Consider the following 57,671-nt stretch of genomic DNA (forward strand, 5'->3'; position numbering starts at 1 on the left):
GCTCTTGTACAACTGATACAGGCTCCTGCTACTCCTTCCTAAATTATTTAAGGATATCCAGTAATGTGCTTCAGCTCAACGGCTGTTTCAACATTATGATGGATATCCTTTTTTATTCAATGAAGATTTGGACAACCCTGCTCAAAAGAGATCCCAGATTATGGTTCCATTATACCCTTTCGGGGTAAAAATCGTTAGCCTTTACATAACAAACACAGGAGGAACATGCATGCTGATCGAAGCCGTCTATCACCGTCCAAAACTGAACTGGGGTTATCCGTACGACCGCGAGACCATCCATCTGCGTCTGCGCACCAAAAAGCAGGATGTCAAGCAGGCCTGGGCACTCGCAGGCGACAAGTACATGTGGGAAAAGTCCAAAGAACTCGTACCGATGAGCATCTTTGCGGCCGATGATCTGTTTGATTACTGGGAATGCGCCGTCAAGCCGCCGTATCGCCGTCTCAAATATGGTTTCAAGCTGGCGGATGACCAGGAAGAGATCTGGATGGACGAAGACAAGTTCGGTGCGGAAGAGCCGCAGATGGACCGTCTGTTCGATATTCCGTTTATCAACCCGGTCGATGTGTTCACCACGCCGGATTGGGTAAAAGACGCTGTGTTTTATCAGATTTTCCCGGAACGGTTCGCCAATGGCGACACCTCCAACGATCCGGAAGGCACGCTGCCATGGGGCGGCAAGCCGGAGTGGAACAATTTCTTTGGCGGTGATCTGCAGGGCATTATCGATCATCTGGATCATCTGACCGAGCTGGGCGTGAACGCGATCTACCTGTGCCCTATTTTCAAAGCAACGACCAACCACAAATACGACACGGAAGATTATATGAAGATCGACCCGAGCTTTGGCGACGAGGAAACGCTCAAAAAGCTCGTCAACACCTGCCACAGCAAAGGCATTCGCGTCATGTTCGATGCGGTATTCAACCATTCCGGCAAAACGTTCGCTCCCTTCGTCGATGTACAGGAAAAAGGCGAACAGTCCAAATACAAAGACTGGTTCCATGTGCGCAAATTCCCGCTGGCGGTGGAAGACGGCATCCCGACATATGACACCTTTGACTTTGAGCCGCTCATGCCTAAGCTGAATACCGAGAATCCCGAGGTCAAAGAATATCTGCTCGGCGTAGCCCGTTACTGGGCGGAAGAGTACGGTATCGACGGATGGCGCCTCGACGTAGCGGATGAGGTGGATCACCAGTTCTGGCGCGAATTCCGGCTGACCCTGAAAAACATCAATCCGGATATTTATATCCTCGGCGAGATCTGGCACGAATCGATTCCATGGCTGCAGGGCGACCAGTTCGACTCGGTCATGAACTATCCTTTCAAAAATGCCGTAACGGATTTCTTCATTAAAGATGTAACCGACGCCCAGACGTTCTCGCATGCGATCGGCAACCAGATGTCTCGTTATCCTCGTCAGGTGGCGGAAGTGGCCTTTAACCTGATCGACAGTCATGATACCCCGCGCGCACTGACGGTAGCAGGCGGAGACAAGAACCGCCTCAAGCTGGCCGCGCTGTTCCAGATGACCTTTACCGGTGCCCCTTGTATCTATTATGGAGATGAGATCGGCATGGAAGGCGAGGGCGATCCGGACTGCCGCCGCTGTATGGTCTGGGAGGAAGAAGAACAGGATCGTGAACTGTTTGCCTACTACCAGCAGATTATCGGAATGCGCAAGCAGTACTCTGCACTGCGCCAGGGTACTTTCCGCTTCCTTCATTCCCGCAAGGGCAGCAATGAACTGGTCTATGAGCGCTACGATGACCAAGAAAAATTCATCATTGCCATGAACAGCTCCAGCGAGCCGATCGATATCGAGATTGATATCAAAGGCACAAAATGGGAAGATGTGCTGAAAAATCGGGAACTGCAGCTGGAAGGCGGCCTGCTGAAATGCCAGCTGCCAGCCTACGGTTACCAGGTACTGCGCTGTCTGGACGAGGACAAGCAGCCGCAGCAGACCGGCTGAGTACAAAGTTTACTAATTGCTAATCCCTAACATCCGGCAGATCAGATAAGTACAGTAATCCTAGGCGCTGAAGCCGTATGATTATCAGGACACTGAAGCAGCAATCGTAGCCTAATTTACGTACTGTACCTATACTGCAAAGCGCCTCTCTGTCTGAAGACGAGGCGCTTTTCCTGCGTCATGATTCGGTTTGGAAAATGGCTTGGTTAATAGGCACAATTATGCTATATTAATACTTCGTGTCATTTGGAATGGCACTGTTTTGCTGTGTCGGCAGCCTGGCTCTCTGTACCTGAATCGCCTGGAGCTGTCAGCTCGCAGCCTACCGATTATATTCAAATTATTTCGTTTACATAATAAAGAAGCTTATTATGTGATCCTTATGCTCATACGCCGGCGCAACTTCCGGCAGTATATATATTGCAGGAGGCCATACTAATGAATAGAACCCTTAATTCATCCATGCTCGCAGCCTGGGCCAGTCTGGTCAGTAACGTCATACTGACACTGCTCAAGCTGATCGTCGGCGTACTGTTCAACAGTCAGGTACTGATCGCGGACGGCATCCATAACGCCGGCGATGTGATCGCTTCGGCAACCGCTCTCGGTTCCATGCGCATCTCGTCCATGCCGCCGGATGAAGATCATCCGTATGGCCACGGCAAGGCTGAGGTCGTCGGTGCCAGCGTCGTCGCCGCTATCCTGCTAATCGCTGCGCTGTATATCGGCTATCATTCCTTTATGCTGCTGTTCGAGCCGCCTGCCCAGCCGCATATTATCGCACTGTTCGCGGCGATTATCTCGCTGATCTGGAAAATGGTGCTGTATGTATACACAATGCGTATCGGACGCGAAGCCAACAGCAAAGGGCTGATCGCGACCGCCCAGGATCATCTGGCCGATGTATACGCCTCGGCAGCCGCCTGTGCCGGTATCGGTCTTGGGCTGATCGGTAAAGCGTACGGCTGGTCCCTGCTCTCCTATGGCGATCCGCTCGCCGGAATCATCGTCGCCCTGCTGATCCTCAAGCTGGCGTATGAGACCGGACGCGATTCCATTGATATCCTGATGGAAAAGGCTGTTCATCCGGAGAAGCTCGAAGCGTATGCCACCGTACTCCAGAATATGCCGGAGGTCAAACGAATCGACCGCATCCGCGCCCGGGAACATGGCCAGTATATCGTCGTCGATGTCCGTATCGGTGTCGATGCCACACTGACCATCCAGCAGGGACATGATATCTCCCGGATGATGAAGAAAAATATTATGACTGCCGATACACAGGTCACCGAAGTGCTTGTCCATTTGAACCCATGGTATGCCGGTGAAGAGCCGGAGCACGAAGTGACCGTGGAATTCGATTCACGAAAGCCGCTATAGCGGACTTCCAGAATGAGGTGGATGGTTGCTCCGTTTCATTATGCACGCCAGACAAAACCACCCTCACAGCCAGTATGCACACACGAAATGGATCTGTTTGCTGCACTTTCCTATAAAAAACTCCCGTTATCCTAATGTATTCTACTGGATAACGGGAGTTTTCATTTTCCATTCCGCTGCTTTTACTTTGCCAATTCATGCGCTGCCGATAGACAGTTCAGAGCCCGATTAACCGCCTCGTTTCCCTTAGTTTATTCGTACCGGACTGTTCTGTACAACTTCCAGCCAGCGCTTGGCAAGCAGGCCGTGTCCTGCTGTAGTCGGGTGGATGCCATCCCAGATCCAGTAGGGTGCCGGTGCGATCTTGCAGGCAGCGTCAAACGCATCCTGCAGCGGTACGAAGACCGCACCGAATTCATCCGCCAATCGGCGTACGATGGCGGCACAATCATTTGCTGCCGCTCGCCATCCCGCCCAGTCGGCATCCGTATGTCCACCCGGCAGGATAAACGGTTCGCAAAGTATCAGCCGTACATCTGGCAGTTCCTGACGGGTCCGCTGCAGCAGACGACGATAGCCACTTTCATAATTCTGCCGATCAAAGCCTGCCGGTGTTCGGGCTGACATTAGAATATCGTTGACCCCTATCAAAATACTGATTGTATCCGGTCCCAGCCCAAGCGTATCCTCATGCCAGCGGGCTTCCAGATCGGAGACACGATTGCCGCTGATCCCTCTATTGATGAATTCCGGCTGCGATTCAGCCAGCGAAGCTCCCAGCTCGGCGGCGATCCAGAATGCATAGCCATGTCCCAGAATATGATTGGGGTCATCATCACGCCCCCGGTTGCCATCAGTGATTGAATCGCCCTGAAACAGAATTCTTCGCCTGCTATGTATCTGGTTTTGCTTCATTTCCAATCTCTCCTTTGCCGGGTAGTTGTGGTCATGCTGCCATATCGTGTATCGTCTCGCTTCATCTACTATATTCGGGACAACCCGGTATTCTCCTATCCGCTGCTCCTGTCTGATTGGGCTGTATATTTATATCGCTTACTCTTTCATAATATGTTTAGACAAGTTTTGTTCCGGTTTAATGGATGAAGTAATTAATAATCTGCATAACAGCCGAACTCTGTAGATATAGAGGTTCACCGCATTTCCTCCTGTCACTATTTGTCGCAAATTACTAATCAATAATGATCTGTACGAACTATATTCACAGCGCTGCGTATACCTCCTCATATGTTCAACAAAAGGGACATTTCCCAGCTTGCCGCGTACCCATTTCTGCTCTTTCTTTACCTTTGTCCCTTATGAATAAAGGACAAATCATGGCATCTTTCAATTGATCTCTCATCCTCGGAAGCTTAAACTTTTAAGTATCAGAACTAGTTCTATTTTCTTACACTGCTTTCATGATATCGTTTTCAGTCGGAATTTGGAGAGGAGGTTGTCGATTTTGGAGAAGCTGACCGCACGGCTCACGATGATGCTGCAATTCCTGGTCGGTTCTCATGGAGAGTATATTACGATCCGTGACCTGTCAGATCATCTGGATGTGAGTGAGAAAACGGTCAAGCGTGAACTGCCTGCCGCCGAAGAGTGGCTGCGCAAACACAAGCTGAAGCTGCTTCGCAAACCGGGAACCGGACTTGCGCTGGAAGGCAGTGAATCCGACTTTGCCAGTACACAGCGTGAACTGGAAGAACAGACACCCCGGAAAGACTACACCCGCGAAGAACGGCACTACTTCATTATCAGCGAACTCCTCCTTTCCAAAGAGCCGATTAAACTATATGCGTTTGCCTCCCAGTTCAAAGTTACGGAAGGCACACTGAGTAACGATCTGGACCGGATTGAACATTGGCTGTCTTCCTTTGGCATTACGCTGGTCCGCAAGCCCGGGCTGGGCGTATATGTCGAAGGCACCGAGAGTCATATCCGCTCTGCACTGGTTCACCTGCTATATGAGAGTGTGGATGAATACCAGCTCACTCATCTGGTGCGCGATCCGCTCGCGGCCGATGAAGAGACCGGGCGTGTCCAGTTCCATATTCGCAATCGGCTGCTGAATCTGGTCGATGACGGCATGATGAATCAGCTGCAGCAGTATCTCAGCGATCTGGAGCGGGATACCCATATCAAGCTAACTGACAGCGCCTACATCGGTCTGACCGTACATCTGGCACTGGCGATTGAACGTATCCGGCGCGGGCAGCGCATCACGATTGCTCCGCACATCCTGGATGAACTCAAGCAGCTCAGTGAATTCCAGACGGCGCGCAAGCTGGCCCAGCGCCTGGAGCAATCTTTTGACATCTCGATTCCGGAAGATGAGCTGGGGTACATCACCATGCATCTCAAAGGAGCCGAGACCCGGCTGAGTGCGGAGTCCGATCCGTACTACGAACATGTCAGCTTCGAACTGGTGAAGCTGGCGCGGGATATTCTCAAAATGGCGGAAACCGAGACCGGCTTTGAACTCAAGGGCAACAGCAAGCTGTTCGCCGGGTTCATCAATCATCTGGGACCGGCGATTGAGCGGCTGCGACTGGGGCTGGATATTCGCAACCCGCTGCTTACGCAGATTAAGGAGCAGTACGGGCCAACCTTTGAGATTGCCCGCAAATGCTCACGGCTGCTCGGTGAATTCACTCACCGGGAAGTACCGGAGGCAGAGATCGGCTATCTGGCGATGCATATCGGCGCCATGTCCGAATACGCAGCCGCCCAGCGCAAACCGGTCAAGGCGATCATCGCCTGTGCAAGCGGTCTCGGAACGTCCAGTCTGCTCTCAATTCGGGTCAAGCGGGAATTCCCGTCACTGCAAATTATCGATGTGGTCTCTTCCTCGGAAGCGATCCGGATGGAGAACCGTGCCGATATCATTATCTCCACGGTAGAGGTGGATAGTCACATTCCGACGGTCCGTGTCTCTCCCCTGCTCTCGCCGGAAGATATCCGCGATATCCGTACTGCCGTCTCCCAGCTGGAAGTAACCGGGGATCATCCCCCGATCGACCAGCCTGCTGCCGATCCGGCAACACGCCTGACCGACACACTCGGCAATCATAAGGAAACGCTCACCGGCATGCTCGATCTAACGAACGGACTAGTGATCAAGGACCGGTTCGCTGTCTCCTCGGTCCCCGACCTGATCCACCGGATCGCCGGCATGTTCACTGCTTCAGCAGAACGCTCCGGTATTCTGGAGCAGGAGCTGCATGAGCGTGAGCGCATGGGGGAGACGGTACTGTCACAGGATGGACTGATCCTGCTGCACTGCCGTTCCAGTGTCGTGAACAAGCTTTTCCTCGGCATTATTCGATTCAGCGAGCCGATCCAGGCAGCGACGAGTCCCGTCGACCTGTATGCTGCCATCGTGCTGCTCGCCCCGAGGGACAGCAGCAAAGCCTATCTCGAAGCCGTAAATGAAGTCAGCAAATCACTGATCGACCGCCCCGGCTTTGTTACACGGCTGGTATCCGATCCTCCTGCCGGACTGCAGGCAGAGATCTCCAGCATGATGAAAGATCTGTACACACGCAAAATTGAACAATATATGATGGAGGTCGAACAATTATGAGCACAGTAGATACATCTGCTCGCGAAAAGAAAAGCGCCAGAGACCGCGTCCAGGCATTCGGACGCTTCCTGAGCGCCATGATCATGCCTAATATCGGCGCATTTATCGCATGGGGTCTGTTGACTGCCCTGTTTATTCCAACAGGACGTATGCCAAACGTAGACCTCGCCAAACTGGTTGATCCAATGATTAAATACTTACTACCACTGCTCATCGCCTACTCCGGTGGTAAGGTTGTCCATGGACATCGTGGCGGTGTACTTGGTGCCATTGCAGCAATGGGCGTTATTGTCGGTGCCGAGATTCCAATGTTTATCGGAGCCATGATCATGGGTCCTCTGGGTGGTTGGATTATCAAACAATTCGACAAATTGGTAGAAGGTAAAATCAAATCCGGTTTTGAAATGCTCGTCAACAACTTCTCTGCCGGTATTATCGGTATGTTCCTGGCGATAGCCGGATATTATGGAATTGGTCCACTCGTTGTCGGATTTACTAATCTTTTGGAAGCTGGCGTTAACTTCCTGATTAACCACGGCTTATTGCCACTCGTTTCCATCTTTATTGAACCTGGTAAAATCTTGTTCCTCAACAATGCCATTAACCATGGTATCTTTACTCCGCTGGGTACACAGGATGCATTGGAACATGGTAAATCCATCTTCTATCTGCTGGAAGCCAATCCGGGTCCTGGTCTTGGCCTTCTGCTTGCATACTGGGTCTTTGGTAAAGGTTCCATTAAAGGTTCTGCACCAGGTGCAATCATCATTCAATTTTTCGGTGGTATTCACGAAATCTACTTCCCTTACGTATTGATGAGACCGATTCTGTTCCTGGCTGTTATTCTCGGTGGTATGGCAGGGGTATTTACCAACGTATTATTGGGTTCCGGCTTAACCGGTGCCGCTTCTCCAGGTAGTATTATTGCCATTATGGCACTGGCTCCACAAGGTGGCGAACTCCATGTAATTGCTGGTATCGCTGCAGCTACAGTCGTTTCATTCCTGGTGTCTGCCCTCTTCCTGCGCAAAGCTTCCGTGGGCGATGAAGATCTCGAAAAAGCACAATCCGCTTCCAAAAACATGAAAACTGGCGGTAATGCTTCCGGTCCGGCACTGACAACAGCTGCTGATCTGCAAACCGGTGAAGTTCGCAAAATCGTATTTGCCTGTGATGCAGGTATGGGTTCCAGTGCAATGGGTGCTTCTTCTTTCCGCAAAAAAGTACAGCAGGCCGGTCTGCCGATTCAGGTAACCAACTCTGCGGTTGATGCGATCCCTGGGGATGCCGACATCGTCGTAACCCAGCAGAACCTGACCAGCCGTGCACGCGGCAAAGCGCCAAATGCACAGCATGTATCGATCGACAACTTTATCAACAACCCGATCTATGATGAAATGATCAACAAGCTGAAAGACACCGCAGCAGGCAATGCCAAATCTTCCATTCCGGATGAAGCTGCCGGCGTTAAACGTGAAGTCAGCGAAGTACTCAGTCACAACGCTCCACACGTGGTAGAAGATACAAAGGATAGCACTTCCGCTCCAGCTCAAGGTTCCGGTGTACTGCGCAAGGAAAACATCGTACTCGGCCTGGCGAGCGAGCCCAAAGAAGATGCGATCCGCAGAGCCGGTGAACTGCTGGCAAGCTCCGGTTATGTCAAACCGGACTATGTAACAGCCATGCATGAGCGCGAGAAAGTCGCTACCACTTACATTGGTAACGGTGTAGCCATTCCTCACGGTGTCGGCGAAGCGAAAAAGCAAATTCAGACTTCCGGTATCGTCGTTCTGCAATATCCGCAGGGCGTAGAATTTGAAGGCGGCAAAGCGTATCTCGTTATCGGTATTGCCGGTGCAGGCGGCGAACATCTGCAGATCCTGACCAAGATTGCGGAAGCGATCGAAGACGAGTCTGTCGTTCACCATCTGGCTCAGGTTACAGATGCCAATGAAATCTACCGCACATTCTCTATCTAATATTGAATAGCAAGTTTCTCATGGTTAAATCAGCAGCGAATCAACTGCTGATTTAACCTGTTTATCCATATTCTTGCCCGTAGGCGATACGTGTACGGGCACCCATTTACGGCTGCTGCCCTTATTGCAATGATTCATGAAAGCCAATATTCGGCTGTCTGAATCTTCCTGCAAACCGGCAGCAAGCCTATACTTACGGAGGTGCAAGTTATGAAAAAAGCAATTCAGTTTGGTGCAGGCAATATCGGTCGCGGATTTATCGGAGCTTTGCTGGCCAATGCCGGTTACCATGTCGTATTCGCAGATGTGAATGAACAGATGATCCAGGAACTGAACGAGAAAAAGAGCTACCAGATCCATATTCTCGATCTGGAAAAAAGCATCGAGACGATTACCAACGTCTCCGGCTGCATGTCCAATGGTCAGGAAATCGTCGACGAGATCGCCAGTGCCGAGATCATTACGACTGCAGTAGGACCGAATGTGCTCAAGTTCATCGCACCTACAATTGCCCAGGGTATCGAAGCACGTCGTGCAGCTGGTGCAGGTCCGCTGAATGTTATCGCCTGCGAGAACATGGTTGGTGCGACCAGCCATCTGCAGGAGCAGGTGGAGAGCCATCTGTCCGAAGAAGGCAAAGCATATGCACGCGAAAATGTAGGATTTGCCAACTGCTCCGTAGACCGCATCGTGCCTCCTTTCCAGGGTGAGAACCTGCTGGATGTAGGCGTAGAAGCCTTCCACGAATGGATCGTTGAAGAACCGAAGCTCAAAGGCGGCACGCCGCAGATCGACGGTATGAAGCTGACCGACAACCTGGTCGCTTATGTACAGCGCAAGCTGTTTACGCTGAACACCGGTCATGCGATCACGGCTTATCTGGGCTTCCTGAAAGGCATCGAGACGATTGACCAGAGCATACAGGATGACTCCGTACGCTCGATTGCACGCCCGGCGATGGAAGAAAGCGGCGCAGCCCTGGTGAAAAAATACGAGTTCGACGCTGCCGAGCATGCCAAATATATCGACAAAATCGAGACTCGTTTCAAAAATCCATATATCCGCGATGAAGTCATCCGTGTTGGTCGTGAGCCGCTGCGCAAACTCGGTCCTGCCGACCGCCTGATTGGTCCTGCCAATATGGCTGCCGAACTGGGATTGGGTCGCGATCACCTGCTGCAGGGTGCAGCCGCCGCTTTCCTGTACGACAATAGCAACGATCCACAGTCTGCCGAATTGCAGGCACGTATCCAGTCCGATGGCATTGGACCTGTCGTGAGTGATGTGACCGGGTTTGCCAAGGACAGCGAGGATTACAACAAGATTATGGCTGCTTACGAAGAGTTCAAAAGTCTGAAAGCTTAAGTTAGACGGATGAGCTGTCATTGCTCCGAAAAGATATTCTCCCACTCACTGTGATATAACAGGATGGTATGCCGCTCATGCAGCCGGTCTATCGTTCAACAGATACAATAAAAGCCCCTAAGTCATTAGGGGCTTCTTTTTTACATATACAATTCTGCATATACAAGGTTTAAAGTACTTCAAATGGACGTTCTGCAGGCTTGCCAAACAGATATCCCTGTGCCAGATTGATACCAATACTGCGGCAGAATTCGAACTCTTCACGGCGTTCGATCCCTTCGGCCAGTACATTACCGCCAATATCCCAGGTACGTTCGGCAATATTGCGGATATCCCGCTGCTTCTGCTCGTCCCGGTCGCAGCCGTCGATCAATCCGCGGTCGATTTTGACGTAATCGGGCTTGAGCTTGCCAATCAGTTCGGGCAGGGAATAGCCGGAGCCCACATCATCGAGTGCCACGTTGATGCCGTTGCTCCGGTAGACATCGAAGATATCCTGCAGCTTGGGCATTTCCATAATATTCTCAGTCTCCACCACCTCAAATACAAAATCCTGCGGGTCCAGCTTCAGGCGCTCAATCGCCGCAAAGGTATGACTAAGGCAGTATTTGGGATTATAAATAGACGACGGTAAAAAGTTAATAAACCGCTTCACGCCGGATGGCAGATGCAATGCGCTCGTCTCAATTGCCGAGATGCGTGCTGCCCGGTCCAAGAAGGAGTGAAGACCGGTACGATGAGCCACTTCGAACAGCTGATACGGCTGGAACCCCGGACCATCCGGAATCGGACGCAGCAGGAACTCATAGGCGATGACCTGCTCCTGCTCATTCACGATCGGCTGCATATGACTGGTAAACTGCTTTTGACGGATAATCTCTACAATATCGTGGTGCTGCAGACGTGTGATCAGCGTAGACAACGGGAACCAGGCTGGTTCGCCACCAATATCGTCCATACCAAGAATACCAATCGACAGTTTATTTTCTTCGACATCGCGCAGCTCCCTGACCCATTTCAAAATATCCAGCATCTGCTCTCGTGAATGATAGGAGATGGAACCAATATCTTCTACTATATAAAAGTCATAAGACTGCTGCCTGATTAACTGCTCAAGAGAAGGAGAAAGCGGGCGCAATGACACCGTGCCTTGATCTTCAATCGGTTGAATAAAACTGCATCCGCTACAATTCATGGGGGGGCCTCCCTGTTACTAAAATACAATATCATCATGTTCACGTTTTAGATCCCTATATATATCGGCCGGTACAATCCTCATCGTAATACCATTCTTTGCTCTCAATGTAAAAGACTGCAGAAATAACAAAAAGACCGCAATTAAACGTCTGCGGTCTCCATAATTAACAAAGCCTCTTCTCTACTTTCTAAAATGCTTGTACAGTCTCAAGCAGACCAGAGACACACCATATAGGAGCGCAGCATCCAACAGAAATACGAGCAGATCCATACGGTAAGCAGAAAGCAGATTACGCTGCCCGTCTATCTCATAAATGGTCATAAAAGAAAGCGGAAACCCTACATGAATCCCTATATGACCATCCTGCTCAAAAGGCAGCACATACGACAGAATAACGACCAGCCACGCAGACAGATTGATCAGCTTCCAGTTGATTCTACTTGCCGGTTTCATGGTACTCCATCTCTCCTCTTCTTCCTCCTACCTAATATATCTTTGTTCATTATACAAATATGGTAAATATTTATAACTCTATCCAATCATGTTGCCGTGAGAAAAGCAAATTAACGAGATTGTTTTTCTTTATATAAAGTCGGCTATTCTTTGGATGATTAGGAATACATTTCGGAGTGCAGTACCGGTAAATTCAGCATATAAAAAAGACTGCCGGAAGATCCGGCAGTCTGTGACTGTAGTATATACTTTGTTAATTGGATGAGTGCGATTAGCTCGCTGGAATCTCCAGTACGTCGCCTACCTGCAGACCGGTAGGATCAGTGATTTTGTTGTACTTGGCGAGTTCCTGCCAGGTCACACCGTATTTGAGACTGATGCGATAAAGGTTGTCGCCTTTTTGGATCGTGTACGTACCTTCTTCTGCAGCTGCTGTCGGAACAGGCTTGGCCGGCTTGGTTGGCACAGCAGGTTTCGCTGGCTTCGCAGGTTTGGTCGCTGCTGAAGCTGCAGGTTTAGCTGGTTTAGCCGGTTTGTCCTTGGCAGGAGCTGCTGGCTTGGTGCCTGCTGCTGGGGCTGCTGCTTTGGACAGATCCAGTGTATAGTTGGCGAATCCATCTGTCCCCTCACCTGCATAGGCAATCTGCTCACTGCTGCCGCCTGCCGTCAGAGACGGTGCTGCTTTCAGTGCATCCTGTGCTTTTGGTGAAGAGGTGAATGTTACTTTGGCATTGCCTTTCACCGGAGCCAGGGACCAGTTGCCGTCTGCTGTCGGGTTGATTGTACCGTTCTCACGGATGTAATCGATAATTACCTGACGGTTCTCATCCGGGGCAGCCAGTACGATGCGTTTGCCATCAGGGTTCGCCAGCTTGGATGAAGAAGCACGGTAGTTATTGGTCGCTACGATAAATTCCTGCTTGGGATCGATCGGCTTGCCATTGTACTGCAGGTTGACGATACGATTAGCGGACTCGTTAACGAGTGTGCCTTTGGCATCGTATTTCTGCGGCTGGGTCACGTCGATCTGATAGGTTACGCCATCGATGACGTCAAAGTTATACGTCGGGAAATCCATGTTGATCAGCGGTTGGTCGCCGGATTTGGATGGATCGATCTGGTTGAACTGTCCTGCAGACCATTCCAGCCAGTTTTTCACTTCTGCGCCATTTACTTTTACGGCATAGACAGTGTTTGGATATACATACAGATCGGATACGTTTTTGATTGCGATCGTTCCTGCTGCAATATCAGTGTAATAGTTCGGGCCAGAGCGTCCGCCTGCCTTGAACGGTGCACCTGCAGACAGAATCGGCAGATCTTCCACTTCGGTACCTTTCAGCTTTTGCTCCAGATACCATTTCTGAGCATTGGTTACGATCTGGATCGAAGGATCATCCTGTACCAGTGCAAAATAGCTCGTAATGCGGGAAGAGGTCTCGCCTACAGGTCCGCGTACATAATTGATGGTAGCCTGGTGCTCTTTGTAGACAGCATCCACCACAGATTGGTCTACTTCAGCCAGCACTTTTTTGGCTGCTTTATCATAGACAGGACGAGCTGCTACCTGAGAGTCGGTAACTTCCCAATCGTCTCCTGTCTGCTTCAGTTCCAGATCAATAACGCCGAGATGGTCACCCCAGAATCCAGGTTCTACCGCCGGAACTCCGTTAATTGTTCCTTTTGCCAGATCCACACCGGTTTTGCCTGTAAAGTCAGTACCCGGGAAGACTTTGTGTGCATGACCGAACATGATGGCATCAATATCCGGCACCTGACTGAGATACAGGACAGCGTTTTCCATCATATTGGTTTGCGGAGCATCATCATAGCCGGTATGGGCAGCCGCAATAATAATGTCTGCACCTTTTTCTTTCATTTCCGGTACGAATTTTTTGGCAGTCTCCACAATATCCTTGGTGATGACCTTACCATTCAGGTGTCCGCCATCCCACTGCATGATTTGCGGAGTGACCAGACCGAGTACACCTACTTTGAGCGTGTGTTTTGCTCCGGCTTCGTCGGTTACTTCTTTATCCAGAATAACGTACGGTGTAAAGTAGTTTTCGGTACCTTCACCGTTTCCGTTGTCTTTATAAACGTTAGCGTTCACATAAGGGAACTTGGCGCCTTTTACAGCCTGATTCAGAAAATCGAGTCCATAGTTAAACTCATGGTTACCATAGGTTGCTGCATCAAAACCGAGCGGATTCATGGCTTCATAAATCGGATGGGTCGCATTTTGAGCGAGCGGTTCGATTTTGGCTACATAATCACCCAGCGGTGTGCCTTGCAGCAGATCACCATTATCGATCAATACACTGTTCGCAGCTTCAGCACGCGCCGCTTTGATCAGCGTTGCCGTTTTGGCGAAACCGTATTCATCTGTAGGTTTGTCTGAATAGTAATCATAGTTCACCATATTTGTGTGCAGGTCAGTTGTCTCCATCAAACGAAGCTTAACCGTTGTACCTGCAGCAGTTGTATCCGCCGCAAATACCGGCACAGCCGTGATGCCAAACAGGTGCAGCGCTGCAATCGCCGCTACTGTCTTCTTGAGTGTCTTTTTCCCCAGATTCAAAATCAAAACCCCTCCCGAATATATTCAGCACATATACGTTCTCTGATTCTTTCAGTATAAACACCTACACTCATCTATGTATAAAGCATATGTAAAGCGGGTGTGAAATTAATATGCGAATTTGCACTATTATTTACATACTGCTTACATATTGCCGAAATGAAATGAGAGTGCAGACGCATAAAAGAGCAAAGCATATAGTGACATGATAGAATTTTATACTATTGATTGATATATTTGAAGGGATATTTGATCCATTTTTACGATTTTTGCTAAATTAGTTACAAAAAAGACGTATATATAACATATATACGTCAGTTATTATTCGCATTTTTTACCCAAATCCGGCAAATCAAAATAAAGGATAGACTTCTCTCTGTGGTGTATGACGACTTTTATATATCCTTATTGACTCATACCGGTTGCGGGTTGATTCCCCTTGCGGTGTTTATGCTGTAAATAAGAGTCCAGAATACGATCCAGCTGTTCGGACTGGTCGATCACCCGATGATCGCGGATTCCATGCTCTTCGGCCATCTGATTCAATATGCGGCGTTCCTGTTCAATCTGCTGCTCGATCTTTTTCAGGTCCAAGGAAAGCACCTCCTGTAGATTACCCCTTTCACTTGTTGCGTTTACCTTATATTTGAAATAGATAAAATTTGTAGTAATACATTGTTTATACCCCAAATTCATGCTCTTGATCAAGTTCCTAGGGTCCCTATTTTATCCTTTTATTGGAAACAAAAAATGACAAAAAATCCGGTGCCGATTCTGTAGGATGCCTGCGCATTTTACAAAATCCGCCACCGGATTATCCATGCCTATACTGAATCACTTGTTACAGGAATGGTATCAGCCATGCGCCGGAAAGGCGACTTAGCTGTTCCAGGTCTGTTTCTGACCTTCTTTGTCGGTATATTCAATCGTTTGAGGTGTAATATCGAGTACTACATAGTCGGGATCATCCGGTCCGGAGAACCAGTTTTTGAATTCGTCTTTCCAGACGCGCTGCTTCAGCTCGTCATTCGTGGACACGGCGCAGGTCGCTTCGATCTCAACCACTTCGTTATTGCCGCCTTTTTCATAACCGAGCAGCAGATAGCAGTTCGGGTTCTGTTCCAGCTCATCCACTTTCTGTGTTTTGCGGTCTGTTGCCAGATGAATATTCAGACCTTCATTATATACGGCCATATAGCGTACCTTTGGTTTATTGTTCTCCACTGTGCCGAATGCACAAAAACGGTTCTCTTCCAGTGCTTTGACGATAGATTGTTCAACTGATGTTTGACTCATGATCAAGCTCCTTCCGCGATATGGACTTGGGTGTTTCAATACGTCCTGATTAAAGACGCTGAATTTTATATAGTACTTAACTTTGAGTGCCTGTATTGAATACTTACCCGGTCAGCAAGAAGCTGAACCTTTCCGGTCTGTTTTCCCATTCCCGGATGCCTCGGTTGCTGGACAGCAGGCAGGCACTCGTCTATAATTACACCTAGAAAAAGCGCATACGATCTGGGGGAGCTGGGCTAGCCGGCTGAGAGTGTATTCGACCAATACAGACCCTTATACCTGATCTGGATAATGCCAGCGTAGGAAGCGAATCACGCATTGTATGTGTTCTCATACGATATGCACCTATGACGTCCCGATCCGGGGCGCTTTTTTTATATCTTTTTATATAGAAGGAAGAAGGGGTAACGAAATGAACAGACACTGGAACAAGCTTCTGCCGCTATTGGCGGTATGCCTGCTGCTTATCACGGCAGGCTGCGGAGGTCAGAGTGGAAGCAGCAGTCCGGCAGCCGGCGGTCAGGACACCGCAGGCACGAGCGACAGCACACTCAAGGATGTGCAGGTCGTGCTGGATTGGACACCGAATACGAACCATACCGGTCTCTATGTCGCCCAGCAGATGGGTTACTACAAGGATGCCGGATTAAATGTAGAGATTATTACGCCGGGACAGGGCGGTGCGGATACGATGGTCGCCTCGGGCAAAGTGCCGTTCGGCATCAGCTACCAGGAGAGCGTGACCCAGGCCCGTGTGCAGGGTGTACCGCTCGTCTCGATCGCAGCCGTGATTCAGCATAACACTTCCGGTTTTGCTTCACCGGTCGACCGCGGGATCAAGACACCCAAGGATATGGAAGGCAAATCTTATGGCGCATGGGGATCACCGGTTGAGGAAGCGGTTATGAAATCGATCATGACCACCGACGGCGGGGATGTAACCAAGGTGAAAAGCGTCAATATCGGGGATGCGGACTTTTTCACCGCGGTCAAGAAAGGCATTGACTTTGCCTGGATCTTCTACGGCTGGACCGGCGTGGAGGCCGAACTGCGCGGAGAGCCGCTCAACATGATGTATGTCAAGGATTATTCGCCGAATCTGGACTATTACACACCGGTCATCGTGACCAACGAGAAGCAGATTCAGCAGGACCCCGATCTGGTCAAGGCATTCATGGCAGCAACTGCCAAAGGCTATGAATATACAATCGCCAATCCGGACAAAGCCGCAGATATTCTGATCAAAGCGGTACCGGATCTCGATCCTGAACTGGTCCAAGCCAGTCAGAAGTGGCTGTCACCCAAATATCAGGATGATGCCAAACAGTGGGGCATGCAAAAGCCGCAGATCTGGTCCGGCTACGCCGACTGGATGTATGAACAGGGTCTGCTCGACGACAAGCTGGATGCTTCCAAAGCGTTCACCAACGATTATCTGCCTGCAGCAGACAGCAAGTAAAAAGCAGAATCAAGCAGCGATGCTCCCGGGCGCTGAATCGCCGGCGGCATCGCTGCAGGTATTATGTATTTATTTTGCCTGATCGGTTCAATACCACAGTCATTCTACCAGGAGGTTATTAATCATGGCTACGACACTACTGAGCATTCAGGTCATTCCCAAGACCGTTAATAATGAAAATTCCTATGATTACGTTGACGCCGCGATTGCGGTCATTCAGGCTTCCGGATTGAAATATGAAGTGCATCCGCTGGAGACAACGCTGGAAGGCGAACTTCCGCAGCTGCTGGAGGTTGTACAGAAGATGCATGAGGCGCTGGTGGAAAAGGGCAGCCCGAGTATCATTTCCCAGATCAAGATCGCGCACAATCCATCCGGCATCAGCATGGACGGATTGACGGAGAAATACCGCTAATGTCCATCAGAGCATGGTGGAAAGGCATATGGCCGCCCTTTGGGGCGGTCGTTTTGTTACTGGTTCTATGGCAGTTGGCTACCTCCCTTTTCCAAATTGAGGACTGGATTCTGCCAAGTCCTGCACGAATCGCCATGGAAGCGGAGAAAAGCTATGTCAGTCTGCTCGGGCATACATGGGCGACGCTGAAGCTGACACTGGCCGGATTCGGCATCGGGGCAGCAACCGGATTGATCGTCGCCGGTGTGCTCCACTATATTCCGTTTCTGCGGCGGGCCCTCTATCCGCTGCTGATCCTGAGTCAGAATATTCCGCTGATCGCCCTCGGACCGCTGCTCATTATCTGGTTCGGATTCGGGCTATTGTCCAAGCTGATCGTAATTGTGCTGGTCTGCTTTTTCCCGATTACGGTGGCTGCGCTTAGCGGGCTCGCCGGGACTGACCGCACGATGATGAATTATATGCAGATGATCGGCGCGACGCGGGGGCAGATTTTCTGGAAGCTGGAGCTGCCCTACAGTCTGCCGTCGGTCTTTTCCGGGCTTAAGATCGCCGCTACCTACAGCATCATGGGCGCGATTATCGCGGAATGGATCAGCAGCAGCGAAGGTCTTGGCTATTATATGCTGCTGCAGCAATCTGCCTTCCGCACCGACCGCATGTTTGTCGCGATCATGATCGTGATCGCCTTTAGCCTGATCATGTTCTCGCTGATCGTGCTGCTGGAGAAATGGTGTGTACGCTGGCAAAACGGCAGTACAGCCCATAGTAAAGGAGGAACCGACCATGTCTGAACAGACTGGCCTATCAGGTACACCAGGGAAAATGGCGGAGCAGGAACAGGGAGCCTCTGCAGCTGGCTCACCGGCAATTCGCACTCCCTTCCTGGAGCTGCGCGGAATCAGCAAATCCTTTGCCCAGGGAAGACAGCAGCTGCAGGTGATGGAAAATATCTCGTTGACCGTGCATGAAGGTGAATTTGTATCGGTGATCGGACCTTCCGGTTCAGGCAAAAGCACACTGCTGCAGATGATCGGCGGCGTCATGCTGCCGGATCAAGGCGATATTATGCTGCAGGGACAGCGAATTAACGGACTCAAAGGCAAAGCCGGCTATATGCCGCAGCAGCCTGCCCTCCTGCCCTGGCGTACGATCGAGAAGAACGTAATTCTCGCCCGCGAGACGGCCGGACTGCCTCGTCAGGAATCGCTGGCTCTGGCTCGTACATGGCTGGATAAAGTGGGCCTGGGCGAATTTGCGCGTGCCTATCCGCATACACTGTCCGGCGGCATGCAGCAGCGGGTTGCCTTTTTGCGGGCACTGCTCGGACCGCAGTCACTGCTCTGTCTGGATGAGCCGTTCAGCGCACTGGACGCTTTTACCCGCAGCGAGATGCAGTCATGGCTGCTGCGTATCTGGGAAGAGAACCGGCGGTCCGTTGTCTTTATTACGCATCATATTGAAGAGGCACTGCTGCTATCGGACACGATCTACGTGCTGTCCAGCCGTCCGGCCCATGTGATGCAGAAGGTCAGCGTACCTTTTCCAAGACCACGGCGTGAGGAACTGGCGGATACGCCGGAATTTATCGCACTGCGCAGACAGCTGACTGAAGCGCTGCGAGCGGAGCTGAATGTGCGATGAGCGATTCTTATTCCCTCTCCCCGCTGCAGCTTCATCGGCCCGATAATTATGCAAAACAGGCTCTGGTACATCCGCAGGCTCCGTTGATCGACAGCCATATTCATCTGGACCAGTATGAGGATGACGAAATTCAGCAAATGATGCAGAGTCTGCCGGATCATCAGGTGAAGTCGGTCGTTGCTGTCTCGATGAACATGGATTCCTGCCAGCGGATCCAGCAGCTCGCCCGGCGTTATCCGGGCTTCGTGCATCCTGCGTATGGGTATCATCCCGAGCAGCCGCTCCCTGATGATCAGCAGACGCTGAAGCTGCTGGAATGGTTGGGAGCCCGCATCGGCAGTGCTGTGGCGGTCGGCGAGATCGGGCTGCCCTATTACCGTCGTCAAGAGCTGGCTCAGCATGGTGAAGCGCTGGACGAAGATGGATATATCTCGCTGCTGGAACAGTATCTGCAGCTGGCTGCCCGGCATGACAAGCCAGTCGTACTCCACGCTGTCTATGAGGATGCCGATACGGTCTGCCAGCTGCTGGAGCAGTATCGTATCCAGCGGGCGCATTTCCACTGGTTCAAAGGTTCCGAAGACACGATCAAGCGGATGGCCCGGCGGGGATACCATATTTCCTTTACACCGGATATTGTCTATGAACCGGAGATCCGCCGACTGGCTGCTCTCTATCCGCGTGAGCTGGTGATGGCCGAGACGGATGGACCATGGCCGTTTGAAGGACCTTTTGCCGGGCAGTCCACTCATCCGCGCATGACTGCAGACGTATGCCGGACATGGGCAGAGATCCAGGGATTGAGCGAACGGGAAGCGCGGCAGATTCTGTATACCAATACATGTGCCTTTTACCGGATCAATCAATGATGTATCCATGATTCGCTCAGTACAAAACGCAGAGAGATTTCTGTTCACGCAAAAAAAGCCTGATCCGTATAGAAGGATAGATTCCTTCATGCAGATCAGGCTTTTATTTGTATATTCGCATCCGATAAGCGGAAGGAAACCAGTATGGTTGATGTACTTGCGCTTATCCATAAGAGTGATACTTTATGGCTGCAATTCAGCCGGATCATGCTCAGCAGTCCTAATCGTCACTCTTCATCGACACGACCGGGCTCAGCCATACGAGCAGCATGGAGAACAGCTGCTCCATCTGCAGCGGCTTGCTGAGATAATCGGAGGCTCCTGCCTGCAGGCAGCGCTGCCGGTCATCCTTCATCGCTTTGGCGGTCAGGGCTATAATCGGCAGGTCTCTCCACTGCGGCTGACTGCGGATATTCTCCATCGTCTTGTAGCCGTCCATGATCGGCATCATAATATCCATCAGAACCAGATCCGGCTGGCCCTGCTCCATCATTTCCAGTGCTTCCTTGCCGTTGTAGGCACTCATGACTTCTATGCCTTTGGATTTGAGAGCACCTTCCAGGGCGAAAATATTACGGAAGTCATCATCGACTACCAATACCTTTTTGCCCCGCAGCGTCTGTAGTTCCTCCGGCAGACCGGCGGGCACGGAAGATGACGTTTCCGGACTGTTCGGTGTAGTATCCTCGGGCATCGAAGGGATATACAGTGTAAATGTACTTCCCTGGCCCACTTCACTCTCCACCGTAATAAAGCCGCCCAGCAATTGCGAAAACTCGCGGCAGATCGATAATCCCAATCCGGTTCCGCCATAATCACGATCCGTACGGGCGCCATCCGCCTGACGAAATGCTTCAAAAACAATCTGCTGCTTGTCCGGCGCGATGCCAATTCCGGTATCGGTTACCGAGATGGCGAGCATATTCTCCCCATGTTCCGGCAGACTGTAACCAGCTGCCAGCGGAACCTTTTCTGCCGGAGCAATGCGCAGCTGTACTTCGCCCTCGCTGGTGAACTTGAATGCATTGGAAAGCAGATTTTTGAGGATTTGCTGCAGTCTTTTGCCATCCGTGTAAAAGGTCGGCGGTGCATCCTCATCGACTTCATTGTAGAATTCCAGATTTTTCTGTTCGGCCAGTTTGTTGAAGTTATAACCCATCACTTCCGGAATATCGTGAATGGAAATGAGTTCACGCTGTACTTCCACCATGCCTGCTTCCACTTTGGACAGATCCAGAATATCATCAATCAGCGCCAGCAGATCCTGGGCAGACCGGTGAATGATATGACCATAGCCAGGCATCTCATCTTCATCATCCCGTGGCTGGCTCTCGGCAATCAGCTGGGACAGAATCAGAATGCTGTTCATCGGTGTACGCAGCTCATGCGACATATTGGCCAGAAATTCGGTCTTGTAGCTCGAACTGAGCTTGAGCTGTTCGGCATACAATTCCAGTTCCTGCCGGGTTGTTTCCAGTTCCTGCGCTTTGTTCTCCGCAAAACTCGTTCGTTCCCGCAGCTGCTCGTTGGTCGTCTGCAGTTCTTCCTGCTGTACCTGCAGTTCCTCCTGCTGGGTTTGCAGTTCTTCCTGCTGCATCTGCAGTTCCTGATTCATTATACTGCTGTTGCGCAGCAGCTCTTCCACCTGCATCCGGTTCTCGATATTGCTGATAATTGCTCCAAAACTGCTGCAGATCTGATCAATCAACTGACAGTGACGCGATGCAAACTTCGACGCCGCGCCAAGCTCCAGTACCGCTACCGTACGTCCGGCAAAAACAATCGGTGTTACGACGATCTGCTGGGGAATGCTGTAGCCAAGTCCTGTCTGAATACGAATCGGATGGTCTTCATCGGCTGTCAGCGTATGTGCCTTTTGCTCGATCGCTGCACGCCCGATCACACCCTCCCCGGGATTGAATCCCGGAACGGTACCCGACATTTCTCCATAAGCACCATACGAATACTCCAGTTGAAACTGGTCTCCCTTGGTATCCGGATGAACATAATAGAACAATCCATACGAAGCTTCCATCAGGGGCACGATTCTAGTAAGCAGCTTCTCGGCCAGTTCGGGAGTGTTATTGATTCCCTGATACACGTTGCCGATCTGAGCCAGCTGTGTCTGTACCCAGTTGGCGTCTTCCATCTGGGCAGCCGCTTCCTGCATTTTGCGGTTATACTCCACCAGTGCGATGGACATGGTGTTGAATGCCTGGGCAATATTCGCCACTTCATCTTTGCCTTTGATCTCCAAGTAAGGAATTTCTTGAATCTTGTCAAAATTCACATTGGTGATCACATGGGTCACCTTCTGCAGGCGCCCGGTCGTCCGGCGAATCGTCCAGAACGAGATGATGAGACCTGCCAGCAGCAGGATAAAGGAAAGCATTCCTGTAAGCATCCATCGCTCCGACATCATCGTATATTGTAAAAAGAATCCTTCTATAATAATAAATAAAATTGCCAGCATCAGCATAAAACTGAACCCAATAATCTGTTGGTGTTTATAATTCATAAATAATGCATTCTTCCTCTCTCATGATGTAAGCAGAATTGTGGCAAAAACGCTGGCTGAACATACTTCCAATGATACGTGAACATAGGTAGTTTGTCTGTAGAAACTTGGACTTATTTTCATTTAATAGTAAATGGTATTGTGCTTACGAAAACAAAATGCTGTAATTCCATTATTGAAAGCAGTCTATTCCCTGCTATATAGGGCGATTAACTGCTGCAGGAAGATTCCAACCCCTTATTCTGCTGATTCATTGTTATATGAACTCTGCTGTTTTTCCCTTGACGCACCTCTTTGTTCCGGTATACGATTTGGAATGCTTCATGACCGGATGCACGGTTTAATTTTATCCGTACAGCCTATTTGCACGGAATCATGAATCGCTATACTGAAATTCAAGCAGGAAGAAGGAATCATACGCTATGTCCAAGCAAACCAACCGGGCAATGGTAACGGTCGGGCTCCTGGCTGCACTCTTTATCGGGGCGCTGGATTCGACGGTTGTCAGCACGGCTTCACCACGTATTATCGATTCACTGGGCGGTCTCAGCCTGATCAGCTGGATCTTCTCCATTTATACATTAACGACCTGTATCGCTACACCAATTTTTGGCAAGCTGGGCGACCTGTACGGACGCAAGCTGGTATTCGCAATCGGACTCGGACTGTTCATCGTCGGTTCGGTACTGTGCGGATTCGCCGGTTCCATGACCGAACTGATCTGGTACCGGGCGCTGCAGGGTATTGGTGCAGGTGCGCTTACACCGGTTACCTTTACCATTGTCGGCGATCTGTATCCGGGCAAGGAACGGGCCAAAGTACAGGGGATTTTCTCCTCGGTCTGGTCGATTGCCGGATTGTTCGGGCCGCTCGTCGGCGGTTACTTCGTCGATTATATCTCCTGGCGCTGGATCTTCTTTATCAATCTGCCGGTTGGCATTATCGCCATTTTGTTTATTTTTATGTACTATCATGAATCGTTTGAGAAGAAGCAAAAGGCGATTGACTATGCCGGCGCGCTTACCTTTACGATCGGGATGACCGCACTGCTGCTGGCATTGCTGACCGGAGGCGAGGAGTATGCATGGACGTCACCCATTATTATCGGCCTGTTTGTTGTTACGCTCATCTTCCTCGGGTTGTTCCTGCGGATTGAAAAACGGGCGCAGGAGCCGATGCTGCCCCTGTCGCTGTTCCGTACCAGCGTGCTGACAGTTCCGTATATTCTGGCCTTTACGACCCGCTGGACGGTGATGGGGGTTACGGTATACTGTGCGCTGTGGCTGCAGGATGTGTCGGGATACAGTGCGACCTTTGCCGGACTGGCACTGATGCCAATGTCGATCGCCTGGCCGATCGCTTCCACGCTGTCGGGGCGACTCATGTACAAGCTGGGCGCCAAATCGCTGATTATTTTCGGTTCGGCACTGGCGGTTATCGGTAGTCTGCTGGTCGCTGTAATGGACTCCGGTTCGCCTTATCTCATTATTGTCGCTTCGCTGGTATTGATCGGATTCGGCATGGGCTGTATCGTAACTCCGTCCATGGTCATTATCCAGGGGGCGGTGGGCTTCCAGATGCGCAGTGTGGCGACGTCCACCAATACGCTGATGAACTCGCTCGGACAGACGGTCAGCGTCGCGGTGTTTGGACTCGTATTCAATGCAATTGTCACCCACGGCACAGCGAGCGAGTTGGCGCTTGGTATTCATTATGTATTTATCCTGATGCTCGCAGTGGCTGTGCTGAATCTGCTGGTCGCTCTGTTCCTGCCGCCAAGCAGCAGGCTGCTGAATCATCAGCAGTAACGCATCCGGGCTGATTCTGATTTGAATGACGGATTGATCTGCCGGAGCAAGAGAGAAGCGATTAGGGACTCCGCTTTCTATGATTTTCCCAAAATAAAAAAGGCTGCGATTCCCCGGCATGAGGGGTCGCAGCCTTTTTGCATGACCATTTTATTGAAAACAAAAACAATACAGACTTGTTCATTGTTCCCGATCCGCTGCCCGGTGGCTGCGGCTGTACCAGCGGCTGACCTGTTCCGCCTCCCGGTGCTCCAATCGGTTGGTCTGGAAAGTGGTATGTCCTGCCGCGATATACAAGCGGAGCGTCAGCAGATGCTGGCGACGCTGCAGCCGACTGCCGGTGAAGCTGAAAGCTTCAATATGCTTCCATAACACGCAGTGTGTATAGTGGGACACATACCGGTTCGCGATAATGAGCCGCTCTTCATCCAGTGCGGCGCCGGAGCGGCGATACCGACCATAATCCAGCAGCACAATGACCAGCACCAGCACGAGACCTATCAGCAGGCCGTACATGGACAGGAAATAGATGCCTGCCGCGGTAATAATGCCGCCGATTAGCAGCCCCGGCCATACATATGCCCAGAGCGCCCGGGATGGTGAACGATACTCCGGCTGGCGGTACAGAAACCCGGGCACGACCGAGTCGAGCAGCGTCTGCACTTCGCTCCTGTGAATAAAGGGATGCAGCACCGGTGCCTTGGCATCCCTGCCGGAGGAGACGACATGCAGCTGGATCTGGGCAAAGCCGAGCCAGCGGCGAATCGCACTTTCCTTGACGGTCACCGCCTGTACATGTCTCGGATGAAATACGAACTGTCTGCGTTCCAGCAGTCCATAGCGGACAGACAGCCGCTCTCCGCTGCGATAGACGGAGAATCCGGCGTATTTGACAATAAACAGCACGAGCGACAGCAGCCAGGCAAAGATCAGACCGATCAGCACCGCCCCCAGCAGCGCCTGAATGCCGGTAATATACCCGCGTGCATTATCCATCAGCTGGTTCACCAAACTGCCGGGCAGAATATCACCGGCAAAAGAATAAATACCCGCGATAAAAGCCAGTCCCAATCCCAGGTTCAGCTCGGTCAGCGCCGCTCGCAGCAGCTGCGGAGTGGTCAACCGGTATAACAGCTGTGGCACGAGCTGCGGCGAACTGGTGGCACCGTTCGGAAAATTACCGGCACCGCTGCCCCCTCTACCATTCCCCAAGGAAGCAGAAGAATTCGGTAAACCATCACCTTCATCTCCTGTACGGTTGTGCAGAGAATCGGCATTTTCCGCTGCCATCTCTGCTGGTTCGTAAGAAGATTCCGGCCGCATTTCCATAGAAACGGCAGCCTGCTCCAGCATTCCCTGCAGACGTTCCGCTTCAGCAGAAGACAGTACTTCCAGCACAGCGTCTCCATCGGAGCTTCCTCCCGGCGTCTCGATCTTGAGCTGTACGACACCGAGCAGGCGCTGAATCAGCGGCTGTTCGATACTGACCGAGTGAATGCGCGAATAATAGATGGCTTTCTCCCGGCGCTGAAGCAGTCCGCTCCGGATCACCAGGCGATCTTCTTCCTCCTGATAGGTGAACCGGCGCCAGGCTGCGATCTGATACAGCCCACTCAGCAGGAGCAGCAGCAGTACTCCGCCGATCGTCCAGTACACCGACGCAGACAGACCATCACCGCTGATGATCCGTACAGCAGCCAGCACGAGCAGGAAAGCCAGATTTTTAACGGTACGCAGCAGTGCAAAAGCGACATACAACAGGTGCATCCGGCGCGGCTGCTGATTCATTCGTCTATCCTCCGCGCCAGGCGTCCGATCCGCTGCTTGAGCTGCTCCGCTTCCTCCAGCTTCACCCCGGCGATGGTGTGGGTCGTCGCCGCAGTGACAATATGTACCTCTGCCAGATGATAACGCCGCAGAATCGGTCCAATCTCCAGCTCCACATGCTGTACCTTGCTCATCGGGACGAGCGTCTCACTGATAAAAAACAGCCCGTTATGTATCTCCAGCTCTTCATCCGATACGGCGAACCGGAAACGGTTGTACCGGATCGATGGGGCGATCATCACGTAGAACACGATCAGCAGCACACCCAGACCGATCAGTGCCGTCTTCAGCCACCATGGCATCTCAAACCAGCCCAGCCAGTCCGGCAGCAGTGCAATCGCCGCCAGAATCAGCAGGAAGATTCCATAGCCAATCAGCGCTCCCAGACGCTCTGCGGATTTCCAGTCAGGATGAAGCGGTCTCATTTCTGCTCCGGTAAATGACATCCTGTTCCTCCTTTGCTCATCAAGCAATATTTGTTCATCCGTATACGCTTTGCTCATTTACAAAAGTATACGTTAACAGTATATACACTATCTGCCTGCTTTTGGTGTCGATCTCTCCATATTTGATTGCTAGTATTACCAAAAAACAGATAAAAAAGCCGCCAGGACGGCAACAACACTTCACAAAGAAATGTCGTTTCCATTCTGGCGGCTGCTATCTCGCTGGCAGGAAGATTGGTGAACGCTGCATTATCTCTAACTCTGCCAAATCTCCAGATTTAACGTTTATTGAACCCTTTTTTATCTAAAAATTCTTTGAGCTGCATTCGCGAAGGAGTGGTAAACTTCTGAGCCATCAGCGCAGACCATGGTGTGTTCCTGGTTCCGGCTGTACGAACGGATAGATAGTTGGACATCTGCTCATCGTACTCTTTTACACTCTGCTCGGTCGCAGCGGTATCATAGGATTCATGATGCAGTACGGCCTTGAGCGGCAGCCTCGGGCGCAGGTCCGGCTCCTGATTCGGATAACCGATACACATGCCGTATACCGGATAGACCAGCTCCGGCAGACCGAGCAGTTCGGCGGCTCCTTCGATATCGTTGCGGATTCCGCCGATATAGACGATGCCAAGTCCCATCGACTCGGCAGCAACGGCTGCATTCTGGGCAGCAAGCGTTACATCAGCGGTAGCTACGATAAAGTTTTCGACCGCATCGGTATACGACTCCTGCTCCGGCGCGTGCTGCTGCACTGCCTTTTCCAGACGATACAGATCGGCACACCAGACGAGAAAGACCGGACATTCCACGATATAACGCTGATTGCCGGCCAGCTCGGACAGCTGGGCCTTGCGCTTCGGATCGCGGATGGCAATGACGCTGTAAGCCTGCACGTTACTGGAGCTGGAAGCCATCTGCCCGGCAGCAATAATCGTCTCCAGCTGGTCATCGGTGACCGGGTCCGGCTTGTAGCTGCGAATTGAGCGGTGATTCATTAACAGATTAATCGTATCGTTCACGGTTGCACTACACTCCTGTCTATACAATGTTATCGTATCTTAACCATGCGCAGGATCAGATGAAGCAGATTGTATCCTGCACATTATAATACACAATACCGTAATACTGCAGAAGCGGAACGAAAACCTACATCTGCACGGGTCGAAGACACTCATGCTGCTTACAGCGAGCCCAGCCAGATCGTCAATCCAACAAATCCGGCCCAGCCCACGATCTGCAGCAGCCCGATCGTCAGGCTGGTAATCGCAAATCCCCTGCCGCGTGAAGAACGCAGCGATAATATCGCAAATACAAGTGACAAGAGGATAATCGCCGCCGAGACGACCAGCCCCACTATAACGAGCATCGGCATCACGCCAAATTCCGCATTGGCGGCAACCAGAATAATAAATAAACACACAACGCCCGACATGCTGATCAGACCGATCAGGCTCAGTACAAATGATGTGAGTGCCATAACGAACCGGTCCCTGCCAGTCTGCTGATCGGGATGATGCTCTGGTTGATGCAGCGGATAATACCCATTCGGAGGCGGCCGGTAACCCGGCGGCGGTGGTGATGTCTGATACGGTTGGCCCTGCTGGCCGGAATGATCTTCGTGCATAATACCCTCCCAAAAAACTATAAAATCGCCTGCATCCCAGACTATCTACCTTCAGGAGTATAGTATACCTTATTTGCCAGTATGCAGCTGCGGCTTTTGCAGCTTGATCCGCTGCAGACGCAGTGCATTCAGTACGACCGAGACGGAGCTGAATGCCATTGCCGCTCCGGCCAGCCATGGCGCCAGCAGCCCCGCAGCCGCCACCGGAATGCCGATCACATTGTAAGCGAGCGCCCAGAACAGATTCTGGCGGATATTGCGAATCGTACGACGGCTGATCAGGATCGCATCGGCGATACCGTTCAGATCCCCACGCATCAGGGTGACATCTGCCGCTTCCATCGCTACATCGGTGCCGGTACCGATCGCAATACCGGTATCTGCGGTTGCCAGTGCCGGCGCATCATTAATCCCGTCTCCAACCATGGCGACGATGCGGCCTTCCTGCTGCAGACGCTTGATCTCGGCGGCTTTGCCTTCCGGCAGTACGCCGGCCAGAATCCGGTCCACTCCGGTCTGCTGCCCGATCGCCCGGGCCGTGCGTTCATTGTCACCGGTAATCATGATCACTTCCATGCCCATATGCTGCAGACGCTGTATCGCCTCTCTGGACGTCTCCTTGACCGTATCGGCGACAGCCAGCCAGCCGGTATACTGGCCATTCACTGCCGTGAGCATTACGGTTTTGCCCTGGCTTTCCACCTGCTGTACTTCTTCTTCCAGATTATTGCCGGAGATGCCTGCTTCTTGCAGCAGCAGCCGTGTGCCGATCAGCAGCTGCTGGCCAGCGATAACGGCCCGGATACCCTTTCCGGGTATATTTTCAAAAGATTCCACCGGGCTGGCAGCAATATCACGTTCCTGCAGCCCCTGTACAATCGCCCGGGCCAACGGATGTTCGGAAGCGGCTTCTGCACTGGCGATACCCTGCAGCCAGACCCGCTCTTCCAGTCCGTTTGTTCCCGGAACAAAATGAATATCGGTCAGCACCGGCTCGCCGCGTGTAATCGTACCCGTCTTGTCCAGGACGATGGTATTCACCTTGTGCGCGGCTTCCAGATGTTCGCCGCCCTTGAACAGGATGCCGTATTCCGCCGCACGGCCCGATCCGGCCATAATGGACGTTGGTGTAGCGAGACCGAGCGCACATGGACAGGCAATGACGAGCACGGCGATCGCCTTTTCCAGTGCACTGCTAAAGTTGCCCGGCTCCAGACCGAGATACCAGACAACAAAGGTCAGCAGCGCAATCCCGACCACAATCGGTACAAATATGCCCGAGATCACATCCGCCATCCTCTGAATCGGGGCTTTGGATACCTGGGCTTCCTCGACGACCCGGATAATCTGGGCGAGTGCGGTATCCCGTCCCACCCGGTTCACCCGGAAGCGCAGCCGTCCATTCTGGTTGATCGTCGCTCCGATTACCGCATCGCCGACCGTTTTGTCGACCGGCAGACTCTCACCGGTGAGCATCGACTCATCGACCGAAGACCGGCCTTCCAGCACCTCGCCATCGACAGGAATTTTCTCACCCGGTTTGACAATAACAATATCATGGAGCTGCACATCATCGACGGGTATCTCCATCTCCCCGCCGTCCCGCTCGACCCGTGCCGTCTGGGCACGCAGATTCATCAAGCTGCGGATCGCTTCGGAAGAACGGCCTTTGGCCCGGTGCTCAAACCACTTACCGAGCAGGATCAGCGTCACCAGAATCGAGCTGACTTCAAAATAAAGCTCCACCTGTGTTCCCGGTACGAATACCGAGCGGATAATCAGGAACAGACTGTAAAAGTAGGCGGCCGATGTACCGAGTGCGACCAGTACATCCATATTGGCACTGCCGCTGCGAAGCGCTTTGTACGCGCCCACATAGAACTGCCAGCCGATAACAAACTGCACCGGTGTCGCCAGAATCAGCTGGAACCAGGGATTCATCAGAATCGAAGGGGTGCTGATCCATGAGGTAATGCTAAAGTGACCGAGCATCGCCCACAGCAGCGGCAGTGACAATACTGCCGAGATGATCAGTTTCCACTTGCGCATGACCGCTTCTCGCTCGCGCCGCTGCTCAATGCCTTCCTCATGCTTCGGTTCGGCCTTGTAGCCGAGCTTTTCCACTTTGCGGGTAATCTCTTCCAGCGTCACGCTGCCGGGATTATACTGCACCCGTGCAGTCTCCAGCGCGAGGTTCACATTGACTTCGGATACTCCCTCCATGCGCCGGATGCCTTTCTCGATCCGGGTTGCACAGGCGGCGCAGGTCATACCGATAATATCAAGATCGGCAGTTTCCTTGAGCGGCTGGTAGCCGAGCTGTTCAATCTTACGCTCGACGGCGGCTTCATCAATTTGTGCCGGATCATAGATCACCGAAGCACGTTCCAAGGCCAGATTTACATTGGCTTCCTGTACCCCTTCCAGTCGGCGCAGACCTTTCTCGATCCGGGCCGAGCAGGCCGCACAGGTCATACCTCCAATCTGCAATTGCAGCTGGCGTGCAGAACCGTCAGCTGCTGCACCTGATGGCACTGTATCCGCCGCAGAAGCGTTGGCAGCGTTGTGTGGACTATTCATACGATAACCTCCTTTTAACCTTTTATCCTGTTAGGATTTGTTATATCATATCTTTCATTCAAAATACCCCCAGGGGGTACATATAAGTGTTAAATAAAAGCCCATGTGGGCTTGGTTGCGTGCTTATTGAATACTTGGCTTATTGAATACTTGTTGTTACCAGGGTTATTAAAAAGATGACGCTGGATTGGCGTCCGGCATGAGCATCTGAAAACATCATCTGCCGTCAGGTGCTCATTCGGCTGCCATGTTCTATTCGCGGATGAGTAATGGTCCTCAGGCTCCTGCCGAGACAACATCGTATCCCTGATCTTCGATTGCTTCGGTCAATTTAACGACATCCAGCTGCTGTGCATCGTATTCGATATCCACGGATTTGGCTTCCAGATTCACTTTGCCTTTGGCGCCAATCTCAGCAAGTGCACCTTCTACAGATTGTACGCAGTGCTGGCAGGACATGCCTTCCACTTCCAGCGTTACATTTGTCATTTGTGTCATGATTTATTCCTCCTTTAAAATGTGTGTTGGATCGTCATCCGGATGGATGTTGGATCGTCATCCGGATGGATGTTGGATCGTCATCCGGATGGATGTTGGATCGTCATCCGGATGGATGTTGGATCGTCATCCGGATGGATGTTGGATCGTCATCCGGATGGATGTTGGATCGTCATCCGGATGGATGTTGGATCGTCATCCATCCTAACATATCACGTTATTTCAACAATTTATTAATCGTAATCAGCAGTTCGTCAATCACTTCATTCTCTCCGGCCTCGATACGTTCGACTACACAGCTCTTCATATGACCTTCCAGCAGCAGGCGGCCGACCGAATTGAGTGCAGACTGGGCAGCGGCGATCTGGTTCAGTACGTCATCGCAGTAGGTATCCTTTTCGATCATGCCCTTAATGCCGCGAATCTGTCCCTCCACCCGGTTAAGACGACGCACCATATTGGTCTTCATCTCTTCGGAATGATGGCTGCGGCGGGTACTGCTGCATTCCGTATGATCTGCCAGCGCGGTATCCTGCGGGTGATCCTCCTGGATCATTTCTGTTTTCTCCATCGTACAGCCTCCTCTTACACTTGCCCATACATCCCATCAACAGACATGTCAGGGTAAATGATCTTACAACCTCATCATAACATACCCCATGGGGGTATTCAACAGTTTCATTCACTATAATTTTATGTATGTAAAAGTATTTAAAATTTGATATATTTCTTCCTTGAACCAATTCACGAATATACGGGAAATATGTTAAACTAAACAAGTATATTTTACTATTTTTGGAATTCAACTCGCCGATTCAGGCAAACTTTTTCATGATATTCCTGTTTGAACAGCTCCCTTTGATACTGCAGAATCCGGTTGGTGTCCAGTCGGACTCCTGCCCATATATCTTATACATATCATGGAAGAAGGGAAGTCATATGTCCAAAACCGATCGTTATCAGCAGATGATGGAGCAGACCCGGATTCGTTTTCTGCAGGACGCCGGGCTGAAAATGGAAGATTTGCGTATTCGCTTTCATACTTATCATGGCGATCCCTCCCCTGCCGGAATACCCGAGCTTCAGCATGCCATTCATCGCCATGCTCATGCGATCAAGGGGCTGGCACTCATTCTTTCCTATGAAGAGATGGATGAGGTGTGCGGCGATATCCTCGCGATTGTGCTGCAGGAGCCGCCGCGGGATTGTAGCCTGGCAGAGATGGAGCACCTGCACAGGCTGGTGCTGACACTGGAACATCTGCTGGAAAAGGCCTCTTCCTGATCCGTACAGCATTGGTCTCTGCCGTATTTCCTGTTACAATAGATCAGGCTGACAGAGCAAATGATACTGAGAAAGGGGCCTTTTTCCCATTGGCACAGTTATTTTTTAAATATGGCGCGATGAACAGCGGCAAGTCGATCGAGATCCTCAAAGTTGCCCATAACTACGAAGAACAAAACAAGCATGTCCTGATTTTTACCTCGGCGCTCGATACGCGCGATGAGATGGGTTATGTCTCCTCCCGGATCGGTGTACGCCGTCAGGCGATTGCCATACATGAAGATACGGACATCTATACGATTGTCCAGAACTATACTCCCAAGCCTTCCTGCCTCCTGATCGATGAGTGCCAGTTTCTGAAAAAGGAAGCGGTCCTGCAGCTGGTCGGTATTGTGGATGAACTGAATATCCCGGTCATGGGATTCGGATTGAAAAATGATTTCCAGAACCATCTCTTCGAAGGCAGCAAGTATATGCTACTGTATGCGGACAAGATCGAGGAAATGAAGACCATCTGCTGGTTCTGCGAGCGCAAAGCCACGATGAACCTGCGCATGAAGGACGGTCGTCCCGTATATACCGGGGAACAGATCCAGATTGGCGGCAACGAGAGTTATTATCCGGTGTGCCGCAAGTGTTACAACAATCCGCCAATTTGAGCGGTTGTGGACAGGACAGTGAGCAGGATCGCCGATCTGAACGAATGCGGAAAGGAAGCAGCGTTGCAGGATGAGTGTACATCCGTGCGGTTGTTCGCTGGATAGCGATAGAATGTGTGTAATAACAAAAGGCTGACGATTGCATGGTGGATGCATGACGTCAGCCTTTTTGGTTTTTGCGGAAATGAGCAGGTTGGAGCATCATCCACTCCGGCGAGGAATAAGGGCACGTCTTCCGGTGGAGCGCGGGAATCTGCGGAATTGGGAAGGAATGTAGATTCCCATGCTCCAATGTCGTCCTTTGCCCTTATTTCCTTGCCTGCGTTCCGGGGTTGTAAGGTTGGTTGGTGTCTTTTCTCTTACTTTGTAAGCTTAATCTATGGGGTTATATTTACTTTCTCCAGTTGCAGTTATCATGTATTGCTGCTTGTCCTGCTAGTGTATCGATTGTTTATGTCTTCCCTGCCTTTGACGGCGCAGATCCAACAGCATGAGAAGCCCCATCCAGAGCAGGGCGATCACGTGCAGACCGGCTGCTGTCATGCCGCTGATCATCTGCAGTTGGCTGGTGACAACCTGCCATAGATTGTAGGTAATGGTCAGGCTGAGCAGGGCAGCTAGGCCGATCCATCTGCGGTCCAGCATGGCTGTGAACAGCAGCAGAATCAGAGCGGGGATGCTGTAACGTTCGTGAATTTCTGTCGGCAGCATGAAAAAGGCAAAGGATATCCAGACACCTGCTTTGAGCAGGGCAGCGGTATCGATGGTATGCAGCTTCCAGAGATACACTCCTGCATAGAGAACTGCGAGCAGCAGCAGGATGAAGCCGACATCACGCAGCGAGAGGATGCCCCAAAAGCGTACCGTATCACTCGTATCCGGAGCGGTGCCGACCAGATAGTACCAGATGTTCAGCGCGTTCATCGTCACCTGGGTATACATGCCAACCGCGCTCAGATAGGCGGATCGGATCATCGCCTGTAATCCGCCATAACCGGCAAAATACAGACTGATCCCTGCAAAAGGAATACATAACCCGATCACGATCCACAGCAGCGGACGAAATCGCCTGTTGCCCAGCTCACGCAGCACATACCAGCCCAGCACCGGAGCGATAATAATCGACTGCAGCTTGGTCAGCAGCGCCAGCGCAAACAAAATACCTGCACCCAGCGGAGACACAAGCAGTAGCACGATCGAACCGGCCATCAGCATACCGTTCAGTACATCCACCTGTCCCCATACCGCCCCATTTACGATCAGCGCCGGATTCAGGGCAAATGCTGCCAGCAGCAGCCAGCGGGTCCGATAATCTGTTTTTCCGGACGACCACCAGACGGCCGCTGCAACAGCGATCATATCCAGTACGATGACAATACTTTTATAGGACAGCGATCCCGGCTGCGCTGTTATGCCCAGCAGTTGCAATAACGCTCCATAACCGCTGAGCAGCCAGAGAAACAGCGGCGGATAGTTAATGCCGCCATTATGAACATAGACGCTCCCGAGTCCATATTCCCTCACCTGATTCATCCACTGCACAAACAGCTCCTGATCCGTAACAAATCCGGCATACCGGCTGCCGCACCAGATTCGTATCCCCAGTCCGGCTACCAACAACAGGATCATTCCCCACCACTGCCGCCGGGTGAATCCCGTTCTGCAATGGTACTGCAAAGCAGGCTGCAATCCGGGTGCCACACTTGTAGATGGTCTTCTTCTCATCTGTCGTCCCTCCCTGTTTTTCACAAGTGACAGACGTTTATCCAAGGAAGGCACGGGTCGTTTGGTTACCATGCCAGAAACGTTGCTGCGTTCATTATACAGCGGACGGCACTACCGGTTGCAACCTTGCCGGCCAGATGGGCGCAGATGGTAAAATCATGTTTTGGAACAGATATGACTTATATGGTGAAGTCAAATACTAACGGTACTTCCCCCGGGTACTTTGTCTGATTACTCATGGTTAATATTTCCTGTTCCCAAATAGGTCTTTTTATCGGAAAATGGAAATTGTGCATCTTTTTATAGCAAGGTGCGTAAACATGGGTGTACTTGCAACGAAAGATTCAAAAGGGAGTGAACATCATGCAATATCCTCTACGATACATTGAATGGTCAGAGGACAAACAGCGCGAACTCGGTCTGATCCATGAATACCCATCCCTTCATCAGGATGAGCTTTTTGTGCATAAGCTCGTAGACGCTATCAAATTGAACCACCGGATCTGGGTACACATCTCCCACGAATCCGAGGATACCGGGCGGCATCTGGTATATGCACGTCCTTTCGCAGAGGAACTGCCGCATCCGTATCAGAAAAGTCTCGCCCGCACGATTACCGGGCAAAAGGATTATCCTTCCGCGCTGCAGCCGGAATACTGGCTCTGGAACGGTGACAGATTTGAGCGGATTAGCGGCTACGATTATTCCATGCCGCCACTGGATATCGCCCGTCGGCTGCTGGATCATTACTGGGTAGAGAACGGGATCACGTATGACATGCTTTATACGGTACTGGATGCAGATCGCCAGAAAGTCATGTTTTTCCTGAGTGAGGTGAGACATCCATGACAAGACAGCTACATAACAATCTGAAAACCAACATGCAGGATCAGGCGGTAACTATCCCTCCTGCGACTGTAACTGCCCATATCGGTGCACCGGAGCAGCTGCCTGATGTGACCCGTACGATTACGGAAAGTTCCACCATTCACCAGAACCGTACGGAAAAGTCCGGTCGTTCGCTCGGCTCCAAAGCCCGCATGGCTGCCTTCTCGCTCATGCTGGTCGTACCGGTCGCTCTGACCGGCTGCGGAGACGATGACGATTACTGCGAATACGACCAGAACGGTAATCCATATAATTGCGATGATTCGAGCGGCGGTTCCCATTATTACGGCGGCTACGGCTCTTCCTACAAAAAAGGCAGCTCCGGTTCGCACAGCGGCTTTGGCAGCAGCGGCTCGCACAGCTCTTTCTTTGGAGGGTAACCGGTATGCGTAAGACAGTGACACTGCCGTTATCCCGTGAACAGCTGTTCAGCGGCGAGATTGCCCGCAGAATTCCATATCATGCGATGTACGGAGAGCCGTACTGCCTGCCGGCTATGACAATCTATACAGCAGCAGAGTATGAACAGCTGCGAATCGGTTCGGAGCGGGTCGATCATCTGTACCGAAAAACGCTGCATTTCGTGCAGGAATATCTGCCGGATGACTATCTGGTCGAACAGTTGGGCATTCATCCACTGCTCGCCCGTACTGCCCGCGAGCGTATTCCATGGGATGGACTGACCCGGCTCGACTGGATTATCAGCCTTGACGGTGAACTGAAATGTATTGAAAATAACACCGATACCCCGAGCGGTATACCCGAGGTCGCCTTTCTCGAAGAAGAGCTGCTCTCGCATATACCCGGTCTGCTGCCTGCCTCCGGCCGGATGAACGAGCAGATTCAGTACATGTTCCGGCAGGCACTGGCGTACTACTCGGAGCGCGGGCTGGGCGACAACATTCATTTCACCAGCTATGACTGGCATGAGGAAGACCGGATGAATACAATGTATCTGCTGGAGCAGTGCCAGGCCGCCGGAATCAAAGCAGCCTATGTGCCCCTGGAGCAGCTCACCATCGTACCGGAGCAGGGGTTGTATCATCAGGAGGAACGGATTACGATTCTGTATCGTCTGTATCCGCTCGAATATCTCGTGGAAGACCGGGAGGAAGAGTCCGGCCGGGCAGTCGGCGAGGATCTGCTGCAGCTCGTCGCTGACGGCAGACTCGGCCTGATCAATCCGGCGCAGCATATCATTACGCAGAGTAAAGGATTCATGGCGACATTATGGTCGCTGTATGAACGTAATGACCAGATGCAGGACTACGCCGGATTCACCCTGTTTACTACAGAGGAATGCAGCTGGATCAGGCAGTATCTACTGCCGACCTATTTTACAGATGAACCGTTCCGGCGAGGACAGATTCCGTATGTGTCCAAAGGGTATTTTGGACGTGAAGGCCAAGGAACCCGACTGGTGGAGCAGCCCGGACAGGAAAAATTATCGGTAGAAATGACTCCGTCACCAGATACACCAGATACACCAGATACACCAGATACACCAGATACACCAGATACACCAGATACACCAGATACAGGCGAATTCTACGCTAACCCGGATGATGCTGGCGAACAGTCTGGCCCGGATACAAAAGATAGTACTGCTATATCTCCGGATTCTGATTCTGATCAAGCCGAGCAGGAACGACTCGCTGCAGAAGCAATTACGGCCTATTACGAAGAACAACCCAAAATCTATCAGCAGCTGCATCCGATGGAACCGGTGCGGGCTGTTACACAGGAAGGTACCCATGAGGGGTATCTTCTGACCGGTGCGTTTGTGATCGGCGGGCGCTTTGCCGGACTGCTGCCTCGCATTGGCGGCAAAGTGACGGATAATCTGGCCTGTTACTGCGCGGCGGCTGTCGCACCAGCGGACGAACACTCTGCCTTTGACAGTGAATCGAGCAGTTAAATCGTTCAGAGCTGCACCGATATCCGCCGCTGAACGGAATACAATACGAATTCGAAAACTGCATGATATTGAACGATGCCCGGAGCATCTTATTTACAGGAGGGACTATTGTTGAGACATTTTGGAACGGATTTATTACATGTCGGGATTGGACTGGTCATCTTATTTGCCGTACTGCTGGTCGGTTATTATATATTCAGCCTGGTCACCCGGTATAACGACAACAAGGAGATTGCCGAGGGCAATGAAGCCGCCGGTATGTATATGGGCAGCAAGCTGCTCGGCCTCTGTATTATCGTCGGACTCGTATCGATTAACTCGAACAACTGGCTGGATGTGATTATCTGGTCGGCGGTCGGCATCGCCATTCTATGTCTGGTGTATATCCTATTCGATCTGATCACGCCACGTACCAAAGTATGCGAGCAGATCAAAAACGGCAACATGGCCATGGCCCAACTGCTTCGCTCACTGATCATCGGTATTTCATTTGTGATCGGGACGTTTCTGATGTAAATCGTCTGGATGGATAAAATATACATTGTCGGTATAATATCAAGCTGCACATAAAAACAGCCTCTTCCCTGTATTGGTACAGGAGAAGAGGCTGTTTTGCTGTATCTCGTTAGAAATGGGATTCCACTCAGGAAGCTGCGCCGTAGGAACCCGGTTTGAATGTTTTTGGATCATACCATTTGTAGCCTGCTTGCGGAGCTGCCCATGGTTCTGCCTGCGGCTCTGTGGAAGAAGCCGGTGTCTCGATCGGCAGCAGTGGTGTCGGGCTGTCCAGTGTCAGTCCGCTGACTGCGCTGAAGCTGGTGTAGCTTTCTTTGTTGGCGAGCCATCTCACTGTCTGTACGAGCAGTGTGGCATCGTCCACTTCTTTGAAGCCATCGTAGGTTTTCTTGGATGCGCCGGTCTCTTCACGCAGATATTTTGGTGAAGCATCTTCTACTGGAGAAGAGTCTCCGATAAAGGCTGCTTTGCCCGCGCCTAGCTTGGAGATCGCTGCATAAGGTCCTTCATTGCGTCCGCCGCCATTGTATACGCCCTGATCGACCGCGTTACCCCATTTGGAGACGCCGGACGGTACATAGACGATGCCTTTGGCTTTGCTCGGATCAACGATGGCCAGCGTGGAGCCGGCATGCATCGCTACCGATTTGACCCCTGCCGTAATGCCAAACGACTGATTCGAAGCAACGATATCGGTTGCATTTACATCACCCAGCGCATTGTAGCGGAAACGAATACCAAAGTTCGCACCCAGCCAGTCGGAACTGCTTACACCCTGCATCGCCGGGGAAGCGGCTTCTTCTGCACTCATGCCTTTCGCCGGATTGCTGTAAGCGCCGCGGCGGTAGCCATTCATCGCCTCGGAACCGTCCCAGCGGTTTTTGTTGCGGTCGGCGTTGTAATGATCACCGATAAAGAAAATGCTGCCGCCTGCTTTGACATACTGCAGCATCGCTGCCTGCTCGCTTGATTTGAAAGGAACGTTTGGCTCGGCCAGAACGAATACATCGTAATTTTTGAGCTTGTCATAGGTGATCGCCTGTTCGCCGAATGTGTACGGAATCGGACGCTCCAGCGATTCTACCGTAAATCCGACTGCACGCAGTCCACTGGCAAAATCGGAGAATCCGCCATTGATGACCCAGTCGGCTGCTCCGGCTGTCTGTCCATGCGTATTGTCGAACAGTACTTTTTTGCCTGTGCCATCCGGCAGTGTCGTTCCGGTGCCTGGTGTACCTGGCGTCGGATCGGTTGGATTAGTTGGGTCTGTTGGTGTAGTTCCGCCAATCGTCATCGACGTCGGACTTTTTACACCCGGATAATTATTGTATGTACCTGCGGTACCTGTCACCGTAATCGTCTGACCGATCAGCCCCGGGTTGGATTGCAGTCCAAACTGGGAACGATAGCTGCTTGGAATCTGTACATCCAGCAGCTTGCTGTTGCTGGTCTCCCCTTTGCTGTCTGCCAGCAGCAGATTGTAATCATTGGCAAATGGACTGCTGAAATCCGCCGTCTGTGCCCCACTGGCATGTCCGACAATCACTCCAGTAACGGTAATCGTGCCTGCGGTCTGCGATTGGATCGCCTGTGCAACAGTAAGTGTTGAAGCCGCCTCTGCTTTGGTACCTGGCATACCTCCAAACAGGGATACAGCCGTCAGCATCAGGGCAAAGAAAATCAGATGAAACCTTTGGGATACTGCATTTTGCATGTACGTTCCTCCTCTGGCTAAATGGTCAAACGGTGGGACAGTTGATTCTTTATTTATCATAATTCGTTTTTATCTAGCGCATTCCTCTTTTATGTAAAAATTAAATAAAAAGGAATTTAAATTTGACGGGGAGGCGTGAGGTGGAGAATAGTTACAGCGCTGCGGGAATGGATCCTTCTGTCGCCCTCTGTTAAGAACGGATATCTGGAATAACTGCTTTCAGCAGTAGATATCCGTTCTTAAAGGATGGCTTTAGAAGGATTCCATTCCCTCCGCTCCGTGCTAGGATATCCACTCGCACGTTCCAGAGAAAAGATTTAAATTCCTTTTTGTTAGGGGGAGGGCGGGAAGCAAGATCATAGACGAAAGATGTAGAGAGACGGGTTATAATCTGGCATTAGGTTGCGGATTATTGGTTTTGGGTTATTGACTGCTGATTATTGGCTACTGATTGTTAGTTTTTGGCTTTTGACTGTTGATTTGTGTTAGTTAGTTATTATCTATGAACTATTAGTTGCTTATTACAGGTTGCTAAAAAGTACATTTATAAATGTTAAATTCCCCCTCCCACTTGGTAAGAGGTTACCTCTTTTACATAGTCACACCACGATACGGAGCGGAGGAAAGGAAATAAGGGTAAAGGACGACTTTTAAGCCTGGAGATTCTCATTCCCAATATCCAATTCAAGAATCTCCAGGCTTAACCGGAGGACGTGCCCTTATTCCTTTCTGCAGCGGATGAACCAAAAACCAGAATAATCCCTCTCCCATCACCGTCAAATTAAGTTGCGTAACGCAGAGGATTCTTATAAAATAGCCAAAGTACCAATCATCCTACCTTTGGGAGTGAATATTTTGTTTGACAAGCTGGAAAAGAAATCGCTGGTGGATCAGGTGTATGTGCAGATTGAGCAGCGGATCAAGGAAGGGCACTGGCAGGTCGGTGAGCGCATCCCTCGTGAAGCGGAGCTGATGGAGCAGTTTGGTGTCAGCCGCAATACATTACGGGAAGCGGTACGGGCACTGGTGCATGTGGGGCTGCTGTCTACCCGGCAGGGGGATGGGACCTTCGTGACGGCGAGCAGCGAGCTAAGCTCCGTTCTGCAAAAGCGTGTGCAGCGTTCGACGATGGTGGAGATTATGGAGGTACGCCATGCACTGGACCGGGAAGCGGTTCGGCTGGCCTGTCTGCGGCGGACCGAAGAAGATCTTCAGGCCATGGATCGGTATGCCGACCTGTGTCAGCAGTATACCGACGAGGGCGATGTAGAGGCGTTTGTGGAAGTCGATATGAAGCTGCATCAGAGCATTGTGGCTGCATCGTATAATGGACTGCTGATCGACCTGTATGCCAATTTGTTCGAACAGATTCAGATGTCCATTCTGAGTACGACCGAGATGAGCAATGATCATTACCATACCGGACACCGTGATCTGATTCTGGCGATTCGTGAGCAGCAGCCCGACCGTGCGGCCTCTATTGTCGACAACTATATTTCCCATTTCACCGGTATCATCATGGAAAGGAATTTATAAGCAATGCGCACAACTATCGAAACTCCCGGCTCTTCCGCATCGATGCGGAATATGGCCTTTCTTGTTTTTTGTATCCTGTTTGTATCCATTAATATGCGGGGGCCGATTACCGGTCTGAGTCCGCTGCTGGAACAGATCCGGCAGGACTTTACCGTATCCAATACGATGGCTGGCTTCCTGACGACGATTCCGCTGCTGGCGTTTGCGCTGCTGTCCCCGTTTGTCGCCAGGCTGGCCGGCAGTTATGGCATGGAGAAAATTATTTTCTTTGCCATGGTTATTCTGGTCGTCGGCGGCTGGATGCGTCCGTTCGGCGGCATCAGTATCCTCATCACCGGTACATTCCTGACCGGTCTGGCGATTGCAGTGCTGAATGTGATTCTGCCCGGGCTGATCAAGCGGGAATTCCCGCTCCGCATCGGGATTATGACCAGCGTCTACTCGATCTGTACCAATGTATTTGCCGCGCTTGCATCCGCGCTTAGCCTGCCGCTGGCGGTCAATGCCGGACTGGGCTGGCAGGGTTCGCTGCTCACCTGGACGGTGCTGGCGATGGCCTCCCTGCTCTGCTGGATTCCGCAGCTGCGTCACAACAAAGTCGCCAAGCTGGCTGCCCGTTCGCACACTTCCGGTCACAGCGTATGGAAGTCACCGATCGCTTGGAAAATCACCTTTTTCATGGGACTGCAGTCGATGATCTATTACGTGTCCATTGCCTGGCTGCCGGATATTTTGCAGGAGCAGGGCATGAGCCGCGTACAGTCCGGTTATATGCTGTCCCTGATGCAGTTCTCGATGCTGCCGTTTAATTTTATTATTCCGATTCTGGCCGCCCGGCTGAAGACACAGCGCGTACTCGTATTCGGCACGGTCGTGCTGTATCTGATCGCACTGCTCGGCATTATGATGGGCAGCGGGCATATGGGCTGGATTGCTTTTTGTCTGGTTCTGCTCGGGATTGCCGGGGCCGCCGCCTTCAGTCTATCGATGATGTTCTTCAACCTGCGCACCCGTACACCAGAAGAGGCCACCGAAGTATCCGGCATGGCCCAATCTGTCGGATATCTGCTCGCTGCGTGCGGACCGACCCTGTTCGGTGTGCTGCATGATACGACAGGTACATGGACGATTCCGCTGATGCTGCTCGTCGCTGCTGCAGCCAGTCTGATGTACACGGGATTCGGTGCAGGAAGCCGCGGATTCATTTATCCAGAGACGACAAATGACAAAAATATACGTACTATCGATTAATAACTATAAAATAGGGTATGATTTATAAGAAGCAATCTTAGCGACCAAGAGGAGGAACTCAATCATGACAACTGATATCCGCTCCACCAAAAAACTGAACAATGGCGTAGAAATGCCCTGGTTCGGTCTCGGCGTATGGCAGGTAGAAGAAGGCGAAGACGCAACACAGTCCGTTACGGCCGCTATCAAGGCAGGCTATATTTCCATCGATACCGCTGCCGCCTACAAAAACGAGGAAAGTGTCGGTAAAGCGATCCGCGACTCCGGCGTTCCCCGTGACCAGCTGTTCATCACTTCCAAGCTGTGGAATGGTGACCAGGGCTATGAATCCGCACTCGCAGCCTTTGACGCGACAATGGAGAAACTCGGTCTGGACGTACTGGATCTGTACCTGATCCACTGGCCGGTAAAAGGCAAATACAAAGATTCCTGGCGCGCTATGGAGAAACTGTACAAAGAAGGCCGCATCCGTGCCATCGGCGTAAGTAACTTCCAGCCGCATCATCTCGACGATCTGCTCGCCGACGCAGAAGTAGTACCTGCAGTGAACCAGATCGAATTCCATCCTCTGCTGACGCAAAACGAACTGCTCGACTACTGCGCCCAAAAAGGCATCCAGGTCGAAGCCTGGTCCCCACTCGCGCAAGGCAAGCTGTTCGATAACGAAGTCGTAACCGCCATTGCCGAGAAATACGGCAAGAGCCCGGCTCAGGTACTGCTGCGCTGGGTACTGGACAAAGGCGTAGTCGTGCTGACCCGCTCGGTCAAAGAAGAGCGTATCGTGGATAACGCGAACATTTTCGACTTCCAGCTTACAGCGGATGAAGTGGATCAGCTGAATGCACTCAACAAAAACGAGCGCACCGGTCCGGATCCGGACAACTTCAACTTCTAATTCTGTTCTGCAGCACTGCTGTGGATATACAGGCACATCGGGCTATCCCGGTGTGCCTTTTTGATATGTGGGCATATAAAAAAGCCCCCGTCTGCACGGAGGCCTATCCATATAATTATATCTGTTACCGATTATGTCCCAAGCTATAAGTTAAGTATGTGCTCGTTCCACCACTTATAATCCCAGCTTGAATGCTTATGACCCTACGATTGAACTTCGAGTACCTAATAATGCCTGCTTCAAATGATTGTAATGGTTAAGTATGGTGTCTACTCTTCTCGACTGGTCCAATACGCGGTGGTCCTGAAGGTCATAAAACTGTACCATTTCATTAAGTTCCCGGCGCTCTTGTTCGATGCATGCTTCAATCAATTTAAGCTCTTCCAAGAAACTCACCTCCTGCCGCGATGTCTTGAAGAAACAGCTGCGATCTCTATCTGTTTATTCTATCTTTATGCAGTCTGTCATCTACTACTCTGTCTACGAATTTTACCAAACGATTCCTATTTCTACCATGTTACAATTACATGTACTTTAGATTATAAAGTGACTAAAAGCTAAAGGATGTCCTTTATGCTTTATAGAAATATAACACAACCGGAAGCCCTGGTGCATGAAAATTGCATGAATGCTGCACACAGGTCTTCCGGTTGTATAAAGGTTAATCCGTAATAACCTGAGTTAATGGGCCGCTGCCGAAGTGTCCAGAACGGTCGACCTTGGTCTGCAAATATTTCTCGTTAAATTCGGAAATGTCGCCCCATAGCGGCACTCTGCCGCTCACTTCCGCACCGGAGCGCTGAAGGGCATCCAGTTTGCGCGGATTGTTGGTGATCAGGGTGACCGGCAGCTGACGCAGCTGATTCAGTACGGCAATCGCATCGTCATAGTTACGCATATCGTCTTCAAAGCCCAGTTCCAGATTGGCTTCGACCGTATCGAGTCCCTGTTCCTGCAACACATAGGCCATCGCTTTGCTGAACAGGCCGATACCGCGTCCTTCGTGGTTGGCCAGATAGAACAGCGCACCCGATCCGTGAGCGGCGATCATTTTCATCGACTGCTTGAGCTGGTAGCCGCAGTCACAGCGCTTGCTGCCGAAAATATCACCGGTATGACAGATGCTGTGCATCCGGATCAGCGCATCCGGCGATTCCTTGAAATCACCATAGACGAGGACGCTGGACTGCTGGGCTTCGGCCAGATTGGAGGAAGAGAGCATCTCGATAATGGCGGCGTGGTCATAGCTGCGATCTCCGCAGTCGGCGCCCGGCATGCTGTCGCAGCGCAGCCAGCAGTACCACTGGAACACAACGGTCTCGCCGTCCAGATTGACCGGCAGACGGATCGGGCCGACCAGATAGATGGATTTCTCGCCGGTCGGTACGATTTGAATGTGATTCTGGAGTGCAGCTGCAATTTTAGGGTTGATCATATCAATTACCTCCGGAAATGGGGATGCTGTATTTGTAAATACGTTACTGGGTGCCAATTGGATCAGCAACCGGCCTGCAACACTTGATTGAGGTTGATCCGGACTTCTATACTTACTCTAACAGAGAATTGTTAATCCTGTATCGCGATTTCAAGCTGATTTCCCAGGAAATAAGCTCTCATCAGGAACGATAGGCTGGAAACTGGTCACGAAAGCCGGCTTCCCGCGTGAACTGGCTGTCCAGTTCATCGGCCGTCTCCTGACGGCGCAGCTGTTCAAAAACACCGAGCCGCTCCGAACTCACATCGTCTGCAGCCAGCGCCTCCAGCAGCAGCGGGGCGAGCACATGGGCATCCTGCATCGCGCTGTTCACGCCGATCGCTCCGGTCGGGCTAAACGTATGGGCAGCATCGCCCATAATGACCAGTCCCGGCTGTACCCAGGTATCACATACACAGCTCTGCACCTTGAGCAGAACAAAGTCATTCCAGGAGCGGATATGCTCCTGCACAGTGACCTGCAGCTGTGGAAAGGCATGAATCAGTGCTTCGGCAAACGGATCAACCGGCGACTTGCGCAGCTGCGGATACGTATCCTGCGGAATATTCCAGCCGATCTGGATATAGCCGCCCTGCTGGGTGAACAGCGCCAACTGTGCCTCCTGTGCCAGCGCCATACGCACGGTGGGCGGCCAGCCGTCCGGTGCAGGAATACGGGCCCACAGCAGATCAAATCCATGCTTGATAATGGTCGCCTGAATGCCAGCGAGCTTGCGAACGGTCGAATATCTGCCATCCGCCCCGATGACCAAACGGCTGTGAATCGTCAGCTCTTCGCCATCGTAACGAACGCGGACACCGGTAACCTGGTGATCCACCGGGTCCCGGATCAAGTCGGTGACGGTTGTATCCATCATAAGGCGGTAATTGGGGAACTTCAAGGATTGCCCGAGCAGAACGTGCAGCAGATTCTTTTGCGGCACATGGATGCCGGTATGCTCCTCGCCCGGTCCCGGCAGAATGGTCTTGATAATCTGTCCATCCTGAAAATACTCTACACGTTCCATATGCAGCAGTCCTTCCCGGCGAACCTGCTCATATAGTCCATGCTGACGGAGAATCCGCTCGCCCACCGCATTCAGATGTTCACCGCGGAACTCTTTGTCAATATGTCCGTGCCGTTCCAGCAGGATCACCGATACACCCTGGGCAGCAAGCAGATAACCAAGCAATGCTCCGCCCGGCCCTGCTCCGACAATGCAGACCTGTGTATTCAGATCCATCGTATTCTCCTTTCTCTGATGATTCTCAGTATCTTTATTTGTCATAGCAATTATATTTACGGTCGTTAACTTACTTTTAATAAGTAGATTATATTTAAGTGAAAGGGTCTTGTCAACTTTCATAGAATCCTCTCGAGGCAGCACACAAAAAGCACCTCTTATCGTTATCGGCGCGGATACTCCAAAGTTTATCCGGCGATGACCATAAAAGATGCTTTTGCACAGGCTTCATATCCTGAGACTTATACATGAGACTTACAAACGGTACTTAATTGTGGCCCAGAGCGCCGGCTGTATGGTCTTGGACTATTTTACCGAGGATTTGTAAAAGGGGTTATCACTTCTGTGCAGACAGGGATTATTGTAAAACAGCCAAAAGCAGCAGCCGGGTTCTGTCCTGGCTGCTGCTTGTATTATATGGTCTGATGCTGTGTTGTATGATCTGGTGTTATATGGTCTAGTGCGCTGTTCAATACAACTTGCTGGCTGCTTCGGGATGAAATGGCTTCAGCTCGTCCAGTCGACCATCGCGAACCTTGGCTGCCCATGCCGGATCGGCCAATAGTGCACGCCCGATGGCGATCAGGTCGAATTCTCCGGCGTTCAGGCGTTCGGTCAGATCATGGAGGCCTGCTGTCTCGGAACCTTGTCCGGCCATAAATTCGCTAACGTCCCCCTGCAGCCCAACCGAGCCGACTGAGATCACCGGTTGGCCGGTAATCTGCTTGGCCCAACCTGCCAGACCGAGTGATGATCCCTCGAAAGCCGGCTCCCAGAAGCGGCGGGTCGAAGCATGGAAAATGTCCACCCCTGCTGCTGCCAGCGGCTTCAGCACCTCAGCCAGCTCCTCCGGATTCCGGGCCAACCGGGCTGTATACACAGGAAACTTCCACTGGGAGAAGCGGAAAATGATCGGAAAGTCCGGTCCTACAGCGCGGCGGCAGGCTTCAATAACCTCTACAGCAAACCGGGTACGGCTCGCAATACTGCCGCCGTATTCGTCGGTCCGGCGGTTCGTGCCTTCCCATAGAAACTGGTCAATCAGATAGCCATGAGCCCCATGCAGCTCAATCCCGTCAAATCCCAGTCTTTGCGCCTCGGCAGCAGCTTCGGCATAAGCAGCCACCACTTCACGGATCTGCTCCACAGTCATCGGCTCTCCCTGCTGCTCCCCATTTACATCAAGCCCCGATGGACTGATTGACGGCGCCGCCCCATCCGGCTGGGGAATAGCGGCTCTGGCGATTCCGGCATGCATCAGCTGCGGAATGATTTTTCCGCCGACACGGTGCACTTCGTCCACCACATGCTTCCAACCGGCCCGGGCCGCCTCGCTGCCAAAGTCCGGGGAATTGGCCGGGTCCTGATTGGCGGACGGATGTGGGATCGATACATTTTCCGTAATGATCAGGCCTACCTGCTGTTCGGCACGACGGCGATAATAGTCGGCCACATCGGGACCAGGCACACCATTCGGGGAGAATCCCCGCGCCATCGGTGCCATTACGATCCGGCTGGACAATTCGAGCGGTCCGTAACGAAAAGGTTCAAACAGCGGTGCAGCAGAATGAGTCTGGGCGATTTGCGAATTATTTTCGGTAAAAGTCATTTATGGATTACCTCCAGTATCATTTTCGTTTATACTATAATCGTTCTATTACAATAATTACTTTCGAGAAATAAATATGAAAAAGTAAGTTATATGACAGCAATTATTCCTCAGCAGGTGCATGCAACCTGATCGGTTATGAGCTTATTGTATAAGCGCCAGAAGCCCGGTACAACCAACAGAATTCGGGATCTGTCGTTTAAGTTAACACTTCTCCATATGTGTCGTTTGGGCAGATTACTATTATGTACCCGATAAAGGAGGACGCCACTTTGACCATCTCAACCCGCCCCAATATGCAAGACCCCCGGGTAATACGGACACGTCAATTGATTCAGCAGGCTTTTCTGGAACTGCTGCGTACGCGTGATTTTCAACAGATTACCGTCAGTGATGTGACCCGTCATGCGACCATTAACCGGGTGACCTTTTATACCCATTACACGGATAAATATGAGCTGCTGGATGACATGATTAACAGTGAGCTGATCCAGCTCATCTACAAAGGTATTGATCCGCTCAACGGATTACAGCTGGAATCGCTGATGCAGTTAATCTGCGCTCTGTGTGAGCACCATGACTATTCAGCCAATCAATGCCGCCGAACGAGTGATGAAGTTCGGCAGATTACGGAAAAGCAGATAAAGTCCCAACTGGAGAATTACATATTGGAGCAGTTGAATCGGCAGCAGCCGGATCAGGAAGCTGCCCAGCTAAAAGTGATCGCTACCATGGTCAGCTGGTCGCTGTATGGTTCGACGCTTCAGTGGAGCAAGGAACGATCCAGCGACCGTGAGACGCCGCAGCAGCTGGCGGCGCGAATAGTCCCGCTGCTGACCGCATTATTCCAGCTATCTATCCAACCCAAAAAAGAAGCTGGAGATTAATATTCTCCAGCTTCTTCATTTATACCTGTATAGTGATCTTCATTCATCGAAGGCATCAGATTGATCTGCACACCGAGCACATTCAGCCCGCTGCGCAGTCCCTCCATATCCAGACCGTCCATGGCAAATGCCTGCCGGACCAGTCCAGGCTGGATGAATTCATCGTATTTACCGAGATAAGGAGCTTCCTCATCGGCCAGCAGCTGCTCCGGATAGTCGATCCGCTTGCACTCGGCCACAATCTCCGCCAGCATCTCAGCCGCATCGGCTTTGCCGGAGACGACCAGATAATACGGCTCCATCGGCGTTACCGCGCGCAGGGCGAGACGCTCGGACAGATTATTTTTGAGCAGGCGCTCCAGTGTACGGAATGCCTTGCTGCCCACCCACGGCAGGATAAAGCAGGAATCCCCGCCTGCCGGAATAACCACCTGCTCCAACAGCCCCGTCTCTCTGGCAAGCCGGCGAGCCCTTTCTAGCCGGGAGGCTGCATTAGGCGCCAGATACGAGTAGATGTCAGAGGAGGCGAGAATATCGCGGATCTTTTGCATGATCCGGGTATCCACATCACCGCCTGCACCGAGCCAGAGGGTATCGACTTTGCCCTTGGATGATTTGACGTAGACGGCTTTGTGGCGGGTATCGACCTCTTCCACTTTCCACAGCTTGCCGGCGAGCGAGAAGCAGTACCCCGGCGGCGGTACGGTCGTAATCGAGCCGATCTCCTCCGATCCGTTGTATACCGAATGCTCCTCATCATCCTTGAACACCGCATAAAAGCGGAAATTGTTGACGATCTTCTCCCCGGCCAGACCGATGATCAGCGTTCCTTCCTCGGTCCGCTGAATATGATCCAGCTGCAGCAGATACTGCAGGAACAGCTGATACTGCTCCACCGTAAAATGACGAAACGGCGGCAGTGTCAGAATCGCACGTGCCAGCTCGGACGGTTCGGCTTCACCCATGCTTTTGAGTGTGCTCATCGTCTGATGGTACAGGATGCCAATCGGCAGCTTGCGCGCACTGAACGGCTCCACCCAGCGTTCCTTGACATACAGTTCGATAACGGCAATCGCCCGCAGCATAATCCACGGCATCCGTGCCGGCAGCTGGGCCTGCTCATCCTCTTCCTCGGGACAGACAAAGATCATCTCCGACACCGAGCCTTCCCGTCTACCGGAACGGCCGAGACGCTGGACAAAGCTGGAGCATGAATACGGTGCTCCCAGCTGAATGACCCGCTCCAGTTCCCCGAGATCAATGCCCAGCTCCAGGGTTAGTGTCGCGGCCGCCACTGCCGGGCCGTAGCCTTCGCGCAGTGCCGCTTCGGCTTCTTCACGCAGCATCGCCGAGATACTGCCATGATGCACATGGAAAATATCCGGCTCCTGCCGTTTGGCGGCGACCCGCCTCATTTCGAGGGTCAGATATTCCGCATCCGAGCGGCTGTTGGTGAAGATCAGCGCCTTTTTATGATGAGTCTGATCGTAGATGAAATTGTGATACGCCTGCTGGGCATATTCCAGCTGCTGGGCCTGCTCCTCGTTGCGCGCATCGGGAAAGGAAAAATGCTCAATGCTGATGCGCAGCTTGCGCGAACCCTGCGGCGAGACGACCTCGACCGGCTGTCCGGTATCGGAAGACAGCCAGTGACAGGCGCTCTCATAATCGCTCAACGTCGCGGATAATCCGATCCGCTGCGGACGGCAGCCTGCCATCCGCTGAATGCGGGACAGCTGGGACAATACCTGAATACCCCGATCCGCACCCATAAAGGCATGGACTTCGTCCACCACGATATAACGCAGATCACCGAACAGCGCCGGAATCGCATTGGGCTTGTTCATGAGCAGCCCTTCCAGCGATTCGGGCGTAATCTGTAAAATGCCGGACGGATTCTGCACCAGCTTGGTCTTGTGCGACTGCGGTACATCGCCGTGCCAATGCCAGACCGGAATCTCCGAATCGCGCAGCACACCCTTGAGCCGTTCATACTGATCGTTGATCAGCGCCTTGAGCGGGCCGATATACAGAATGCCGACCGAACGGGACGGCTGCTCATACAGCGCGGTCAGTGCCGGAAAAAAAGCCGCCTCTGTTTTGCCGGAAGCCGTACCGGAAGCAATCAACAGATGATGCGGTGTATCTAGCAGCACCCGGCAGGCTTCCACCTGGGCTTCACGCAGTTCTTTCCAGCCGCTGCGGTAAATGTATTCCTGGATAAACGGAGCCAGACGGTAAAACGGATGCCCGCTCACAGGTCAAACTCCGCCAGGAAATCATCCACCTCATCCGGCTGAGCAGAGGCTGCAGGACCGGGCTGTACCCGCGCATCCTTGCGTCCACCTGCTGACGAAGAGGAACCCGGATGAATGATCATATCGGGATCATTTCGGTCGATCGCTCCGGTATAGACCTGGGCAGGCGCTTCCGCCAGCTGGCCAAGCAGCCCGTCAAAGTTCAGCTCCTCGTTAAAGTGCAGCGTATTGAGCAGATCGACAAAGTCCCGCACCACTTCCCGCGGGGTCAACAGCTCATCCGCGCCAAGCCGCGATACAGCGGTCTGCATAAAGGCGACGAGCTGATGCTGCTCCAGCACCCGTTCATACTTGTAATGCTGACAGTGAATATCCTGCAGCTTGTGCAGCATCAGCAGAATCTCTTCATGGGACAGCATCTCCAGCCGGATAACCGGACCGGCAAAGTTCTTGGTACCGCTGCTGCCGAACCGGCTCTCCGACAGCCGGGAGCGCAGCGCTTCGTAGCTATACAGACCGCGGCGCGGGTCCTCGACGAACTGCGGCGTACCGCCGACAAAGACGCCGAGATGCCCGGCTTTGCCCTGCATTGTATCGTTGAAGATGGTCAGCAGCTTCTCATAGTTGCTCTGACGGGAGACACTGTTGAATATTTTATATAAATTCACGCCTTCATCGATGAACAGCAGCAGACCACGATAGCCGATCCGGGCAGCAAATTCCGCCCACAGCTTCATGTAGTCATACCAGCCGTCATCATCGATAATGACACTTACATTCAATTCCCGGCGGGCTTCGGTGCGGGTCTGGTACTCGCCGCGCAGCCAGCGCAGGGCGGACTGCTTGAGGGTATCCTCATTCAGTCGGATGCCCTGCCAGTAGGCGGACAGCACTTTGGCAAAATCAAAACCATGCACCCAGCCCTCCATCTCTGCAGTGACCGCATGAATCCGGCGCTGCACTTCGATACCGATCGAAGGATCATCCGGAGAGACGTTATTTTCTTCCATCACCTGCTGCTGCAGATTGGAGATCCACTTTTGCAGCATGGATTCCAGCGCTCCACCATCCGGGCGGGTGCGTGTCGACAGATTGGTCATCAGCTCGCGGTACGTGGCCAGTCCCTGCCCTTTGGCACCAGTCAGACGGCGCTCCGGTGACAGATCGCCATCGGCGACGACGAATCCGCGGTCCATCGCATAGTTGCGGATCATCTGTAGCAGGAAGCTTTTCCCGCTGCCGTAGCGTCCGGTGATCAGCTTGAACGCTGCTCCGCCATCGGCGACATTTTCCAGTTCACGCAAAATGGATTCCACTTCATATTTACGACCGACAGCGATATGCTCCAGTCCGATACGCGGGACCACCCCGGCGGCAAAGGAATTCACCAGCGCCGTTGTGACCCGTTTGGGTATTTTCACTTCATTCATTTCCAGTTCACCTCATGATGATTGCATCCAGCAATGATCTGTATTCTTCCATCACGGTCCCATCTTCCAGCAGAAGATCGCCGATTGTATCCATCGCCAGGTCGTTAATCTCATCTGCCAGCAGCGCGGCCATTGTACCGTGCGTACCGGCAATCTTTTGCAGCTCATGCTCAGCCGCGCCATCCAGGACAGCCGCCAGGAATCCGATATGCTGCGACTGCAGCGCCTCGGCCCAGTCTCTCCATTCTTCCTCCAGCTCGTCGGTCAGATGCAGGCGAGCGGCAGCTGACGAGACGGACTGTTCTGTGACAGAGACTTTATTTGCCGTCGTATTCGCTTCAGGGTCCTGATCCAACGCGCCGATCCGGTGCGTATGATCCTGATCTTGATTGTATTCTTTGTATTCATGCGGATTGTCCATATACTGTGCCTTTGCTTCGTACTCCTCTGCCGCCGCAGATGCTGCCGCCAGTTCTTTTGAAATGATCCCTGGATCATTATGATCCGGCTCCATCGCAGCGGCTGCCTGACTCCAGCTTTCCAGCAGCGCTTCCTCGGCCTGTTCGCGGCGGATCGCTGCTTTTTCCTCTTCCTGCAGGGTCAGCATATCGCGTACGACATCCGAGTCCGCCTGCAGCTTCTCCAGCACACTCGCATCGATCTGTACCTGACGCGGCGCGGGTGCTTCTTCCGGCACAGTAAAGGCACGCTTCACATACCGTTCGATCAGACGCGCAATCTCCGGCTCGACCGGCGGACTGATCCGCAGGCGGCCGCTGAATCCCAGATGACGGCGCAGCTCATTTTCCGTCAGCTTGACGATACCGGTCAAAAATTCACGCAGCGGCATATGCTCGGTCAGCGGCAGACGGCGAATGGTGCAAGTCCGGCCATAACGGGTCGAATCATAGACCGCACTGCGGAACAGGTAACGCTCCGTCTCCCGGTATACCGGCGGCCGGAACAGCTGAATCAACCGGACACCCTGCTGCTTGTCCAGAAAGGCATCGACTGCAGCCAGCACTTTGGGGATATATTCCCGCATCTGCTCGCCGCCCACCTCTGCATAGAAACGGCTGCGCTCCATATCATAATGGATCAGCTCCGGCAGCAGGTCAAACGGAATGACTGCCGGCGATGCGCTCCAGATCCGCTCCCATTCCAGATCGGCCAGTTCGACCGGCAGATGACGCGGCACTTCCCGCAGCAGCTCGATCAGCGGCTCCCGCAGTTCATGTACCTGGGCAAAATCCACAATCCACTGGGGCAGATACCGGTCCAGCTTGCTGAACCGCTGCCTGTAGCTGCGCCACAGATTCATCAGCAGATGATGTCCCTCGACCGGCTCCTGCCAGCCTGCTCCATTGATCACTTCATAACACAGCAGGAAAATATACGACAGATCCGTCACCGGATACCGGCCCTGCCGGACTTCCTGACGCCAGTAAAAGTACCATTTCTTCTGCCGCCAGGTCATGCTCTCATAGGTCGGCCAGTAGCTCATAAACGGCACAAACTCCGCTTCTTCCTCGGCATGCTCCATCATCTCATGTGCCCGGCGGGCAAAGATATGTTCGGCGCTCTGAATCGAAGACATCGAACGGGTCTGTTCCTGTTCCGCCTCTGTCATAACCGGTCTGCCGCTTTCGGCTGTGGTAGGCGCCGCAAAAGCAGATATATTCAGCGGTTCGATCTCCATTTCAAGATCCAGTGCATATCCGTCCTCCAGCAGAACAGCCGGGGCAGATTCGTCAGCGGCCGATGAATGCGGCTGCTCTGCATCGAGCTGCGGAAGGTCCGCCTGCTGTGCGTCATATTCCGGTATGGCAAGCGAACCGGGACCGGGACGACCGTCCAACGGAAGATCATACAGCGGTTGCACCTGCAGATCCAGCGGTTCCAGATGAATCTCCATACCTGTATATTTCTCGTGATCCACCTCGTCCGCTCCATGAACCAGCGAGCGGGAAGGGATCGAACGTGATCCTTCTTCGGCAGGAGTATCCTTTTGCGCAATGGGTCCGTGGTTCTCTGAATCCATGCCGTGCGAATGGCCCGGTATCCCGATCTCGATTCCCTGCAGGGACAGCTCTTCCAGCAGCCCTGCTGTCCGCTGGGAACGATCGGGTGAATCTGCCCATGCCCCGCGCTGTCCCTGACGAATCATTGTATTCGGCTGCTCCTGACGTGCCGGAATGCTCCACCCCTGATCTTCACTTCCCAGCTCGAACTCGGCAAATCCTCCTGTCCGCATCTCCACTGCAGGCGCTGCGCCTGCTCCTGTCGCGCCCTTGCGGATCGTCATGGCAAAAGCAGGCGGAAGTCCGGTCAGCGGATGATCCGGGTCGGCAATCGCATATTCGCGCACGACCGAATGAAACAGCTTGAGCAGGCTGGTCTGGGCGGTTCGCATATGCGGTTCATCCAGCCGCTGCTCCGCCGAATAGACGGACAGGCGCAGCCGGGCGTTGATTTTATTCATCGCTTTGTACATTTTGCTGGATACGTCACCGGTCATCTCGTCCGGCTCCAGATAGATGGCGATATCCACACCACCGGGCAGTACCGCGCTGCGCTGTGTCAGCATGCTGACCGGTACGGCGATCAAAGCGCCGTGATCCGGATTTCCTTTGCCTGCGGGACGTGTATCGGCATCCTGCCAGAAGCCGCCGAGCGTGACTGACCACATTTTGTGCAGTGTACCGAGCAGGGACTTCTTGCCGATCAGACCGATGCGGCAGCTTGGAGCGCGGCGAAGCAGCTCATACAGCCATTCTCCCATTTCCTCGGCATGCCTCATCACACCGCCCAATATGCCCCCGGATATTCCCCATCGGCACAGAAAGTCAAAATGACCGTGGATGCCCCGGTTGGTATCCGGCAGTTCCAGCTCGGGAATGACAATCTCTTCCCACGGACCGCGCAGCCGCTCCGAGCCGCGCTGGATAATCTCCTGCGGGGTCAGCTTGCTGTTGCGGTCAAGTGAAGTGCCATCTGCCATTCTGCCCATGGGACCGAGTCCCAGTTCACGCAGACGCTCCGTCTCGATCTGTCCGTGTCCATCGAGCTGCACATAACTGCCTGCCGAGCCCAGACGGCGCGACAGTTCAATCGCCGGATAACGAATGCCGCCGATCTCGATCATCGGTACGGCTGTCACCTGTCCGATTCCGCTACGCTCTTCCCGGCGTCCTTCCAGTACCCAGCGCACCTCCTGATGAATATCCCCTGCAAAAGATTCCTCTTCATACGGAATATACTCCTCCGGTTCACCATAGCTGATCCCTGATTCCTGTACTGCTGTATGCAGATAGGTCGCAGATGCCGATGCTGTGGCAGACGGAGCATAAGCTGTATGATCATCGGAGGATGAATCTGCAGCATATTCATTGACTGTCTCATCCGTCATATCCGTTACATAGTCGGACTCATAGAGGGAAGTGGACGAGAACGATTCGCCGCCAGCCAGTACAGCGGCGGCATGCTTATCCCAATAGGTCTGTACCGGAATGCCTTCTTCCAATTCAAGTGTACCGGGCAGCAGACGCAGCAGACGGCTGTACAACTTGCCCGCTTCTTCGGGCATGAGCAGGCATTCACTGTGTCCCGCGGCACTGATCTGCCAGCGGTCACTTCCGCTCAATGAGCGGCCCATCACAAGCTGCTGCACTTCCATGGCCTTCTCCAGCTCCATCGCTTGAGTTCCATAGGAAATATGCAGGAAAAAGCCCCGATCTTCCTCGAAGCTCAGCAGGGCAATATACGATTTATCCGTGCAGGATACCGGAGAAGATAACATCATGGGACAACCTTGCCTTTCTTCCGTAATTGGTCAACATAATATCCCATATTATACATGATGCCTTCCCCGGATTGGTATAGGAAACGAACATATTTTCGTGATTCACCTAAGAGGCTGACGAGCGGTGGTTATCATGAAAGACTCACAATAGCCGCCGCTCATACAGTTCCCTTCCACTGTACAGTCTGATATTTTTTTATGAATAATGGACCGGAATACGGAAAAACCGGTTTACCCAGCCGATTAACTCCAGTTCATCCGCCAAACTTCCCACAAAACCGATATAACCATCCGGTCGAAGCAGCACATATCCGCCGCGCTCCATTCCATACAGTCGATGCAGCAGCTGGGCATGATCCACCTCATAATAGGCAGGCAGAGGCTGGGGCAGCATCAGCGGCTGATCCGGCAGCAGTACGGACAGATCAATCACGTTCCGCCATGAATCCGAGACCCTCATCCAGAGCGGTCGTTCATCCCGTTCTTCCAGATCCTCCACATCCTGACGTACAGCGGAGAATGGAGCAAGCTCCGGTTGTACCGTGCCGGGGAATATCAGCAGCACATGCTTGCCAGAGACAACACCACGATCCGGTCTGCCACCATCCGGAGCACGATCTCCGGGCAGCGGCATGCCCCTGTGCCATCCTTTTCCCTGTCTGACGATCTGACTGTGCGGATAACGAATGCCGGTCTCCGACAAACGCTCGGCCATCCGCAGCTGTACAAAGCGGCGCGAGGAGAGCAGCGGCGCAGCCGTATTACGCATAAAGGCCAGCGGCCGCAGCCGACTGATCACCAGCCGTGTGAACAAGCCGGTCCATCGCAGCAGTGCACGCGCGACCGGTTCGCGCTCTTCATCGTAACTGTCCAGTATGGCTGCAGACGCCTGCCCGTTACAGACCAGGGCCAGCTTCCAGGCCAGATTCACCGCATCCTGGATGCCGGTGTTCATTCCCTGCCCGCCTACCGGAGAATGGATATGGGCTGCGTCTCCTGCGAGAAAAACTGCACCCCGGCGGTAATGCTCCACCTTGCGCTCATTTACTTT

46 protein-coding genes and 1 riboswitch (2 of these 47 running past the window's edge) are annotated in these 57,671 nt (G+C 52.3%); of the genes, 22 read left to right on the top strand and 24 right to left on the bottom strand.

The window, feature by feature from the left end; translation table 11 throughout:
* From WH45_RS07330 to WH45_RS07340, 3 genes are all read left to right on the top strand, one after another.
* On the top strand, positions 1–42 hold the final stretch of the coding sequence (locus WH45_RS07330) for a hypothetical protein (protein WP_046213750.1). The gene continues 426 nt to the left of window position 1, outside the view; the window shows 42 of its 468 coding nt (coding positions 427–468); its start codon lies off the left edge, out of view; its stop codon occupies positions 40–42.
* A gap of 187 nt (positions 43–229) precedes the next feature.
* A complete protein-coding gene (locus WH45_RS07335) occupies positions 230–1,999 on the top strand; it encodes an alpha-glycosidase (RefSeq protein WP_046213751.1) in 1,770 nt (589 codons plus the stop codon).
* Positions 2,000–2,437: 438 nt separating this feature from the next.
* Entirely contained in the window at positions 2,438–3,379 is a 942-nt protein-coding gene (locus WH45_RS07340; RefSeq protein ID WP_046213752.1) for a cation diffusion facilitator family transporter, read from the top strand.
* A gap of 246 nt (positions 3,380–3,625) precedes the next feature.
* Here the strand turns inward: WH45_RS07340 and WH45_RS07345 are convergent, their stop codons facing one another.
* Positions 3,626–4,294 (bottom strand): SGNH/GDSL hydrolase family protein, encoded by a 669-nt coding sequence (locus WH45_RS07345; protein ID WP_046213753.1) that lies wholly within the window; start codon positions 4,292–4,294, stop codon positions 3,626–3,628.
* Between the two features lie 547 nt (positions 4,295–4,841).
* Between WH45_RS07345 and WH45_RS07350 the strand changes: the two genes are divergently transcribed.
* From WH45_RS07350 to WH45_RS07360, 3 genes are all read left to right on the top strand, one after another.
* The gene (locus tag WH45_RS07350) at positions 4,842–6,968 is read left to right on the top strand and encodes a BglG family transcription antiterminator (protein ID WP_046213754.1); all 2,127 of its coding nucleotides are present in this window, start codon (positions 4,842–4,844) and stop codon (positions 6,966–6,968) included.
* Positions 6,965–8,947, top strand: coding sequence for a PTS mannitol transporter subunit IICBA (locus WH45_RS07355; protein WP_046213755.1), 1,983 nt, complete (start codon positions 6,965–6,967; stop codon positions 8,945–8,947). Before WH45_RS07350 ends, WH45_RS07355 begins: the two co-directional genes overlap by 4 nt.
* A gap of 210 nt (positions 8,948–9,157) precedes the next feature.
* Entirely contained in the window at positions 9,158–10,312 is a 1,155-nt protein-coding gene (locus WH45_RS07360; RefSeq protein ID WP_046213756.1) for a mannitol-1-phosphate 5-dehydrogenase, read from the top strand.
* Between the two features lie 169 nt (positions 10,313–10,481).
* Here WH45_RS07360 and WH45_RS07365 read toward each other — a convergent pair whose 3' ends face one another.
* The 5 genes from WH45_RS07365 to WH45_RS07385 all read right to left on the bottom strand — a co-directional run bounded on the left by WH45_RS07365 (position 10,482) and on the right by WH45_RS07385 (position 15,840).
* Positions 10,482–11,507, bottom strand: coding sequence for an EAL domain-containing protein (locus WH45_RS07365; RefSeq protein ID WP_046213757.1), 1,026 nt, complete (start codon positions 11,505–11,507; stop codon positions 10,482–10,484).
* A 183-nt stretch (positions 11,508–11,690) separates the two neighbouring features.
* The gene (locus tag WH45_RS07370; RefSeq protein ID WP_046213758.1) at positions 11,691–11,963 is read right to left on the bottom strand and encodes a hypothetical protein; all 273 of its coding nucleotides are present in this window, start codon (positions 11,961–11,963) and stop codon (positions 11,691–11,693) included.
* Positions 11,964–12,234: 271 nt separating this feature from the next.
* A complete protein-coding gene (locus WH45_RS07375; protein WP_046213759.1) occupies positions 12,235–14,544 on the bottom strand; it encodes a bifunctional 2',3'-cyclic-nucleotide 2'-phosphodiesterase/3'-nucleotidase in 2,310 nt (769 codons plus the stop codon).
* A 405-nt stretch (positions 14,545–14,949) separates the two neighbouring features.
* Positions 14,950–15,138, bottom strand: coding sequence for an aspartyl-phosphate phosphatase Spo0E family protein (locus tag WH45_RS07380; RefSeq protein ID WP_046213760.1), 189 nt, complete (start codon positions 15,136–15,138; stop codon positions 14,950–14,952).
* 285 nt (positions 15,139–15,423) lie between these two features.
* Positions 15,424–15,840, bottom strand: coding sequence for a pyridoxamine 5'-phosphate oxidase family protein (locus WH45_RS07385; protein ID WP_046213761.1), 417 nt, complete (start codon positions 15,838–15,840; stop codon positions 15,424–15,426).
* A gap of 214 nt (positions 15,841–16,054) precedes the next feature.
* Positions 16,055–16,164, top strand: a riboswitch (TPP riboswitch).
* Positions 16,165–16,252: 88 nt separating this feature from the next.
* On the opposite strand from WH45_RS07385, the gene WH45_RS07390 reads away from it, so the two are divergent.
* The 5 genes from WH45_RS07390 (at position 16,253) to WH45_RS07410 (ending at position 20,227) form a co-directional block, all read left to right on the top strand.
* Positions 16,253–17,299: an ABC transporter substrate-binding protein gene (locus WH45_RS07390; protein WP_046213762.1), complete on the top strand. Its 1,047-nt coding sequence runs from the start codon at positions 16,253–16,255 to the stop codon at positions 17,297–17,299.
* Positions 17,300–17,423: 124 nt separating this feature from the next.
* Positions 17,424–17,714: a thiamine-binding protein gene (locus WH45_RS07395; RefSeq protein ID WP_046213763.1), complete on the top strand. Its 291-nt coding sequence runs from the start codon at positions 17,424–17,426 to the stop codon at positions 17,712–17,714.
* Positions 17,714–18,508 (top strand): ABC transporter permease, encoded by a 795-nt coding sequence (locus WH45_RS07400; protein WP_046213764.1) that lies wholly within the window; start codon positions 17,714–17,716, stop codon positions 18,506–18,508. Before WH45_RS07395 ends, WH45_RS07400 begins: the two co-directional genes overlap by 1 nt.
* A gap of 31 nt (positions 18,509–18,539) precedes the next feature.
* Positions 18,540–19,358, top strand: coding sequence for an ABC transporter ATP-binding protein (locus WH45_RS07405; RefSeq protein ID WP_052723676.1), 819 nt, complete (start codon positions 18,540–18,542; stop codon positions 19,356–19,358).
* Positions 19,355–20,227, top strand: a complete 873-nt coding sequence (locus tag WH45_RS07410) for a TatD family hydrolase (RefSeq protein ID WP_082096578.1) — start codon at positions 19,355–19,357, stop codon at positions 20,225–20,227. Before WH45_RS07405 ends, WH45_RS07410 begins: the two co-directional genes overlap by 4 nt.
* Before the next feature lie 220 nt (positions 20,228–20,447).
* On the opposite strand, the gene WH45_RS07415 is transcribed toward WH45_RS07410, so the two are convergent.
* The gene (locus WH45_RS07415) at positions 20,448–22,745 is read right to left on the bottom strand and encodes a response regulator (RefSeq protein ID WP_052723665.1); all 2,298 of its coding nucleotides are present in this window, start codon (positions 22,743–22,745) and stop codon (positions 20,448–20,450) included.
* Between the two features lie 422 nt (positions 22,746–23,167).
* On the opposite strand from WH45_RS07415, the gene WH45_RS07420 reads away from it, so the two are divergent.
* On the top strand, positions 23,168–24,553 hold the full coding sequence (locus WH45_RS07420) for an MDR family MFS transporter (RefSeq protein WP_046213766.1): 1,386 nt from the start codon (positions 23,168–23,170) through the stop codon (positions 24,551–24,553).
* A gap of 180 nt (positions 24,554–24,733) precedes the next feature.
* Here the strand turns inward: WH45_RS07420 and WH45_RS07425 are convergent, their stop codons facing one another.
* From WH45_RS07425 to WH45_RS07455, 7 genes are all read right to left on the bottom strand, one after another.
* A complete protein-coding gene (locus WH45_RS07425) occupies positions 24,734–26,341 on the bottom strand; it encodes a PH domain-containing protein (protein ID WP_046213767.1) in 1,608 nt (535 codons plus the stop codon).
* Entirely contained in the window at positions 26,338–26,826 is a 489-nt protein-coding gene (locus tag WH45_RS07430) for a PH domain-containing protein (protein ID WP_082096588.1), read from the bottom strand. Before WH45_RS07430 ends, WH45_RS07425 begins: the two co-directional genes overlap by 4 nt.
* Before the next feature lie 278 nt (positions 26,827–27,104).
* Positions 27,105–27,848 carry an oxygen-insensitive NADPH nitroreductase gene (gene nfsA, locus WH45_RS07435; RefSeq protein WP_046213768.1) on the bottom strand — a complete coding sequence of 248 codons (744 nt, stop codon included), beginning with the start codon at positions 27,846–27,848 and terminating at the stop codon, positions 27,105–27,107.
* 161 nt (positions 27,849–28,009) lie between these two features.
* Entirely contained in the window at positions 28,010–28,453 is a 444-nt protein-coding gene (locus WH45_RS07440) for a hypothetical protein (protein ID WP_046213769.1), read from the bottom strand.
* Positions 28,454–28,522: 69 nt separating this feature from the next.
* The gene (locus tag WH45_RS07445) at positions 28,523–31,033 is read right to left on the bottom strand and encodes a heavy metal translocating P-type ATPase (RefSeq protein WP_082096590.1); all 2,511 of its coding nucleotides are present in this window, start codon (positions 31,031–31,033) and stop codon (positions 28,523–28,525) included.
* A 276-nt stretch (positions 31,034–31,309) separates the two neighbouring features.
* Positions 31,310–31,522, bottom strand: a complete 213-nt coding sequence (locus tag WH45_RS07450; protein ID WP_046213881.1) for a copper ion binding protein — start codon at positions 31,520–31,522, stop codon at positions 31,310–31,312.
* Between the two features lie 226 nt (positions 31,523–31,748).
* Complete coding sequence (locus WH45_RS07455) at positions 31,749–32,087, bottom strand: metal-sensitive transcriptional regulator (RefSeq protein WP_046213882.1); 339 nt, start codon at positions 32,085–32,087, stop codon at positions 31,749–31,751.
* Positions 32,088–32,470: 383 nt separating this feature from the next.
* Here WH45_RS07455 and WH45_RS07460 point away from each other — a divergent pair, with 383 nt between their 5' ends.
* Both WH45_RS07460 and WH45_RS07465 read left to right on the top strand, forming a co-directional pair.
* Positions 32,471–32,815 (top strand): hypothetical protein, encoded by a 345-nt coding sequence (locus WH45_RS07460; protein ID WP_046213770.1) that lies wholly within the window; start codon positions 32,471–32,473, stop codon positions 32,813–32,815.
* A gap of 89 nt (positions 32,816–32,904) precedes the next feature.
* A complete protein-coding gene (locus tag WH45_RS07465; RefSeq protein WP_046213771.1) occupies positions 32,905–33,474 on the top strand; it encodes a thymidine kinase in 570 nt (189 codons plus the stop codon).
* A gap of 435 nt (positions 33,475–33,909) precedes the next feature.
* On the opposite strand, the gene WH45_RS07470 is transcribed toward WH45_RS07465, so the two are convergent.
* Positions 33,910–35,199 (bottom strand): hypothetical protein, encoded by a 1,290-nt coding sequence (locus WH45_RS07470; RefSeq protein WP_162198440.1) that lies wholly within the window; start codon positions 35,197–35,199, stop codon positions 33,910–33,912.
* Between the two features lie 363 nt (positions 35,200–35,562).
* Between WH45_RS07470 and WH45_RS07475 the strand changes: the two genes are divergently transcribed.
* From WH45_RS07475 to WH45_RS07490, 4 genes are all read left to right on the top strand, one after another.
* Positions 35,563–36,048, top strand: a complete 486-nt coding sequence (locus WH45_RS07475) for a hypothetical protein (RefSeq protein WP_046213772.1) — start codon at positions 35,563–35,565, stop codon at positions 36,046–36,048.
* The gene (locus WH45_RS24115) at positions 36,045–36,467 is read left to right on the top strand and encodes a hypothetical protein (RefSeq protein WP_324292924.1); all 423 of its coding nucleotides are present in this window, start codon (positions 36,045–36,047) and stop codon (positions 36,465–36,467) included. Before WH45_RS07475 ends, WH45_RS24115 begins: the two co-directional genes overlap by 4 nt.
* 5 nt (positions 36,468–36,472) lie before the next feature.
* Positions 36,473–38,005, top strand: coding sequence for a glutathionylspermidine synthase family protein (locus tag WH45_RS07485; RefSeq protein WP_046213773.1), 1,533 nt, complete (start codon positions 36,473–36,475; stop codon positions 38,003–38,005).
* A 75-nt stretch (positions 38,006–38,080) separates the two neighbouring features.
* A complete protein-coding gene (locus WH45_RS07490; protein ID WP_046213774.1) occupies positions 38,081–38,521 on the top strand; it encodes a DUF350 domain-containing protein in 441 nt (146 codons plus the stop codon).
* Positions 38,522–38,648: 127 nt separating this feature from the next.
* Here WH45_RS07490 and WH45_RS07495 read toward each other — a convergent pair whose 3' ends face one another.
* Complete coding sequence (locus tag WH45_RS07495) at positions 38,649–40,187, bottom strand: DUF6359 domain-containing protein (protein ID WP_235338320.1); 1,539 nt, start codon at positions 40,185–40,187, stop codon at positions 38,649–38,651.
* A 903-nt stretch (positions 40,188–41,090) separates the two neighbouring features.
* Here WH45_RS07495 and WH45_RS07500 point away from each other — a divergent pair.
* The 3 genes from WH45_RS07500 to WH45_RS07510 all read left to right on the top strand — a co-directional run bounded on the left by WH45_RS07500 (position 41,091) and on the right by WH45_RS07510 (position 43,917).
* Complete coding sequence (locus tag WH45_RS07500) at positions 41,091–41,771, top strand: FadR/GntR family transcriptional regulator (protein WP_046213775.1); 681 nt, start codon at positions 41,091–41,093, stop codon at positions 41,769–41,771.
* Positions 41,772–41,774: 3 nt separating this feature from the next.
* Positions 41,775–43,022, top strand: coding sequence for a CynX/NimT family MFS transporter (locus WH45_RS07505; RefSeq protein WP_046213776.1), 1,248 nt, complete (start codon positions 41,775–41,777; stop codon positions 43,020–43,022).
* Positions 43,023–43,086: 64 nt separating this feature from the next.
* Positions 43,087–43,917: an aldo/keto reductase gene (locus WH45_RS07510; protein WP_046213777.1), complete on the top strand. Its 831-nt coding sequence runs from the start codon at positions 43,087–43,089 to the stop codon at positions 43,915–43,917.
* A gap of 195 nt (positions 43,918–44,112) precedes the next feature.
* Here WH45_RS07510 and WH45_RS07515 read toward each other — a convergent pair whose 3' ends face one another.
* From WH45_RS07515 to WH45_RS07530, 4 genes are all read right to left on the bottom strand, one after another.
* A complete protein-coding gene (locus tag WH45_RS07515; RefSeq protein ID WP_046213778.1) occupies positions 44,113–44,304 on the bottom strand; it encodes an aspartyl-phosphate phosphatase Spo0E family protein in 192 nt (63 codons plus the stop codon).
* A 274-nt stretch (positions 44,305–44,578) separates the two neighbouring features.
* Positions 44,579–45,352, bottom strand: a complete 774-nt coding sequence (locus WH45_RS07520; protein WP_046213779.1) for a GTP cyclohydrolase II — start codon at positions 45,350–45,352, stop codon at positions 44,579–44,581.
* A gap of 181 nt (positions 45,353–45,533) precedes the next feature.
* Positions 45,534–46,634 carry an FAD-dependent monooxygenase gene (locus tag WH45_RS07525; RefSeq protein WP_046213780.1) on the bottom strand — a complete coding sequence of 367 codons (1,101 nt, stop codon included), beginning with the start codon at positions 46,632–46,634 and terminating at the stop codon, positions 45,534–45,536.
* 469 nt (positions 46,635–47,103) lie between these two features.
* Positions 47,104–48,243, bottom strand: a complete 1,140-nt coding sequence (locus tag WH45_RS07530; protein WP_046213781.1) for an NADH:flavin oxidoreductase — start codon at positions 48,241–48,243, stop codon at positions 47,104–47,106.
* 272 nt (positions 48,244–48,515) lie between these two features.
* Between WH45_RS07530 and WH45_RS07535 the strand changes: the two genes are divergently transcribed.
* Positions 48,516–49,130: a TetR/AcrR family transcriptional regulator gene (locus tag WH45_RS07535; RefSeq protein WP_046213782.1), complete on the top strand. Its 615-nt coding sequence runs from the start codon at positions 48,516–48,518 to the stop codon at positions 49,128–49,130.
* On the opposite strand, the gene WH45_RS07540 is transcribed toward WH45_RS07535, so the two are convergent.
* From WH45_RS07540 to WH45_RS23885, 4 genes are all read right to left on the bottom strand, one after another.
* Positions 49,127–51,388, bottom strand: a complete 2,262-nt coding sequence (locus WH45_RS07540; protein WP_046213783.1) for a DEAD/DEAH box helicase — start codon at positions 51,386–51,388, stop codon at positions 49,127–49,129. The genes WH45_RS07535 and WH45_RS07540 overlap by 4 nt on opposite strands.
* On the bottom strand, positions 51,385–52,818 hold the full coding sequence (locus WH45_RS07545; protein WP_046213784.1) for an ATP-binding protein: 1,434 nt from the start codon (positions 52,816–52,818) through the stop codon (positions 51,385–51,387). Before WH45_RS07545 ends, WH45_RS07540 begins: the two co-directional genes overlap by 4 nt.
* Before the next feature lie 7 nt (positions 52,819–52,825).
* Positions 52,826–56,620 (bottom strand): TerB N-terminal domain-containing protein, encoded by a 3,795-nt coding sequence (locus WH45_RS22770; protein WP_082096593.1) that lies wholly within the window; start codon positions 56,618–56,620, stop codon positions 52,826–52,828.
* 196 nt (positions 56,621–56,816) lie between these two features.
* Positions 56,817–57,671, bottom strand: partial view of an FAD-dependent monooxygenase gene (locus WH45_RS23885; RefSeq protein WP_052723668.1) — the end only. Its footprint extends 990 nt past the window's final position; the window shows 855 of its 1,845 coding nt (coding positions 991–1,845); its start codon lies beyond the right edge, outside the window; the stop codon is at positions 56,817–56,819.

The sequence above is a fragment of the Paenibacillus wulumuqiensis genome (assembly GCF_000971965.1).
Lineage (GTDB): Bacteria > Bacillota > Bacilli > Paenibacillales > Paenibacillaceae > Saccharibacillus > Saccharibacillus wulumuqiensis.

What these genes read in the sequence shown, in the direction of transcription:
- WH45_RS07335 (WP_046213751.1), top strand. Translation starts at nt 230, where the DNA reads ATGCTGATCGAAGCCGTCTATCACCGTCCAAAACTGAACTGGGGTTAT.
- WH45_RS07340 (WP_046213752.1), top strand. Translation starts at nt 2,438, where the DNA reads ATGAATAGAACCCTTAATTCATCCATGCTCGCAGCCTGGGCCAGTCTG.
- WH45_RS07345 (WP_046213753.1), bottom strand. Translation starts at nt 4,294, where the DNA reads ATGAAGCAAAACCAGATACATAGCAGGCGAAGAATTCTGTTTCAGGGC.
- WH45_RS07355 (WP_046213755.1), top strand. Translation starts at nt 6,965, where the DNA reads ATGAGCACAGTAGATACATCTGCTCGCGAAAAGAAAAGCGCCAGAGAC.
- WH45_RS07360 (WP_046213756.1), top strand. Translation starts at nt 9,158, where the DNA reads ATGAAAAAAGCAATTCAGTTTGGTGCAGGCAATATCGGTCGCGGATTT.
- WH45_RS07365 (WP_046213757.1), bottom strand. Translation starts at nt 11,507, where the DNA reads ATGAATTGTAGCGGATGCAGTTTTATTCAACCGATTGAAGATCAAGGC.
- WH45_RS07370 (WP_046213758.1), bottom strand. Translation starts at nt 11,963, where the DNA reads ATGAAACCGGCAAGTAGAATCAACTGGAAGCTGATCAATCTGTCTGCG.
- WH45_RS07385 (WP_046213761.1), bottom strand. Translation starts at nt 15,840, where the DNA reads ATGAGTCAAACATCAGTTGAACAATCTATCGTCAAAGCACTGGAAGAG.
- WH45_RS07390 (WP_046213762.1), top strand. Translation starts at nt 16,253, where the DNA reads ATGAACAGACACTGGAACAAGCTTCTGCCGCTATTGGCGGTATGCCTG.
- WH45_RS07395 (WP_046213763.1), top strand. Translation starts at nt 17,424, where the DNA reads ATGGCTACGACACTACTGAGCATTCAGGTCATTCCCAAGACCGTTAAT.
- WH45_RS07400 (WP_046213764.1), top strand. Translation starts at nt 17,714, where the DNA reads ATGTCCATCAGAGCATGGTGGAAAGGCATATGGCCGCCCTTTGGGGCG.
- WH45_RS07405 (WP_052723676.1), top strand. Translation starts at nt 18,540, where the DNA reads ATGGCGGAGCAGGAACAGGGAGCCTCTGCAGCTGGCTCACCGGCAATT.
- WH45_RS07410 (WP_082096578.1), top strand. Translation starts at nt 19,355, where the DNA reads ATGAGCGATTCTTATTCCCTCTCCCCGCTGCAGCTTCATCGGCCCGAT.
- WH45_RS07415 (WP_052723665.1), bottom strand. Translation starts at nt 22,745, where the DNA reads ATGAATTATAAACACCAACAGATTATTGGGTTCAGTTTTATGCTGATG.
- WH45_RS07420 (WP_046213766.1), top strand. Translation starts at nt 23,168, where the DNA reads ATGTCCAAGCAAACCAACCGGGCAATGGTAACGGTCGGGCTCCTGGCT.
- WH45_RS07425 (WP_046213767.1), bottom strand. Translation starts at nt 26,341, where the DNA reads ATGAATCAGCAGCCGCGCCGGATGCACCTGTTGTATGTCGCTTTTGCA.
- WH45_RS07430 (WP_082096588.1), bottom strand. Translation starts at nt 26,826, where the DNA reads ATGTCATTTACCGGAGCAGAAATGAGACCGCTTCATCCTGACTGGAAA.
- WH45_RS07440 (WP_046213769.1), bottom strand. Translation starts at nt 28,453, where the DNA reads ATGCACGAAGATCATTCCGGCCAGCAGGGCCAACCGTATCAGACATCA.
- WH45_RS07445 (WP_082096590.1), bottom strand. Translation starts at nt 31,033, where the DNA reads ATGAATAGTCCACACAACGCTGCCAACGCTTCTGCGGCGGATACAGTG.
- WH45_RS07450 (WP_046213881.1), bottom strand. Translation starts at nt 31,522, where the DNA reads ATGACAAATGTAACGCTGGAAGTGGAAGGCATGTCCTGCCAGCACTGC.
- WH45_RS07455 (WP_046213882.1), bottom strand. Translation starts at nt 32,087, where the DNA reads ATGATCCAGGAGGATCACCCGCAGGATACCGCGCTGGCAGATCATACG.
- WH45_RS07460 (WP_046213770.1), top strand. Translation starts at nt 32,471, where the DNA reads ATGTCCAAAACCGATCGTTATCAGCAGATGATGGAGCAGACCCGGATT.
- WH45_RS07470 (WP_162198440.1), bottom strand. Translation starts at nt 35,199, where the DNA reads ATGAGAAGAAGACCATCTACAAGTGTGGCACCCGGATTGCAGCCTGCT.
- WH45_RS07475 (WP_046213772.1), top strand. Translation starts at nt 35,563, where the DNA reads ATGCAATATCCTCTACGATACATTGAATGGTCAGAGGACAAACAGCGC.
- WH45_RS24115 (WP_324292924.1), top strand. Translation starts at nt 36,045, where the DNA reads ATGACAAGACAGCTACATAACAATCTGAAAACCAACATGCAGGATCAG.
- WH45_RS07485 (WP_046213773.1), top strand. Translation starts at nt 36,473, where the DNA reads ATGCGTAAGACAGTGACACTGCCGTTATCCCGTGAACAGCTGTTCAGC.
- WH45_RS07490 (WP_046213774.1), top strand. Translation starts at nt 38,081, where the DNA reads ATGCCCGGAGCATCTTATTTACAGGAGGGACTATTGTTGAGACATTTT.
- WH45_RS07495 (WP_235338320.1), bottom strand. Translation starts at nt 40,187, where the DNA reads ATGCTGACGGCTGTATCCCTGTTTGGAGGTATGCCAGGTACCAAAGCA.
- WH45_RS07505 (WP_046213776.1), top strand. Translation starts at nt 41,775, where the DNA reads ATGCGCACAACTATCGAAACTCCCGGCTCTTCCGCATCGATGCGGAAT.
- WH45_RS07510 (WP_046213777.1), top strand. Translation starts at nt 43,087, where the DNA reads ATGACAACTGATATCCGCTCCACCAAAAAACTGAACAATGGCGTAGAA.
- WH45_RS07520 (WP_046213779.1), bottom strand. Translation starts at nt 45,352, where the DNA reads ATGATCAACCCTAAAATTGCAGCTGCACTCCAGAATCACATTCAAATC.
- WH45_RS07525 (WP_046213780.1), bottom strand. Translation starts at nt 46,634, where the DNA reads ATGGATCTGAATACACAGGTCTGCATTGTCGGAGCAGGGCCGGGCGGA.
- WH45_RS07530 (WP_046213781.1), bottom strand. Translation starts at nt 48,243, where the DNA reads ATGACTTTTACCGAAAATAATTCGCAAATCGCCCAGACTCATTCTGCT.
- WH45_RS07545 (WP_046213784.1), bottom strand. Translation starts at nt 52,818, where the DNA reads ATGAATGAAGTGAAAATACCCAAACGGGTCACAACGGCGCTGGTGAAT.
- WH45_RS22770 (WP_082096593.1), bottom strand. Translation starts at nt 56,620, where the DNA reads ATGATGTTATCTTCTCCGGTATCCTGCACGGATAAATCGTATATTGCC.